The 57,301-nt window shown below is 68.1% G+C and carries 53 protein-coding genes and 1 pseudogene (2 of these 54 running past the window's edge); 24 read left to right on the top strand and 30 right to left on the bottom strand.

The genetic code is table 11. The annotated features are described in order from the left end of the window. A protein-coding gene (locus tag ABI214_RS17300) for a TetR/AcrR family transcriptional regulator (protein ID WP_348603747.1) crosses the window boundary here: on the top strand, positions 1-417 show its 3' portion. The gene continues 162 nt to the left of window position 1, outside the view; the window shows 417 of its 579 coding nt (coding positions 163-579); its start codon lies beyond the left edge, outside the window; its stop codon occupies positions 415-417. Between the two features lie 52 nt (positions 418-469). Here ABI214_RS17300 and ABI214_RS17295 read toward each other — a convergent pair whose 3' ends face one another. From ABI214_RS17295 to ABI214_RS17265, 7 genes are all read right to left on the bottom strand, one after another. Continuing rightward, entirely contained in the window at positions 470-1,525 is a 1,056-nt protein-coding gene (locus ABI214_RS17295) for an NAD(P)H-dependent flavin oxidoreductase (protein ID WP_348603746.1), read from the bottom strand. A gap of 215 nt (positions 1,526-1,740) precedes the next feature. After that, a complete protein-coding gene (gene epsC, locus ABI214_RS17290) occupies positions 1,741-2,319 on the bottom strand; it encodes a serine O-acetyltransferase EpsC (RefSeq protein WP_348603745.1) in 579 nt (192 codons plus the stop codon). Between the two features lie 5 nt (positions 2,320-2,324). After that, positions 2,325-3,257, bottom strand: coding sequence for a cysteine synthase A (gene cysK / locus ABI214_RS17285; protein WP_348603744.1), 933 nt, complete (start codon positions 3,255-3,257; stop codon positions 2,325-2,327). Positions 3,258-3,486: 229 nt separating this feature from the next. Next, positions 3,487-5,316 carry a phosphoenolpyruvate carboxykinase (GTP) gene (locus tag ABI214_RS17280; RefSeq protein WP_348603743.1) on the bottom strand — a complete coding sequence of 610 codons (1,830 nt, stop codon included), beginning with the start codon at positions 5,314-5,316 and terminating at the stop codon, positions 3,487-3,489. Positions 5,317-5,607: 291 nt separating this feature from the next. Further along, positions 5,608-5,913 carry a DUF6802 family protein gene (locus ABI214_RS17275; protein ID WP_348603742.1) on the bottom strand — a complete coding sequence of 102 codons (306 nt, stop codon included), beginning with the start codon at positions 5,911-5,913 and terminating at the stop codon, positions 5,608-5,610. A gap of 32 nt (positions 5,914-5,945) precedes the next feature. Next, positions 5,946-7,373, bottom strand: coding sequence for a hypothetical protein (locus ABI214_RS17270; RefSeq protein WP_348603741.1), 1,428 nt, complete (start codon positions 7,371-7,373; stop codon positions 5,946-5,948). After that, positions 7,370-8,080: a hypothetical protein gene (locus ABI214_RS17265; RefSeq protein WP_348603740.1), complete on the bottom strand. Its 711-nt coding sequence runs from the start codon at positions 8,078-8,080 to the stop codon at positions 7,370-7,372. Before ABI214_RS17265 ends, ABI214_RS17270 begins: the two co-directional genes overlap by 4 nt. A 196-nt stretch (positions 8,081-8,276) precedes the next feature. On the opposite strand from ABI214_RS17265, the gene trmB reads away from it, so the two are divergent. The 3 genes from trmB to ABI214_RS17250 are packed head-to-tail and all read left to right on the top strand — an operon-like array spanning position 8,277 to position 12,492. Beyond that, complete coding sequence (gene trmB, locus ABI214_RS17260; protein ID WP_348611709.1) at positions 8,277-9,071, top strand: tRNA (guanosine(46)-N7)-methyltransferase TrmB; 795 nt, start codon at positions 8,277-8,279, stop codon at positions 9,069-9,071. Next, positions 9,068-9,760, top strand: a complete 693-nt coding sequence (locus tag ABI214_RS17255; RefSeq protein ID WP_348603739.1) for an NYN domain-containing protein — start codon at positions 9,068-9,070, stop codon at positions 9,758-9,760. The genes trmB and ABI214_RS17255 overlap by 4 nt, the downstream gene beginning before the upstream one ends. An 11-nt stretch (positions 9,761-9,771) precedes the next feature. Next, positions 9,772-12,492 carry an MMPL family transporter gene (locus ABI214_RS17250; RefSeq protein WP_348603738.1) on the top strand — a complete coding sequence of 907 codons (2,721 nt, stop codon included), beginning with the start codon at positions 9,772-9,774 and terminating at the stop codon, positions 12,490-12,492. 3 nt (positions 12,493-12,495) lie between these two features. Here ABI214_RS17250 and ABI214_RS17245 read toward each other — a convergent pair whose 3' ends face one another. After that, on the bottom strand, positions 12,496-13,176 hold the full coding sequence (locus ABI214_RS17245; RefSeq protein WP_348603737.1) for a DUF1707 SHOCT-like domain-containing protein: 681 nt from the start codon (positions 13,174-13,176) through the stop codon (positions 12,496-12,498). A gap of 14 nt (positions 13,177-13,190) precedes the next feature. Further along, positions 13,191-14,333 (bottom strand): AI-2E family transporter, encoded by a 1,143-nt coding sequence (locus ABI214_RS17240; protein WP_348611706.1) that lies wholly within the window; start codon positions 14,331-14,333, stop codon positions 13,191-13,193. Positions 14,334-14,589: 256 nt separating this feature from the next. On the opposite strand from ABI214_RS17240, the gene ABI214_RS17235 reads away from it, so the two are divergent. Continuing rightward, positions 14,590-16,047 carry an adenylate/guanylate cyclase domain-containing protein gene (locus ABI214_RS17235; RefSeq protein WP_348603736.1) on the top strand — a complete coding sequence of 486 codons (1,458 nt, stop codon included), beginning with the start codon at positions 14,590-14,592 and terminating at the stop codon, positions 16,045-16,047. A 28-nt stretch (positions 16,048-16,075) separates the two neighbouring features. After that, positions 16,076-17,251 carry a lysylphosphatidylglycerol synthase transmembrane domain-containing protein gene (locus ABI214_RS17230; RefSeq protein WP_348603735.1) on the top strand — a complete coding sequence of 392 codons (1,176 nt, stop codon included), beginning with the start codon at positions 16,076-16,078 and terminating at the stop codon, positions 17,249-17,251. Positions 17,252-17,263: 12 nt separating this feature from the next. Here the strand turns inward: ABI214_RS17230 and ABI214_RS17225 are convergent, their stop codons facing one another. After that, positions 17,264-17,947, bottom strand: a complete 684-nt coding sequence (locus ABI214_RS17225) for a FadR/GntR family transcriptional regulator (protein WP_348603734.1) — start codon at positions 17,945-17,947, stop codon at positions 17,264-17,266. A gap of 196 nt (positions 17,948-18,143) precedes the next feature. Between ABI214_RS17225 and ABI214_RS17220 the strand changes: the two genes are divergently transcribed. Further along, positions 18,144-19,817, top strand: a complete 1,674-nt coding sequence (locus ABI214_RS17220; RefSeq protein WP_348611702.1) for a 2-isopropylmalate synthase — start codon at positions 18,144-18,146, stop codon at positions 19,815-19,817. Between the two features lie 61 nt (positions 19,818-19,878). Here the strand turns inward: ABI214_RS17220 and ABI214_RS17215 are convergent, their stop codons facing one another. Then, a complete protein-coding gene (locus tag ABI214_RS17215) occupies positions 19,879-20,484 on the bottom strand; it encodes a hypothetical protein (protein ID WP_348603733.1) in 606 nt (201 codons plus the stop codon). Positions 20,485-20,790: 306 nt separating this feature from the next. Here ABI214_RS17215 and ABI214_RS17210 point away from each other — a divergent pair, with 306 nt between their 5' ends. Next, positions 20,791-21,345, top strand: coding sequence for a YceI family protein (locus ABI214_RS17210; protein ID WP_348603732.1), 555 nt, complete (start codon positions 20,791-20,793; stop codon positions 21,343-21,345). 87 nt (positions 21,346-21,432) lie between these two features. Here ABI214_RS17210 and paaI read toward each other — a convergent pair whose 3' ends face one another. From paaI to paaZ, 3 genes are read right to left on the bottom strand one after another with little or no spacing between them, the layout of a single operon-like run. Then, positions 21,433-21,837 carry a hydroxyphenylacetyl-CoA thioesterase PaaI gene (gene paaI, locus ABI214_RS17205; protein ID WP_348603731.1) on the bottom strand — a complete coding sequence of 135 codons (405 nt, stop codon included), beginning with the start codon at positions 21,835-21,837 and terminating at the stop codon, positions 21,433-21,435. Continuing rightward, positions 21,834-22,019, bottom strand: a complete 186-nt coding sequence (locus ABI214_RS17200) for a hypothetical protein (protein WP_348603730.1) — start codon at positions 22,017-22,019, stop codon at positions 21,834-21,836. Before ABI214_RS17200 ends, paaI begins: the two co-directional genes overlap by 4 nt. A gap of 1 nt (position 22,020) precedes the next feature. Continuing rightward, positions 22,021-24,069 carry a phenylacetic acid degradation bifunctional protein PaaZ gene (paaZ, locus tag ABI214_RS17195; RefSeq protein WP_348603729.1) on the bottom strand — a complete coding sequence of 683 codons (2,049 nt, stop codon included), beginning with the start codon at positions 24,067-24,069 and terminating at the stop codon, positions 22,021-22,023. A gap of 274 nt (positions 24,070-24,343) precedes the next feature. Here paaZ and ABI214_RS17190 point away from each other — a divergent pair, with 274 nt between their 5' ends. From ABI214_RS17190 to paaK, 9 genes are all read left to right on the top strand, one after another. Next, positions 24,344-25,072 carry an enoyl-CoA hydratase/isomerase family protein gene (locus ABI214_RS17190; protein ID WP_348603728.1) on the top strand — a complete coding sequence of 243 codons (729 nt, stop codon included), beginning with the start codon at positions 24,344-24,346 and terminating at the stop codon, positions 25,070-25,072. Continuing rightward, complete coding sequence (locus ABI214_RS17185) at positions 25,069-25,923, top strand: 3-hydroxyacyl-CoA dehydrogenase family protein (protein ID WP_348603727.1); 855 nt, start codon at positions 25,069-25,071, stop codon at positions 25,921-25,923. Before ABI214_RS17190 ends, ABI214_RS17185 begins: the two co-directional genes overlap by 4 nt. A gap of 43 nt (positions 25,924-25,966) precedes the next feature. Continuing rightward, entirely contained in the window at positions 25,967-26,758 is a 792-nt protein-coding gene (locus tag ABI214_RS17180) for an enoyl-CoA hydratase/isomerase family protein (RefSeq protein WP_348603726.1), read from the top strand. Between the two features lie 80 nt (positions 26,759-26,838). Further along, positions 26,839-27,792: a 1,2-phenylacetyl-CoA epoxidase subunit PaaA gene (gene paaA / locus ABI214_RS17175; RefSeq protein ID WP_348603725.1), complete on the top strand. Its 954-nt coding sequence runs from the start codon at positions 26,839-26,841 to the stop codon at positions 27,790-27,792. After that, positions 27,789-28,094 carry a 1,2-phenylacetyl-CoA epoxidase subunit PaaB gene (paaB, locus tag ABI214_RS17170; protein ID WP_114723293.1) on the top strand — a complete coding sequence of 102 codons (306 nt, stop codon included), beginning with the start codon at positions 27,789-27,791 and terminating at the stop codon, positions 28,092-28,094. The genes paaA and paaB overlap by 4 nt, the downstream gene beginning before the upstream one ends. 48 nt (positions 28,095-28,142) lie before the next feature. Then, positions 28,143-29,060, top strand: coding sequence for a 1,2-phenylacetyl-CoA epoxidase subunit PaaC (gene paaC, locus ABI214_RS17165; RefSeq protein ID WP_348603724.1), 918 nt, complete (start codon positions 28,143-28,145; stop codon positions 29,058-29,060). Position 29,061: 1 nt separating this feature from the next. Next, complete coding sequence (paaD, locus tag ABI214_RS17160) at positions 29,062-29,586, top strand: 1,2-phenylacetyl-CoA epoxidase subunit PaaD (protein ID WP_348603723.1); 525 nt, start codon at positions 29,062-29,064, stop codon at positions 29,584-29,586. Between the two features lie 2 nt (positions 29,587-29,588). Further along, positions 29,589-30,686 carry a 1,2-phenylacetyl-CoA epoxidase subunit PaaE gene (gene paaE, locus ABI214_RS17155; protein WP_348603722.1) on the top strand — a complete coding sequence of 366 codons (1,098 nt, stop codon included), beginning with the start codon at positions 29,589-29,591 and terminating at the stop codon, positions 30,684-30,686. A 65-nt stretch (positions 30,687-30,751) separates the two neighbouring features. Continuing rightward, a complete protein-coding gene (gene paaK, locus ABI214_RS17150) occupies positions 30,752-32,047 on the top strand; it encodes a phenylacetate--CoA ligase PaaK (protein ID WP_348603721.1) in 1,296 nt (431 codons plus the stop codon). A gap of 77 nt (positions 32,048-32,124) precedes the next feature. On the opposite strand, the pseudogene ABI214_RS17145 reads toward paaK, so the two are convergent. From ABI214_RS17145 to ABI214_RS17135, 3 genes and pseudogenes are all read right to left on the bottom strand, one after another. Next, positions 32,125-32,732 (bottom strand): annotated as a pseudogene (locus tag ABI214_RS17145) (TetR/AcrR family transcriptional regulator). A 179-nt stretch (positions 32,733-32,911) separates the two neighbouring features. Next, positions 32,912-33,694, bottom strand: coding sequence for an SDR family NAD(P)-dependent oxidoreductase (locus tag ABI214_RS17140; RefSeq protein WP_348603720.1), 783 nt, complete (start codon positions 33,692-33,694; stop codon positions 32,912-32,914). After that, complete coding sequence (locus ABI214_RS17135; protein WP_348603719.1) at positions 33,695-34,279, bottom strand: cupin domain-containing protein; 585 nt, start codon at positions 34,277-34,279, stop codon at positions 33,695-33,697. A 108-nt stretch (positions 34,280-34,387) separates the two neighbouring features. Here ABI214_RS17135 and ABI214_RS17130 point away from each other — a divergent pair, with 108 nt between their 5' ends. Further along, positions 34,388-35,290 (top strand): LysR family transcriptional regulator, encoded by a 903-nt coding sequence (locus ABI214_RS17130; protein WP_348603718.1) that lies wholly within the window; start codon positions 34,388-34,390, stop codon positions 35,288-35,290. Positions 35,291-35,377: 87 nt separating this feature from the next. Here ABI214_RS17130 and ABI214_RS17125 read toward each other — a convergent pair whose 3' ends face one another. Continuing rightward, positions 35,378-36,817 (bottom strand): MFS transporter, encoded by a 1,440-nt coding sequence (locus ABI214_RS17125; RefSeq protein WP_348603717.1) that lies wholly within the window; start codon positions 36,815-36,817, stop codon positions 35,378-35,380. Positions 36,818-36,875: 58 nt separating this feature from the next. Here ABI214_RS17125 and ABI214_RS17120 point away from each other — a divergent pair, with 58 nt between their 5' ends. Beyond that, positions 36,876-37,502, top strand: coding sequence for a helix-turn-helix domain-containing protein (locus tag ABI214_RS17120; RefSeq protein WP_348603716.1), 627 nt, complete (start codon positions 36,876-36,878; stop codon positions 37,500-37,502). 36 nt (positions 37,503-37,538) lie between these two features. Here ABI214_RS17120 and ABI214_RS17115 read toward each other — a convergent pair whose 3' ends face one another. The 4 genes from ABI214_RS17115 to ABI214_RS17100 form a co-directional block, all read right to left on the bottom strand. Further along, positions 37,539-38,447, bottom strand: coding sequence for a LysR family transcriptional regulator (locus tag ABI214_RS17115; protein WP_348603715.1), 909 nt, complete (start codon positions 38,445-38,447; stop codon positions 37,539-37,541). A 58-nt stretch (positions 38,448-38,505) separates the two neighbouring features. Next, entirely contained in the window at positions 38,506-39,039 is a 534-nt protein-coding gene (locus tag ABI214_RS17110) for a 2,4'-dihydroxyacetophenone dioxygenase family protein (RefSeq protein ID WP_348603714.1), read from the bottom strand. A gap of 39 nt (positions 39,040-39,078) precedes the next feature. Further along, positions 39,079-40,137 (bottom strand): 2,3-butanediol dehydrogenase, encoded by a 1,059-nt coding sequence (locus ABI214_RS17105; RefSeq protein ID WP_348603713.1) that lies wholly within the window; start codon positions 40,135-40,137, stop codon positions 39,079-39,081. A gap of 185 nt (positions 40,138-40,322) precedes the next feature. Next, positions 40,323-42,500: a phosphocholine-specific phospholipase C gene (locus ABI214_RS17100; RefSeq protein WP_348603712.1), complete on the bottom strand. Its 2,178-nt coding sequence runs from the start codon at positions 42,498-42,500 to the stop codon at positions 40,323-40,325. Between the two features lie 183 nt (positions 42,501-42,683). Between ABI214_RS17100 and ABI214_RS17095 the strand changes: the two genes are divergently transcribed. From ABI214_RS17095 to ABI214_RS17085, 3 genes are all read left to right on the top strand, one after another. Further along, positions 42,684-43,115 carry a DoxX family protein gene (locus tag ABI214_RS17095; RefSeq protein WP_348603711.1) on the top strand — a complete coding sequence of 144 codons (432 nt, stop codon included), beginning with the start codon at positions 42,684-42,686 and terminating at the stop codon, positions 43,113-43,115. A gap of 110 nt (positions 43,116-43,225) precedes the next feature. Beyond that, positions 43,226-43,603: a DUF3054 domain-containing protein gene (locus ABI214_RS17090; RefSeq protein WP_348603710.1), complete on the top strand. Its 378-nt coding sequence runs from the start codon at positions 43,226-43,228 to the stop codon at positions 43,601-43,603. A 78-nt stretch (positions 43,604-43,681) separates the two neighbouring features. After that, complete coding sequence (locus ABI214_RS17085) at positions 43,682-45,154, top strand: peptide MFS transporter (protein ID WP_348603709.1); 1,473 nt, start codon at positions 43,682-43,684, stop codon at positions 45,152-45,154. 4 nt (positions 45,155-45,158) lie between these two features. Here the strand turns inward: ABI214_RS17085 and ABI214_RS17080 are convergent, their stop codons facing one another. Beyond that, positions 45,159-45,728: a TetR/AcrR family transcriptional regulator gene (locus tag ABI214_RS17080; RefSeq protein WP_348603708.1), complete on the bottom strand. Its 570-nt coding sequence runs from the start codon at positions 45,726-45,728 to the stop codon at positions 45,159-45,161. A gap of 382 nt (positions 45,729-46,110) precedes the next feature. On the opposite strand from ABI214_RS17080, the gene ABI214_RS17075 reads away from it, so the two are divergent. Next, positions 46,111-46,692: an MFS transporter gene (locus ABI214_RS17075; protein WP_348603707.1), complete on the top strand. Its 582-nt coding sequence runs from the start codon at positions 46,111-46,113 to the stop codon at positions 46,690-46,692. Between the two features lie 137 nt (positions 46,693-46,829). On the opposite strand, the gene ABI214_RS17070 is transcribed toward ABI214_RS17075, so the two are convergent. The 7 genes from ABI214_RS17070 to ABI214_RS17040 form a co-directional block, all read right to left on the bottom strand. Continuing rightward, positions 46,830-48,155 carry an MFS transporter gene (locus ABI214_RS17070; protein WP_348603706.1) on the bottom strand — a complete coding sequence of 442 codons (1,326 nt, stop codon included), beginning with the start codon at positions 48,153-48,155 and terminating at the stop codon, positions 46,830-46,832. 59 nt (positions 48,156-48,214) lie between these two features. Further along, positions 48,215-49,765, bottom strand: coding sequence for an HAL/PAL/TAL family ammonia-lyase (locus ABI214_RS17065; RefSeq protein WP_348603705.1), 1,551 nt, complete (start codon positions 49,763-49,765; stop codon positions 48,215-48,217). A gap of 868 nt (positions 49,766-50,633) precedes the next feature. Then, complete coding sequence (locus ABI214_RS17060) at positions 50,634-52,184, bottom strand: HAL/PAL/TAL family ammonia-lyase (protein WP_348603704.1); 1,551 nt, start codon at positions 52,182-52,184, stop codon at positions 50,634-50,636. 526 nt (positions 52,185-52,710) lie between these two features. Beyond that, positions 52,711-53,310 (bottom strand): histidine phosphatase family protein, encoded by a 600-nt coding sequence (locus ABI214_RS17055; RefSeq protein WP_348603703.1) that lies wholly within the window; start codon positions 53,308-53,310, stop codon positions 52,711-52,713. Positions 53,311-53,369: 59 nt separating this feature from the next. Next, a complete protein-coding gene (locus ABI214_RS17050; RefSeq protein ID WP_348603702.1) occupies positions 53,370-54,107 on the bottom strand; it encodes an SDR family NAD(P)-dependent oxidoreductase in 738 nt (245 codons plus the stop codon). Next, on the bottom strand, positions 54,104-55,135 hold the full coding sequence (locus tag ABI214_RS17045; RefSeq protein WP_348603699.1) for a phosphotransferase family protein: 1,032 nt from the start codon (positions 55,133-55,135) through the stop codon (positions 54,104-54,106). The genes ABI214_RS17050 and ABI214_RS17045 overlap by 4 nt, the downstream gene beginning before the upstream one ends. Then, on the bottom strand, positions 55,132-56,346 hold the full coding sequence (locus tag ABI214_RS17040; protein WP_348603698.1) for an acyl-CoA dehydrogenase family protein: 1,215 nt from the start codon (positions 56,344-56,346) through the stop codon (positions 55,132-55,134). The genes ABI214_RS17045 and ABI214_RS17040 overlap by 4 nt, the downstream gene beginning before the upstream one ends. 208 nt (positions 56,347-56,554) lie before the next feature. On the opposite strand from ABI214_RS17040, the gene ABI214_RS17035 reads away from it, so the two are divergent. Next, positions 56,555-57,301, top strand: the 5' portion of a protein-coding gene (locus ABI214_RS17035; RefSeq protein ID WP_348603697.1) for a M48 family metallopeptidase. It continues 312 nt past the right edge of the window; the window shows 747 of its 1,059 coding nt (coding positions 1-747); its start codon is at positions 56,555-56,557; its stop codon lies beyond the right edge, outside the window.

The following is a 57,301-nucleotide window of genomic DNA, read 5'->3' as shown; positions in this document are numbered from 1 at the left end:
GGTGCGGCGACGCAGCGCCTGCGCGCGGGACTCGACGCGGCGGCCGACGACACCCCGATCGCCGAGGCGATCCGCACCGCCGTCGTGTCCTCTGTCTCGCACGAGCCACGCATCCGCCACGCCAGTCGGGAATGGCTGCAACTGATCTCGCACGAGCCGGAGATCGCGGCCGGGGCGTCGGTCGCGTACCGACCGTGGATCGACGAACTCGCCGGATACATCCACGGCCGGCTCCCGGAGGCCCCGCCCGCGATCTGCCGGGCGCTGGCCACCGCCTACCAGGCCGCCGCGGGCGCCGCCCTGGCCGAGTGGGCGCTGTCCGGCGCCGACACCGAACCGGCCGACGCCGTCGACGCCATGCTGCGCTGGATGGACGTGCACGCGCCGATCCCGTCGCGGGAGCGCCCCGAAAGCTGAAGGGTCCCTTCACGCGCCGTCCGCGCCCGAAGGGACCCTTCAGCTCTTCGGCTCAGCGCGCCAGCTGAAGCTCGTCGAGCCTTTGTTCGGCCTCGGCGACGATCCGCTCGACGAGTTCGGCGACGCTGGGGAGGTCGTCGATCATTCCGACGACCTGACCGGCCGCGAGCACGCCCGCGCCGGTGTCGCCGTCCACCAGCCCGGCGCGCAGGAGCATGGGGCTGTTCGCCGACATCATCAGTTGCGCCAGGGTGCGGTCGCCGCCGCGGACCAGGCTGAGCCCTTCGGACATCAGTGCCCGCCAGCTGATTCCGGTCAGCTTTCGGAATCGCACGGTGTTGACGGCCGCGTGAGCGAGGGTGCGGACTCCCCGGCTCCGCTCGAGCGAGTCGACCAGTCCGGTGCGCAGCACGCGGTGCGGGATGCCGTCGACCTTGGTGGTGACCACGGTGCCGTCGAGTCCACGCGCGAGGTACTCGCGCTTCACCGACTCGGGCACCGTGCTGTCGCTGGTGAGCAGGAAGCGCGTCCCCATCGCGATGCCCGACGCCCCGTAGGCCATGGCCGCCGCGAGTCCGCTGCCGTCGAAGAATCCGCCGGAGGCGACCACCGGGATGTCGACCGCGCGCACGACCGACGGCAGCAGCAGGGTGGTGGCGACGCCGCCGGTGTGCCCGCCGCCCTCGCCGCCCTGCACGATCACGACGTCGGCGCCCCAACTTGCAACCTTCTCGGCGTGCCGCGCCGCCCCGACCGTCGGGATCACGACGATGCCGGCGTCCTTGAACCGCGCGATCATCTCCTTCCGCGGCGCCAGCGCGAACGACGCGACCCGCACCCCCTCGCGGATGAGCAGTTCGACGCGGTCCTGCGCGTCCTCGGCGTCCGCGCGCAGATTCACCCCGAACGGGGCGTCGGTGCGCTCCTTGGTTTCCCGGATCGCCGATCGCAGCTCGTCGTAGGTCATCGTCGCCGACGCGATGATGCCGAGCCCGCCGGCGCGTGCCGTCGCGGTGACCAGTCGCGAGCCCGATACCCAGCCCATCCCGGTCTGGACGACCGGGTGTTCGACGCCGACCAGTTCGGTGAGTGCGGTGCGCAGGGTCATGGCCGCACCTCCGCGATCGCATGAGCAAACCCCTCCGGCAAGGCCGTGCCGATATCCGCGAGCATTCCGTCCCCCAATCAATACCAAGCAAGCAGTTGCTTGGTATTGATAGCACGGCAAGGCGGCCCGGGCGATCACGCCACCCCGCAAACAGCTGAAGGGTCCCTTCACACGCTGTCAGCGTATGAAGGGACCCTTCAGCTTCGAGACCTGACTCAGATGTACATGGCCGGATCGATGTACGACGTCGGGTCGACGAGCTGCTCGTGACGCTTGCGGGGCCGCACGGCGGCGGGGATCCCGGTCGCGATGGCGTCGGCCGGGACGTCGCGGGTGACGACGGCGTTGGCGCCGATCGCGCTGTCGTCGCCGATCACCAGCGGCCCGAGGACCTTCGCACCGGCGCCGATCGTGACGCGGTTGCCGATCGTGGGGTGCCGCTTGGCCTTCGCGAGCGATCGCCCGCCGAGCGTGACGCCGTGGTAGATCATGACGTCGTCGCCGATCTCGGTGGTCTCACCGATCACGACACCCATGCCGTGGTCGATGAAGAAGCGCCGGCCGATGGTGGCGCCGGGATGGATCTCGACGCCGGTGAGGAACCTCGTGAACTGGGCCAGCATCCGGGCCGGGCCGCGCAGCGCGGGCTTGGCCCACATGCGGTGCGCGATCCGGTGCGACCAGATCGCGTGCAGGCCCGAGTACACGACGGCATTCTCGACGTCGCTGCGCGCGGCCGGATCCTGGCCCCTTGCCGCCTGGAGATCCTCCCGGATCGTGCGCAGGACACTCACAATGCTCAGCCCCGGATGTGCTCGAAGAGCGGGGTCGAGATGTAGCGCTCGCCGAAGTCGGGCACCACGACGACGATCGTCTTGCCGGCGTTCTCCGGACGCTTGGCCAGCTCGAGCGCCGCCCACACGTTCGCGCCCGCCGAGATGCCACCGAGGATGCCCTCGTCGGTGCCGAGGCTGCGGGCGACGCGGATCGCGTCGTCGAACTCGACGTCGATGATCTCGTCGTAGATCTCGCGGTCGAGGACCTCGGGCACGAAGTTCGCGCCGATGCCCTGGATCTTGTGCGGGCCGGGCTGGCCGCCGTTGAGGATCGGCGAGTCAGCCGGCTCGACGCCGACGATCGTGACCTCGGGCTTGTACTTGCGCAGCGTGCGGCCGGTGCCGGTGAGGGTGCCGCCGGTGCCGATGCCGGCGACGAAGACGTCGACGTCACCGTCGGTGTCGGCCCAGATCTCCTCGCCCGTGGTGCGCGCGTGGATCTCCGGGTTGGCCGCGTTCGCGAACTGGCGCGCCAGGACCGCGTTCTCGGTCTGCGTGACGATCTCCTCGGCCTTCTTCACCGCGCCCGCCATGCCCTCCGCGCCCGGCGTGAGGACGATCTCGGCGCCGAAGGCGCGCAGCATGACGCGACGCTCGGTGGACATCGTCTCGGGCATCGTGAGGATGACCTTGTAGCCGCGGGCCGCACCGACCATGGCGAGCGCGATGCCGGTGTTGCCGGAGGTGCCCTCGACGATCGTGCCGCCGGGCTTCAGCTCACCGGACTGCTCGGCGGCGTCGATGATCGCGACACCGATGCGGTCCTTGACGCTGTTGGCCGGGTTGTAGAACTCGAGCTTCGCCACCACCTGGGCGCCGAGGCCCTCGGTCAGACGGTTCAGGCGCACCAGCGGGGTGCGTCCGACCAGTTCGGTGACGTTGTTGTAGATCCCCATGCCGGATCCTCCTCGTGGCCACGTCGGGCAGCCAGGTCGATGTCAGGTTGCTGCTATTGCACCATCCCGTCGTGAACGGCACAGAGCCGGGTCCACACACGTACGAACGTATACGCACGTCGACACAATTGTGGGCAGCCGTCCTTCCACATTCACCCCCGAAACGCCGAATGTCACATCGGTTCAGTCGAACTGAACCGATGTGACATTCGGTCGAAGCAAGAGGGGATCAGGCCAGGCGCTGCTTCAGGGCCTCGAACTCGTCGCGGACGCCCGACGGCACCTTCTCGCCCAGGAACTCGAGCCACTCCTCGATGAGCGGGATCTCGGCCTTCCACTCCTCGACGTCGACGGCCAGGGCCTCGTCGACGTCAGCGGCCTCGACGTCCAGGCCGTCCAGGGTGAGGTCGGCAGCGGTCGGCACGAAACCGATCGGGGTGCTGACGGCGTCGGCCTTGTGCTCGATGCGGTCGATGATCCACTTGAGCACGCGGGAGTTCTCGCCGAAACCGGGCCACAGGAAGCGGCCGTCCTCGCCACGACGGAACCAGTTCACGTAGAAGATCTTAGGGAGCTTCTCCGAGTCGGCGTTCTTGCCGAGGTTGATCCAGTGGTTCAGGTAGTCGCCGGCGTTGTAGCCGAGGAACGGCAGCATCGCCATCGGGTCGCGGCGCACGGCGCCGACCTTGCCCTCGGCGGCCGCGGTCTGCTCGGACGACAGCGTCGCACCGAGGAAGGTGCCGTGCTGCCAGCCGAAGGACTCGCTGACCAGCGGAACCGTGGTCTTACGACGTCCACCGAACAGGATCGCCGAGATCGGCACACCCTGCGGGTCGTCCCACTCGGGGGCCAGGATCGGGCACTGCGACATCGGGGTGCAGTAGCGCGAGTTCGGATGGGCGGCGTTGGTACCGGACTCGGGGGTCCAGTCGTTGCCCTTCCAGTCGATCAGGTGCGCGGGGGTGTCCTCGAGACCCTCCCACCACACGTCACCGTCGTCGGTCAGGCCGACGTTGGTGTACAGGGTGTTGCCGGCCTCGACCGTCTTCATGGCGTTCGGGTTGGAGCCGTGGTTGGTGCCCGGCGCGACGCCGAAGAAACCGAACTCCGGGTTGACGGCGTACAGGCGGCCGTCCTCACCGAAGCGCATCCACGCGATGTCGTCACCGAGGGTCTCGGCGCGCCAGCCCGGGATGGTCGGCTGGATCATCGCGAGGTTGGTCTTGCCACAGGCCGACGGGAACGCGGCCGCGACGTAGTAGTTCTTGTTCTCCGGCGAGATCAGCTTGAGGATCAGCATGTGCTCGGCCAGCCAGCCCTCGTCGTGCGCCATCGCCGAGGCGATACGCAGCGAGTAGCACTTCTTGCCGAGCAGGGCGTTTCCGCCGTAGCCGGAACCGTAGGACCAGATCTCGCGGTCCTCGGGGAAGTGGGTGATGTACTTGGTGTCGTTGCACGGCCACGCGACGTCCTGCTGACCCGGCTCGAGGGGCGCGCCCACCGAGTGCAGGGCCTTCACGAACGGACGGTCGGTGCCCATCTTCTCGAGCGCGGCTTTGCCCATGCGGGTCATGATGCGCATCGACACGACGACGTACTCGGAGTCGGTGATCTCGACACCCAGCTTCGGGTCGTCGGCGCCGAGCGGGCCCATGCAGAACGGCACCACGTACATGGTGCGACCGCGCATGCTGCCGCGGTACAGCTCCGTCATGAGCGACCGCATCTCGGCCGGGTCCATCCAGTTGTTGGTCGGGCCTGCGTCGATCTGCTCCTTCGAGCAGATGTAGGTGCGGGACTCGACGCGCGCCACGTCCGACGGATCGGAGTTGCCGAGGAACGAGTTCGGCTTCTTCTCCTCGTTCAGGCGGGTGAACGTCCCGGCCTCGACGAGCTGATCGGTCAGGCGCTCCCACTCCTCGTCGGAGCCGTCGGCGAAGACGACCCGGTCGGGCTGGGTCAGCTCGGCAACCTCGCGAACCCAGGCGAGCAGCTCGGAGTGCTCAGTGGGGGGCGTGCCGTCAGTTCCGTTCAGACCGGGAATGGTCGCTGAGGTCATCAAACTCTCCTGGGGTGGGGCCGGGAACCGGAACGACCAGATCAGCCCCGCGCAGTGCGGGGCTGAGAGGTTGAACCGATTTCCCCCTCTCGGCGGGGTGCAGCCCGCCCACTCCGCCGGCCGCCCGCGTACGTCACCGCGGACAACGAACGAAGGACACGGGTGCCGGGTGTCCTAGGTATAGAGGTTAACGCCGCGGGTCGATCTGGGGGGAACCGGGTGTCGTCGGTTAGGTCACAGGAACGATTCAGACGACACCGGGCTTCACCGACTCCGGCAAACCTCGCATTTCTAGAGGTCCAAGCCGCCCTCGTCGACGCGCTCCCAGTGTTCGCGGCCGTCGGCGTCGCGGTGAAACTCCCAGGCCGCGTAGTCGCCGTCACCGTCGACGATCGTCACGTGGTCGGCGTCCCCGTCACCGTCGGTGTCGGTCGCGACGATCAGGGCGTCGTCCACCTCGAAGGACTGCGTGTCGAGGATGCCGTCGCCGTCGATGTCGAACGCGGCGCCCGTCAGCGACACCGCCCCCGATTCGGCCCCGAAGTTCTCGGGATCGATGTCGGGCCGGTCGGCCGTCAACTCCTCGGTGGTGATCATGCTGCCTCCCAGCGGTCGCCGTACAACTGTCGTCACGGCATTGGACGCGCCGCGGCGCCGCCCGGTTCCCCCGAGTTCGCCCGGGCCTCGAGTGCCCCGAGAACCGCGACGAGTGCACCGCGGTCCCTTTCGCACGCTGCCACGCGGCCGCTGCGTTCGGCCGCGAGCCGACGCGCCTCGGCCTCGACGCCCGCCAGTTCCTCGTCCGCCGCGAGCCCCGCCGCGCGGCTGTCCGCGATCACGCGGGTGCTCACCGCCGCCTCGGTCTCGAGGATCCGGCCGAGCACCCGCTGTTCGAGCTGCGCCCGCAGGTGAGCGGCGCTGTCCGACGCCCACTGCCGCAGGTACGCGCGGTCGGCGACCAGCCGCCGGGCCCCCGCCAGCCACCACGCCGCGGCCCCGCCGAGTGCCAGCGTGATCGGGATCGTGGCGATGTCGAGCGCCGGCACCATCGCGATCGGGGCGACCGCGAGCCGCCCCAGACCGACACCGGCCGACGCCCCGACGACCACCATCATCCGGTCCTCGACGCCGCGGTGGCGCGGCTCCGGCGCCGGCGGCGGGTCGTGCGGGGCGGGAGCCGCCGGCGGCAGATCCGACACCCCGGCCCGGGCAGCGAGGTCCGCGAGCCGACGCCCGACGACCTCGTCCAGGTCGGCCGACGCGTGGTCCGCCAGCTCACCCATCCGTTCGGGGAGCGTGCGCAGGTCGCGGCGTCCGGCCCGGTCGATGTCGGCCCGCATGGCCGCCGAGACGGCGCGGACCTCGCCGCCCGCCGCGTGCATCAGGTCGATCCGGGCCCGTTGGACGTCACCGCGCAACTGCGCCAGGCGTTCGGCCCGCCCGCCGTCGCGCATCGCGACCAGCCGGGCCCTGCGCGCCCGCAGCTCGGCGGTCGCGGCGTCGCTGCCCTCCCTCGTCGCCCGGGCGGTCTCGTTGATCCGTCGGCAGGTCCGCTCGACCAGGGAATGCGCCGCCCGGCGGGTGTTGCGGTCGGCGGTGACTCCGGGGTCGGTGGCGAGCGCGTCCCGCACCACCGCCGACAGCGCGTCGGCGTCGAGGAGGACGCGGACGTCGGCGTAGCGCGCCGAGTGCGCCCGCAACAGCGCCTCGTTCCGCTCGCGGACCGCGTCCCGGTCCGGGTGTGCACCGGCGAGCACGAAGACCACCCGCTCCACGTCCGCGGCGGCCGCGTCGAGCGCGGCCAGTTCGTCGCGTCCGAGCACGGAGGCGCCGTCGAGCACCATCACCACGACCGCGGCCCGGTCCGGGGCGCCGGTCACGGCGTCGAACGGCGCCAGGGCGTCGAGCACCGACGTCGGGTCGATCCCCCGCACCGCCACGACGCGGACCCCGCGCCCGGTCCGATCCCGGTCGCGCCACCGGCGCAGACCGTCCGGGTCCCACCGTTCGACGATCCGTTGCGCGTCGGCCGGGAACTCCGGCACGTCGGGCGTCACCGCACGTCCAGGGGTGTGTCCGAGTGTGTGCGGGCGTGCAGGCGCCGACGAGCGAGCGCACGTCGACGCCGATCCGCGGCACCGTCGCCGGACGCCTCGGCCGCGTGCGCCGCGAGCTGCACCGCCTCGTCGCTGCGCAGATAACTCTCGAGCACGTCCCGCTCGGGCCCGCGCGCCGCGGCCTCGGCCACCGTCTTCAGCGCCACCCGGCCACGACAGGCCGAGGCGGCGTGTACGCAGGCCGCGACGGCGGCCACCACGTCTTGCACGCCGTCCGGAGTCCCCGGCGCCGGCGCGCGAGCCACCGACGGCAGGGTCCGAACGCCCGTCTCGGCCTCGCATTCGGCGGCGATCCGCAACGCGGCGCCCCACGACCCCAGCAGGTCGGCCTTGTTCACCAGCGCGACCGTCGCGTCACGCGGCGCGCGCGTCAATGCGTCGATGTCGGGGGTGCGCGGCGCCCCGGACAGCACGTAGACGACGACGTCGCCGTCCAGGACCGGGTCGGCCGCACCGGGCGCGTCCACCGCCGACGACTCGGCCACAGGCCCGAGCCCGGCGCGCCCCAGGACACCGGCGACGGCGGTGCGTCCGACACCCGCGCGGCCCACGACCTGGATCCGGATCGGCGCGGTCGCCTCGTCCAGCGCCTGCCGGGCCGCGCCGATGTCCGCGGCGATGCGGCCGAGCAGCTCGAATCCGCTCAACTGTGTCCCCCCGTGTTCCCCCTGCCGACCGGCGACGCCGATTCTGTCAGTGCGGAGAAGGGGAGAGCAAGAGCACGCGGAGAGCGCCTCCACCGTCGCTACCAGGCAGAACAGCGGCGATTCGGGAGCCGAACCCCCGAAATCCGACCAAATTGTCCATATTATCGGTCGACCGTGTCGGCTGGCACTCGCGGACATACGTGACAATGGTGCGGTGAACCACGCCGATCAGGACGCACCCGAGACCCCGCGCGACGACGTCGACCCCGCGCCCGCCGACGCTGACGCAGACCAGCCCGTCAGCGCCGAGAAGGGTTCACGCCTCTACCCGCGGGTGACCAGTTTCCGGTCCCGCCGCGGTTCACTGACCGATCCGCAGCAGGGCGCGTGGGACCGGATGTGGCCGAATATCGGCCGGGACGTCGGCGACGATCTGATCGACACCACGGCGTGGTTCGGCCGCGAGGCTCCGTTGATCGTCGAGATCGGCTCCGGGACGGGCACCGCGACGGCCGCGATGGCGAAGGCCGAGCCGCACGTGAACCTGATCGCCGTCGAGGTCTACCGTCCGGGCCTGGCTCAGCTGCTCCAGCTCGTCGAGCGCGAGGACATCCAGAACGTCCGGGTGCTGCGCGGCGACGCCGTCGAGGTGCTCGAGCACATGGTGGCCCCGGAGTCGCTGACCGGTGTCCGGGTCTTCTTCCCGGACCCGTGGCCCAAGGCCCGGCACCACAAGCGTCGGCTGTTGCAGGGGCCGACGTTCGCGCTCATCGCGAGCCGGCTGAAGCCGGGCGGTGTGCTGCACGTCGCGACCGACCACGCCGAGTACGCGGAGGCGATCCGCGAGGCCGGTGACGCGGAGCCGCTGCTCACCGAGCTCGACTGGCAGTCCCCGATGACGCACGAGCGCCCGGTGACGAAGTTCGAGGACAAGGCGCACAAGGTCGGAAGCTCCATCACAGAACTCATCTGGGGGAAGATCAAGTCATGAGTCTCAGCGAAAGCACGCCCAACACCGGGCTTGCGGGCGATTCCCTCGACGACAACGGGCGCGACGTCCGACAGCACAAGCGGGTGCTGCTGGTCTGGGACGCACCGAACCTCGACATGGGGCTCGGCGCGATCCTGGGCGGACGGCCGACGGCCGCGTACCGCCCGCGTTTCGACGCGCTGGGCCGTTGGCTGCTGTCGCGGACGGCGGAGCTGTCCGCGACCGAGACGGCGACTCTCGAGCCCGAGGCGACGGTGTTCACCAACATCGCCCCTGGTAGCGCCGATGTCGTCCGCCCGTGGGTGGAGGCTCTGCGTAATGTGGGTTTCGCGGTGTTCGCCAAGCCCAAGGTGGAGGAGGACAGCGACGTCGATTCCGACATGCTCCACCACATTGCGCTTCGCCGTGGTGAGGGTCTGGCCGGTGTCATGGTCGCCTCCGCCGATGGGCAGGCGTTCCGTGAGCCTCTGGAGGACATCGCGGCAGCCGGCGTGCCGGTGCAGGTTCTCGGGTTCCGCGAGCACGCCAGTTGGGCGGTCTCGTCCGACATCCTGGACTTCGTCGACCTCGAGGACATCCCCGGCGTCTTCCGTGAGCCGCTGCCGCGGGTGAGCCTCGAGTCCCTGCCCGACGAGGGCGCCTGGTTGCAGCCGTTCCGCCCACTGTCCGCCCTGCTCGTCGGGCGCTGAGGAGTCGATACGTGTTCGCTCGCTGGGGAGATCTCGTCTATCGGGCCCGCTTCACCGTCATCGCGGTGATGGTGGCCGGGCTGTTGGCGCTGGGCGCCTACGGCTCCGGCCTCGGGCCTCACCTCAGTCAGAGCGGTTGGGACGATCCGGGTTCGGAGTCGGTGGCCGCGGCGAAGCTCGCGGACGGCACGTTCGGCCGTGACACCGCCGGCGACGTCGTGGCGATGTACACGGCACCCGACGGCAAGACCGTCGACGACCCGGCGTTCGGCGCGAAGGTCTCCGACAGCCTGCAACGCGTGCTGGAGGAGCATCCCGACGAGGTCGCGAAGGTCAACGGCAGCTATTTCGCGCTGCCGAACACCCCGCGCGTGGCATCGCTGGCGAGCAAGGACAAGACGCACGCGATCGCGAGCATCGCGTTGAAGGGCGACAACGACACCGCGATCACCAACAACTTCCGGGAGGTCCGGGACGCGTTCGCGATCGACGGCGTCGAGGTCCAGCTCGCCGGCATGCAGCCGGTCGCGAGCGCCATCAACGACACGATGGCCAACGACCTCAAACGCATGGAGCTCATCGCGATCCCGGCGGTCGGGGTCCTGCTGTTCTTCGTGTTCGGCGGCGTCATCGCGGCCGCGCTACCCCTGATCGTCGGCGGCCTGACGATTCTCGGCGCCAACGGCATCGTGCGGGTGTTCACGCACTTCGCCGAGATCAATGTCTTCGTGGCGTCGGTCGTCTCGCTGATCGGTCTGGGCCTGGCGATCGACTACGGCCTGTTCATCGTCAGCCGGTTCCGCGAGGAGTTGGGCGACGGATACGACACGCGTGCGGCGGTGCGCCGCAGTGTCATGACCGCGGGTCGCACGGTGTTGTTCTCCTCGACGATGATCGCGGTCAGCCTCGGCGGCCTGATCCTGTTCCCGCAGGGCTTCCTCAAGTCCGTCGCCTACGGCGCGATCGCGACGGTGCTGTTGGCGGCGTTCACCTCGGTCACGCTCCTACCGGCGATCCTCAGCATCCTGGGGCGGCGCATCGACAAGTTCGGTCTCAAGCGGTTCGGCCAGATCAAGTCGACCGAGGAGATCGAGTCCAGCATGTGGGGCCGGCTGACGCGCTGGGTGATGCGCAATCCGCTCAAGGTGACGATCCCCATCGTGATCGGCCTGCTGCTGCTCATCATCCCCATGACGGGCATCAAGTTCGGTGGCATCAACGAGGACTACCTGCCGCCGGACAACCCGACCCGCGTCGCGCAGGAACAGTTCGACGAACTGTTCCCGGGCAACCGCACCGAGCCGGTCAAGCTGGTGGTCACCGGCGCGCAGGGCGCCCAGGTGGGCCAGATCATCAAGAGCGCGAACGAGGCGCCGGGGCTGGTCGAGAAGTTCTCGATCACCGGCCCCGCGAAGGACGGCGTCCAGGTCCTCAAGGCCGGTCTGGTGGACCGCAACGACTCGGCACCGACCATCGACTACCTGCGCTCGATGGACACCCCGGACGGCGTCCAGGTCCTCGTCGGCGGCACGCCGGCGATCGAGCAGGACAGCATCAGCGCCCTGCTCGACAACCTGCCACTCATGATCGTCTCGGTCCTGGCGGTGACGACGCTGCTGATGTTCCTGGCGTTCGGCTCAATCGTGTTGCCGATCAAGGCGGTGCTGATGAGCGCGCTCGGTCTCGGGGCGACGCTCGGCATCCTGACGTGGATCTTCATCGACGGAAACGGCTCGAGCCTGCTGAACTTCACGCCGGGACCGATCACGTCGCCGGTGCTGGTGTTGATCGTCGCGATCATCTACGGCCTGTCGATCGACTACGAGGTGTTCCTGCTCTCCCGCATGGTCGAGGCCCGCTCGCAAGGCGCGAGCACGACGGAGTCCATCCGGATCGGCACCGCGCACACCGGCCGCATCATCACCGCCGCGGCTCTGATCCTGATCGTGGTCACCGGCGCGTTCGGGTTCTCGGAACTGGTGATGATGAAGTACATCGCGTACGGCATGATCGCGGCGCTGATCATCGACGCGACGCTGATCCGCATGTTCCTCGTGCCCGCGGTCATGAAGCTCCTGGGCGACGACTGCTGGTGGGCACCGGCATGGATGAAGCGGATCCAGCAGAAGATCGGGCTCGGCGAGCCGATCCTCGACGACGAGCTGAGGGCCGCGGAAGTGCCCGTGCTGGCGACCGCGGACACCGCGATGGCCCCGGTCGCGGCCCCGGCTCTGCCGGCCCGCCCGACGGAGCCGCTGACGCAGCCCCTCCCCCGGGTCTCGGCGGCGCCTCGCGCCCGCTCGGCGACACCGCGCCCGGTCGCGCCCGAACCGGGTCGCGCGCCGGCGAACGACGCCCCGAAGATCAACGTCCCGACGAACGCGGCGCCGCGGAACGAGGCGCCGACGCCCGCCCCCGCGGTGGCACCCGAGCCGCGACCCCGTCCGCAGCCGTCCAACCCGGACGGCGACGAGGTGGCGTGGCTCGCGGCGCTCCGCGCGCCGCACACGGGCGTCATCCCGGCCGTCGTGCCGGCACCGGAACCGACCCCGGCACCGGAACCCGCACCGGAGCCGGCCCCGGCGCCCGAGCCGGAACGCGCGGCCCGGCGCGAGGTCGCCGAGGAGCCGTCCGACACGGACACCGGTCGTCATCACCGCGTCGACGGTTCGGCCGTGAGCGTGAGCGAACTGCTCGCCCGGCACCGGGACGACGACCGGGTCAACGACTGATCGTCAGCTGCCGAGCATCCTGCGCAGGGTCGTGCCGTACGGGTATCGCGCGGTGATCGATCCGAAGCGCACGCGGCCACGGACGACGAGGTGCATCGGGCCGTAGGGCGGGCCGGTGCGGACCTTGTTCGACACGGAGCCGGCGACGGTGTCGACGTCGTTGAGGTCCGCCGTCGCTTCCGGCGGGAGAACGAGCGAGACGGATCCACAGGAGTCGTCGATGGTCAGGTGGACCACCTGGGTCTGCATCACAGCTTCGGTGAAGTCCAGGGTCGAGCTGCCCATCCGCGTGTCGAGGTGCAGCGCCGGCGGCACGTTCCAGCGGCCCTTGCGGGTGATCGTCGACATGCGCCCGCGGATGACGAGAGGATGCTGCCCGGGATGACCGCCGGTCACCGGCGCCGCGGCACCGGGCGCGCCCACGGCCGGCGACCCGACGGCCGGAGCGGGCGATGCGGGGACGGCCGGCGGGTGGACCCCGTTCGTGTAGGTCGGGTCGATCTGCATTCCCGGCAGATCCACGAGGACGGCGTTGAGCTCGCCGCGGGTCTTCGCCGCGAGCGCGGTGTCCATTCGTTCGGTGAACTCGCCGAGCGAGAGCATGCCCTGCCCCACCGCTCGCTGAAGCAGTTTGCCGACGTGCTCGCGCTCGGCATCGGACACCCGCAGATCTCTCGCCTCCATGCGGGCAAGAGTAGTCAGTCGCGCGGTCGGTCCGATTTGCCGTCGGGCCGGTCGGCGGGTTCGTCGGGTGTCGCGGGGAACATCGGGACGGATGGGTCGACGTCGGCGAGCGACTCGTAGGCCTCCTCCTGATCCTCCGCGCAGAGGGAGCGGATGGCGGTGTTGAGGAACGCGACGATCGGCACGGCCAGCAGTCCGCCGACGATGCCGGCGAGGACGATGCCGGTGGTGATCGCGAGGACCACCGCGAGCGGGTGCAGCCGGACCGCACGTCCGAGCAGCAGCGGCTGCAGCACGTGTCCTTCGAGCTGCATGATGCCGACGATGATGCCGAGCACGATCAGCGCGGTCAGCAGGCCCTTGGTCACGAGGGCGACGAGGACCGCGAGGAACCCGGTGACGAAGGCGCCGACGATGGGGATGAACGCGCCGATGAAGACGAGCGAGGCGAGCGGCAGGGCCAGCGGCACGCCGAGGATCGCGAGGCCGGCGCCGATGCCGATCGCGTCGGCCGCGGCCACCGCGACCGTCGCGCGGGTGTAGCCGACGAGGGTGCTGAAGCCCTGTCGGCCGGCGACCCGAACCCGGGTGCGGGTGGTCTTCGGGACGATCCGCGTCACGAACTCCCAGACCTGGTCACCGCCGTAGAGGAAGAACACGAGGGTGAAGAGGGTAAGGAAGGCCCCGGCGAAGATCTCGCCGACGACGGTGGCGGTGGTCAGCGCCCCGCTGGTGAGCGCCTCCTGGTTGGACTGGAGGGCCTTGACGACGTTGTCGCCGGCGTGCCGGATCTGGTCCTGGCTGAAGTGCAGCGGCCCCTCGGTGAGCCATCCCTGGGCCTTGTTGACGCTGGTGGTGAACTGGTCGGTCAGCCCGGGTATGCCCTCGACGAACTGTTCCACGACGAACGACAGGATCGCGCCGACGATGCCCATCGTGCCGACGACGGTGATGATCACGGCGGCGGACCGCGGCACCCCGCGCCGGTTTATCCAGTTGACGGACGGGGTGAGCAGCGCGGCCAGCAGCAGCGCCAGCGCCACGGGGATGACGACCGCATAGAGCTTGGTGACGACGTATCCGAGCGCGAGCAGTCCGGCGAAGAGCACCAGCAGGCGCCACGTCCAGGCGGCGCCGACGCGCACGAGTGGATGCACGGACGCCGACGCGGGCCGCTCGGGTTCCGTGTCGGACGATTTCTGCGTTTTCGCCTGTGCGGGAGCGTCGCCCGGTTCGTTGTCGCCCACTGCGCGAGCCTAACGGCGCAGGACCGTCCGCGGCGGAGAAACGTCCGCCGGGCGCGGCAAGCATGTGCGCTGCCGAGCTGCGAAGGATGTCCCGCTAAATTATGAGGTCGTGTGGGCATCGTACCGAGCAGTGGCGCTGACGATTCGCAGTCGTTGGCCTCTCTACATGCTCTCGATGCTCGGGGCGAACCTGCTCGGCGCCGTGCTGGTCTTCGCGTTCGTCCGCTACGGGATCCCGATTCCGGAGTCGGCGGACATCATCAACGACCACGTCCGCAACTTCGCCGTCTTCAGCGTGTACCTCGTCTTCGCCGGCGTCGTCAGCCTCACGGCCGCGGCGATGATGCTGCGTTCGGTGATCCGCTGGCAGCTGCGGGGCGGCCCACCGACCCGGGCCGAGCAGATGGCGGCGCTGCACGCACCGCTGCGACAGGCGATCGTCCACCTGATCCTGTGGTTCCTGGGTGGCGTGATCTTCGTGCTCCTCACGGCCGAGGAGATGCCCGAGCTGGCGATCGCGGTGGTGGTGACGGTCGGCATGGCCGCCACGACGACGTTCGGGTTCACGTACATGCTCGGCGAGCGGATCCTGCGCCCGGTCGCGGCGCAGGCCCTGAGCGAGGGCCAGTTCGACCGGACGATGGCGCCCGGCGTCGGCACCCGCATGGCGATGACGTGGGGCCTGGGCACGTTGATGCCGGTCATCGGCATCATCCTGCTGTGCGTCACGCAGCTCACCACCGACCTCGAGTTCGCGCCCAGCGCGCTCGCCTGGGCGATTCTGCTCCTGTCGATCATGGCGATCGGGCAGGCGTTCGCGCTGTCGATGCTGACCGCGAGCCAGATCTCCGACCCCATCCGGCAGCTGCGGCGCGCGATCGAGCGGGCGCAGCGCGGCGAGACGGACGTGCGCGTCGAGGTGTTCGACGGCTCCGAGATAGGCCGCCTGCAGGTCGGCTTCAACCGGATGATGCGCGAGTCCGACGAGCGGAAGCTGCTGCGCGAGCTGTTCGGCCAGCACGTCGGCCAGGACGTCGCCCGTCGGGCGCTGCAGTTCGGCACGGAGCTGGGCGGCGAGACGCGGTTCGTCGCGGTGCTGTTCGTCGACATGGTCGGCTCCACCGGCGCGGCGGCGGAGCGCCCACCGAGTGAGGTCGTCGAGTTGCTCAACGAGTTCTTCCGGGTGGTCGTCGACGTCGTCGACCGGCACCACGGATTCGTCAACAAATTCATGGGCGACGCGGCGCTCGCGATCTTCGGTGCTCCGTTGGATCGTCCGGACGCGCCGACGGCCGCGTTGGCGGCGGCGCGGGAGCTGCGTTTCGCGCTCAACGAGATCACCGGCCTGGACATCGGCATCGGGGTGTCGGCGGGTCTGGCGGTCGCGGGCAATATCGGCGCGGCCGAGCGGTTCGAGTACACCGTGATCGGCGACCCAGTGAACGAGGCGTCGCGGCTGACGGAGCTTGCGAAGCTGCGGCCGAGCCGGGTCCTGGCGTCGACGAGTGCGCTGTACTTCGCCGACGACGAGGAGCAGGCGCACTGGGAGCTGGGCGAGCAGGTCCAGCTGCGGGGTCGGCGCCGCAACACCCACCTCGCCTGGCCGGTGTTGTATCCGGAGTGACGTGAACAATCTTGGTTACCCTGGGCTCGTGGCACAGCCGGAGCCCGACCCACGAGTCGGCGACCCAGATCGGCCGCGCGGTCGTTTCTGGTGGCTCAAGTGGGCCGCCGGTGCGCTGCTGGTGGCCCTGTTGGTCGGCGAGGGCATCTACCTGTGGCCGCGGCTGCACGAGTCGTGGCTGGCGCTGACGGAGATCCACTGGGGCTGGGTGGCGGTGTGCATCGCGGCGCAGGCGGTCTCGTTGAGCGGCTACGGCCGCGTCCAGAAGCAGTTGCTGCACGCCGGTGGCGTGTCGGTCGGTCAGGGCAAGTCGCTCTCGGTGATCTACGGATCGACGGCGATGGCGTTGACGCTGCCCGCCGGTCAGGTGTTCTCGACGGCCTTCACGTACCGGGAGACCCGCCGTTGGGGCGCCACCCCGGTGGTGGCGTCGTGGCAGCTCGCGATCTCCGGAGTGATCGCGGCCGCGGGGCTGGCGGCGATCGGTGTGGCCGGTGCGCTGCTGGTCGGTGGATCGGTGAGCCCGTTCACGCTGCTGTTCTCGGTGGCCGGGTTGATCGCGCTGGTGTACGCCGGCCGCTACGTGTCGGCGCATCCCGAGTCGATCGAGCGCGCGGCGCGCTGGGTGCTGACTCGCGTGAACCGGGTGCTGCGCAAGCCGCCGGAGACCGGCATGGACGCCGTCCGGACCACGATCGACCAGCTCGACTCGGTGCAGCTCGGCAAGCGCGACGCGGCGGTCTCGCTCGCCTGGTCGACGGTGCACCGGGTGGCCGACGTGGTCTGCCTGGGCGCGGCGTGTTTCGCGATCGGGGCCGATCCGCTGCTCGCTGGCCTGCTCATCGCGTTCGCGGCGGGTAAGGCGGTCGCGACGATCCCGGGCGCGCCGGGTGGCCTGGTGTACGTCGACGCGACGCTGATCGCGGCGCTGACGACGGCCGCGAGCATCAGCGCGTCGCAGGCGGTGGCGGCCGCGTTCGTCTACCGCGGGGTGAGTTTCATCCTCGTCGCGATCGTCGGCTGGATCGTCTTCCTCTTCCTGTTCCGGGGCCGCCAGCACGGCGACCTCGAGTTCGATGTCGAACTCGAGCACCGGGAGACGGCTGCACTGCAGGAGCGGCACGCCGTCGCCGACCCGATCGAGGTCCGGCTCGAGAGCCCGACAGCAGAGCCGGAGCACCGCCCGCCGTCACGTCCGGAGTGACCGCAATCGGCGTCACCCCAGGTCGGCGGCCATTCCCTCGAGGTGCGCGCGGCTGACGCGGGCCGCCTCGTCGACGTCGCCGGCCGCGATCGCGTCCACGAGGGCGGCGTGCTCGTCGGCGTCGGGTTCGGTGTCCCGGTGCCGCAGGCCGAGGAGGGCGATCATCTCGGTCATCGCGTCCGCCAGTCGCGGCACGAACGTCTCGAACAGTTCGGACAGCACGGGGTTGTGCGCGGCTGCGACGACCGACCGGTGCACGGCGATGTCGGCCTCGACGAACTCGCGGTCCGGGGCGTCGGCCGCGTCCGCACGCAGTTCGAGGGCGCGTCGCATCGCGGCGACGTCGGCGTCGGTGGCGCGCAGGGCCGCCAGCCGCGCGGCCTCGATCTCGATCGCGGCGCGGACCTCGACGACGGCCGCAATGGCTTCGCGCTGGAGCACGCCCTCCCAGCCGTCGACCTCGGGTTCGGTGCGGTCGACGAACACGCCGGCACCCTGACGCGCCCGCAACATGCCTTGGCCCGCGAGCATCCGCAGCGCCTCCCGGATCGTCGACCGTCCGACCCCCAGTTCCGTCGCGAGGGTGGTCTCGCCCGGCAGCTTCGACCCGATCTCCCACTCGCCTGCCTGCAGGCGGCGGCGCAGCTGGTCGGCAACCTGATCGGCCAGCAGGTTCCGGGTGAGCGCGGCAGTCAATCGAACTCCTCAGGTTGTCAGACAAGTTGTTTTGCTCTAGCTTAGCGAACATGACGCATCGCGGACTGCTTCTCGGCCGCCGCGGCGGGGTCTGACCGGACCGGCACCCCGCCGCGGGGTTCCGCCGTGCCGGTCGACCACTTCGATCCGCACAGGAGCATCCGCCGTGAACTGGAATCGCCAACGCCCGTCGTCCATGCCGAGCCACCGCTACCGTCCGCATTCGGAGCGCGTCGACGTCCCGCTCATCGAACGCGCGTGGCCCACCGCCCGCACCACCACCGCACCACTGTGGGTGCCGGTGGACCTGCGCGACGGCAATCAGGCCCTCGCCGAACCGATGGACCCCGCCCGCAAGCGCAGGTTCTTCGAGCTGATGATCGCCATGGGATACAAGGAGATCGAGGTCGGGTACCCGTCGGCCAGCCAGACGGACTTCGACTTCGTCCGCGACCTCGCCGAGCAGGACCTGGTGCCCGACGACGTCACCATCGTCGTGTTCACCGCAGCGCGAACCGATCTCATCGAGCGCACGTTCGAGTCGGTGCGCGGCCTGCCGAACGTCGTGTTGCACATGTACACCGCGACGGCCCCGACGTGGCGCTCGGTGGTCCTCGGACACGATCGGGACGCGCTGCACCGCCTGATCTTCGACGCCGCACAGGACCTCGCCCGCGGCGGCGATGCCCAGTCGGGCGTGCGCTTCGAGTTCTCCCCCGAGGTGTTCAACCTGACCGAACCCGACTACGTGCTGCGGGTGTGCGACAGCCTCACCGAACTGTGGGACGCGTCGCCCGACCGGACGGTGATCCACAATCTGCCTGCGACGGTGGAGATTTCGACACCCAACGTGTACGCCGATCAGATCGAGTACATGCACCGCCATCTGGCCCGCCGCGAGTCCGTGATCCTGTCGGTGCATCCGCACAACGACCGCGGCACCGGCGTCGCGTGCGCCGAACTGGCGGTACTGGCCGGCGCGCAGCGCGTCGAGGGATGCCTTTTCGGCAACGGGGAACGCACCGGCAACGTCGACCTGGTGACGCTCGCGCTCAATCTGCACGCGCAGGGCGTGGATCCGATGATCGACTTCTCCGACATCGACGAGGTCCGGCGAACGGTGGAGTACTGCAACAGGATCGACGTGCACGCCCGGCATCCGTACGGCGGCGATCTGGTGTACACGGCGTTCTCCGGCACTCACCAGGACGCGATCAAGAAGGGCTTCGCGCACCACCACGCGGCCGCCGCGGCGGCCGGGATCGACCCGGGGCAGGCGCCGTGGGACGTGCCGTATCTGCCGATCGATCCACGCGACGTGGGACGCGACTACGAGGCCGTGATCCGGGTGAACAGCCAGTCCGGCAAGGGCGGGATCGCGTACCTGCTGCAGACCGGGCACGGCATCGATCTGCCGCGGCCGGTGCAGATCGACTTCGCCCGACGCGTGCAGCGGGCCACCGACGACGGCGGCGGCGAGGTGACGGCGGAACAGCTGTGGGAGTTGATGTTCGCGGAGTACGGCTTCGACGGCAAGCTGGGTCAGTGGTCGATCGAGCACCGGGAGGGCGGCGACCATCTCCGGATTCGCGCCGAGTTCGACGGCGCCGCGATCGACGGGGCGGCCTTCGCGGGTGGGCCGGTCGAGGCGCTCACCAAGATCCTGGCCGACCACGGCCGGCCGGTGGAGGTGCTCTCGCTCGTGCAGCAGTCCGTGGGGGCGGGCAGCGCGGGGCGGGCCGCGACGTTCGCGCTCTGCCGTAGTGGCGGCGCCCAGCACTGGGGGATCGGATTCGACCAGTCGGTGACCGCATCGGCGTTGCGCGCAGTGCTTGCCGCTACGGCGAGGGCGACAGCCGTGCAGGAGTGAGCAGACCGGCGCCGACCGAAACGTGGCTCACCCGAGCACGTTCCGGTCGGCGTCAGGCGAATCAGCTGATGGCTGCGGACAGCGTGCTGCTACCGGCGCCACTCAGCAGCATGTTGGCGATGACACTGCTGCCGCCCTCCATGCTCATCGTGGTGCTGCCCAGATCCAGCGCTTGGCCGAGGCTGCCGAAACCGCCCGGGGAGAAGACGACCTGGTAGCTGTAGGACAGGATCGCATCCTGCGCGGCACCGTCGATGCACGCTCCGACGACGGCGTACGCGCCCGGCGTGATCGGCTTGAGCAGACCGGTGTTGGCTTCGCCCCCGGTGGTGCTCTTCACCGTCGGCGTGGCGGCGGTGGTCGGGTTTCCGATGTAGTAGACCTTGCCGAGGAGGTCGACGAAGCCCGGCCACTGGTCGGTCGGCTTCGCGGCGAGGGGCAGCGCGTCGGTCGCGTTCAGGACGATGGGCATACACACGATGCCCTGGTCGGTGCTGGTCTGAGTGACGGTCATGTCGATGACGTCGCCGTCGACACTGGCGGAAATCTTCGGGGCGGGCACCTCGGTGTCCGGGGCGGCGGACGCGATACCCGGCAGAGCCAGGGCCAGTGCGCCGGTCAGTGCGACGGCAGCGCCGGCACCACGAGCAGCAATCTTCTTCGACAACGGCTTCTCCTCGCGTTCAGAGCACGGATCGCCACCGCCCCACCAGCGCCGAGATCCGGCGCAGCAGAAACGAATACGTGGCAGTCCGCAGATAGTGACGACGGACATAGCAGCCAAACAGGGCGAACGTACCACGGATAGTTACTCGAGGGTAAGAACAATTTCTCGACACCCTCCCGGCCTGCATCGAAGCCCCCGAGGGGGCAACTGTGACCGGCATCACATCCACTTGCGGAATGCCTGAACCGCTGCCACCGTTGTAACCACAGTCTTTGAAGTTTCAACTACTTGCCTCCGGGAGCACACATGACCACCGCCACCACCGCCCTTCCGAACCTGACCGCCGGCACCTGGGCCATCGACCCCACCCACTCGACCGTCGGATTCGTGGTCCGGCACCTCGTGGTGAGCAAGGTCCGTGGCACGTTCAACGACTTCACCGGTGCGATCACCGTCGCCGAGGACGGCACCCCGTCCGTGCACGCCGAGATCCAGGTCGCGTCCATCGACACCAACAACGAGCAGCGTGACGGCCACATCAAGTCGGCCGACTTCTTCGACGTCGAGCAGTTCCCGACGGCCAAGTTCGTCTCCACCGCAGTGCGTCCCGCCGGCTCCAACTTCGTCGTCGAGGGCGAGTTCACGCTCCACGGTGTGACCAAGCCGGTCGAGCTGGCGCTCGAGTTCCTGGGCGTCAACCCGGGCATGGGCAACGGCCCGGTCGCCGGCTTCGAGGCCACCACCACCATCAACCGCAAGGACTTCGGCATCAGCATCGAGATGCCGCTCGAGGGTGGCGGCGCCGTGGTCGGCGACAAGATCACCATCAACCTCGAGATCGAGGCCGGCCTGCAGGCCTGATCGGCCCCGGGCAGACTGCGCGCCCGCCACGGCCTCCTGCCGCGGCGGGCGCGCGCCTGTCCTCCGATCGCCGGCCGGGGAGGCGGCTCACCGAGAGCGTGCGAGGGACCTGCTGTCGCCGCGGAACTCGGCGACGGTCCGGCCCCGAACCCGCACGGTGACGTCGTAGATGCCGTTGCGGCCGTAGCGTTCCCGCTCGACTGCCTCTGCAACGAGCTCGTCACCCAGGCGAGTGGGAGCCAGGAAACGAATGTCCGCCCGCGCGGCGACCGCAGGCTCGCCGTATCCGTTGCACGCGAGCGCAAACGCCGTGTCCGCCAGGGTGAAAACGAATCCGCCGTGCGTGATTCCGTGCCCGTTCACCATCGTCTCGCCGACCGTCATCGATGCGACCGCACGGCCCGGGACCAGTTCCCGCACCTCGATCCCGAGCGCCCGAGATGCCACGTCGGCATCGAACATCTCTCGCGCCGAACCGTATTCGAGAGTCATACTTCTCCCACCGGTCCGTGGACCGATTCCTCTTCCTGGGTGAACATCGTGACCCCTCGCGTGGCGAAGTTGCGGACGTCCCTGCCGGCTTCCCGCATCTCCGCCGACGCCAGTCCTGCGTGCATCGTCTCAGCATCGGGATCCTCGGGATGGCCGTAACAGACCACCACCTTTCGCCCCATGTCAGAGCCCCTCGTCGGACGCGCCCTTGGCGACGAGGGTGAGGACGTCGTAGGTCGCTACCGCATCGCCGTTCTGATTCTCGACCACGGCGTCCCACCGCACCTCGCCGTAGTCGGCGCTGCTGCGCGGTGTGATCTGCTTCGCCGTCAGCGTCACCGTCAGACTGTCGTCCGCCTTGACCGGGGTGAGGAAACGCAGACTGTCGACGCCGAAGTTCGCGAGGACAGGTCCCGGGTTCGGCTCGACGAACAGCCCAGCCGCGAGCGAGACCACGAGGTAGCCGTGCGCGACGATGCCGCCGAAGAGAGGGTTCGCCGCCGCAGCATCGGGATCGGTGTGCGCATAGAAGGTGTCGCCGGTGAACTCCGCGAAATGGTCGATGTCCGCCAGTGTGACCTGCCGCGGTCCTCCGACGACGGTGTCCCCGATCCGCAACTCCGCCAGATTCTTCCGGAACGGATGGATACCCTCGTCGGCTCGCCGAGATCCGGGGACCCAACGGTTGCCGACGGCAGTCAGGATGTCGGGGGTGGCCTGGACCGCGGTGCGTTGCATGTGGTGCAGGACTCCACGGATGCCACCGAGCTCCTCACCGCCACCGGCGCGGCCCGGGCCACCGTGCACGAGCACCGGGAGCGGCGAGCCGTGCCCGGTCGATTCCCGCGCGTCGTCCCGGTTGAGAACCAGGACCCGTCCGTGAAACGGCGCCAGCCCCAGCACGATGTCGCGGGCGAGCCCGGCGTCGCGGGTGACGAGGGATGCCACGAGGCTGCCCTTGCCGCGGGCCGCGAGTTCGAGCAGCTCGTCGGTGCCGGCGTATCCGATCACCGTGCTCACCGGCCCGAACGCCTCGATGTCGTGCGGCTCGTCGGCAGTCGTGTCGTCACAGCGCAGCAGGATCGGGGGCAGGAACGCGCCGGCCGACCGGTCCGCCCCCACGACGTCGAAGTCCTCCGGGTCGCCCACCACGATCTGCGCCGACTTCGTCAGTCCGCGAAGCGCTTTCAGCACCTCGTCGCGCTGCTCGACGCTCGCCAGCGCGCCCATGGTGACCCCCTCGGCACCGGGGGCGCCGACCACGACCCGCGCGAGGCGGCCCCGCACGGCCTCGACCACGTCGTCGACCAGGCCGGACGGAACGAAGGCACGGCGGATCGCGGTGCACTTCTGGCCGGCCTTCACGGTCATCTCCGTGACGAGTTGTTTGACGTAGAGATCGAACTCCTCGCTGCCGGGTTCGACGTCTGCACCGAGAATGGAGGCGTTGAGCGAATCCGCCTCGGCGTTGAAGTGCACACCCTCGGCGACAACTCGCGGATGGGCCCGCAGCATCGCCGCGGTGTCCGCGGATCCGGTGAACGCGACCGAATCCTGCCCACCGAGGTGGTCGAGCAGATCACGCGCGCTGCCGGAGAGCAGCTGGACCGACCCTTCCGGCAGCAGCCCGGACTCGATGATGCGGCGGAACACCAGTTCGGTGAGGTAGGCCGTCTGACTTGCCGGCTTGACGATCGACGGCACTCCGGCGATGAAGGCCGGCGCCAGCTTCTCGAGGAAGCCCCACACCGGGAAGTTGAATGCGTTGATCTGGACGGCGACACCGCGACGCGAGGTGTAGACGTGCTGACCGAGGAACGTCCCCGCCTTGCCCAGCTGCTCGTGGGGCCCGTCGAGGTAGACGGTGTCGTTCGGCAGTTCGCGCCGCGCCTTGCTCGCGTAGCTCAGCAGGGTCCCGAAGCCGCCGTCGATGTCGACACCGGAGTCGCGTCGCGTCGCGCCGGTGGCCGTGGAGAGCTCGTAGAACTCGTCCTTGCCTGCCATCAGCGTCAGGGCCAACGCCTTCAGCGCTGCGGCGCGCTCGTGGAAGGTGAGTTCGGCCAGGGCGGGCCCGCCGACCGCACGGGCGTACGTCACCATCCCGGCGACGTCGAGCCCGGTCGACGAGATGCGCGCCACCTCGGAACCGTCGACTGCACTCAGCAGCGGCGTTCCGGCATCGGGTGCCGTGTACCAGCTCCCGGCTACGTAACTTTGCACTAACCTGCTCACGACTACCTCTTCCCACCGTACGTTCGGTCGGTAATTAGAATCGCCAGACCCTCGACTGATTGTCAAGGCCCGAGACATATTTCGATGTCGTGCGGGTTCTCCTCCCGAGATAGGCGAACCCTTGCGCCCCGACCGAAGGTTCGGTTATTAATGGAAGCCAGCACGCTGCGAAGGAGATGAGAGTGGTGCAACCAATCCCGATGTGCGCAGTCCGCATCCCACGCGAGGGCCCAGGCCGGACCCCCGACCGGTTCCCCGTACCGAGCGAGGCGCCGTGAACACCCTGACGATCGACGATCGGGCGGACCGGATGGTGGTCACTCTCCGTCGTCCACAGCAGCGAAATGCGATCAACGCCGAAATGATCGCGGAGCTGCACCGGGTATGCGCGCTCCTCGAGGACGCGCCGAAGCCGTTGCTGATCACCGGATCCGGCGATCACTTCGCCGGTGGGGCCGACATCGGGGAGCTACGGGCGCGGGGACGCGACGAGGCGCTCGCGGGTATCAATCGCAATCTCTTCGATCGCGTCGCGGGGTTGCCGATGCCCACCGTTGCGGCAGTGAGCGGGTTCGCGCTCGGGGGCGGCGCCGAACTGTCGTACGCCTGCGACATCCGGGTCGCAACGGACACCGCGGTGTTCGGCAACCCCGAGCCGGGCCTCGGCATCATGGCCGCTGCCGGCGCCAGCTATCGCCTGCAGGAACTGGTCGGCACGTCGATCGCCAAGCAGGTGCTCCTCGCCGGCCGAAACCTCGACGCGGCGGCGGCGCTGCGCTGCGGGCTCGTGATCAGCGTCGTGTCCCCCGGCGAACACGTTGCCGCCGCGCACGACATCGTCGATCGCATCAACCGCTCGGCACCACTCGCGCTCAGGCTCAGCAAGCTGATCGCGGATGCACCCGGATCCCACCCCTTCGCCGACGACCTCGCGCAGGCGGTGTTGTTCGAGAGCCGGGACAAACACGACCGTATGACGGCCTTTCTGGAGAAGAAGAAATGACGAGCACAATCCCCGGCCGTGTCGGTGTCGTGGGCGGCGGACGTATGGGCGCCGGCATCGCGCAGGTGTTCGCGACGCTCGGTTCCACCGTCACCATCGCCGAGAGCGGCGACCGACAGGCGGCATTGACCCGAGTTTCGGACGGACTGGACCGCGCCCACGAACGCGGAAGGCTCGGCGAATCGGATCCGGCGACCGTGCTCGGACGCGTGTCGCTCGTCGGCGCACCGGAGGAGCTGCCTGCCGGACTCGATCTCGTGGTCGAGGCCGTCCCGGAATCCGTGCAGCTCAAGCTCGGCGTGCTCGCCCTCGTGGAGAAGACCGTCGACCCGACGACGGTGATCGCGACCAACACCAGTTCCATCTCGATCGCCGATCTCGGTGCGGTGCTGGATGATCCCCGCCGATTGATCGGCATGCACTTCTTCAATCCGGTACCGGCGTCGACGCTCGTCGAGATCATCCGGACTCCCTTGACCGACGCCGACGTCGTGGCACGGGTGTGCGAGTGGGTCTCCCTGCTCGGCAAGTCCCGAGTACTCGTCAACGATTCGCCCGGCTTCGCAACGAGCAGGCTCGGTGTCTGCCTCGGGCTCGAGGCGATCCGAATGCTCGAGGAAGGCGTCGCCGATGCCGAGTCCATCGATCGTGCAATGGAACTGGGATATCGACACCCCATGGGTCCGCTACGTTCGACCGACCTCGTGGGCCTCGACGTTCGACTCGCCATCGCCGAGCACCTGACGGAGACGCTCGGCGAACGCTTCCGGCCTCCCGCCCTGCTCCGCGAGAAGGTCGCGCGAGGCGAGCTCGGCCGCAAGTCGGGCCGAGGCTTCTTCACCTGGCCCTGAGACGACACTCGGGCCTGAATCCCACTGACAGGAGGCGTATTCCATGAGCGGCATCGAGAAGGTCGGGCTGGCCACTACCGAGGGCCTGGCGACGATCACCCTGCGCCGCGGCGGCGCATCCAACGCGCTCGATCGCGCAGTGAAGGAACAGTTGTCGGCTGCCGTCGGGGCGGTGGCCGCAGACCGAACGGTGCGCGCGGTCCTCCTCGAGGCCGAGGGCAAGAACTTCTGCGTAGGTCAGGACCTCACCGAGCATGCAGCGGGCCTGGCGGCGGATCCCGCACGGGCGATGGACACCGTCGGCGCACACTACAACCCGCTGCTCACCGCGCTCGCCGCGGTGCGGGTACCGGTGGTCGTCGCGATCAACGGCGCGTGCGTGGGGGCCGGGCTGGGCATCGCGCTGGCAGGAGACATCCGCATCGCCGGGGAGAGCACCAGGTTCGCCACCGCCTTCACCGGGATCGGTCTGGCGGGCGATTCCGGATTGAGCCACACACTGGTCGAGATGCTCGGTCCGAGCCGTGCCACCGGCCTGCTGATGCTCGGCGACCGATTCTCGGCGACCCAGGCCCTCGAGTGGGGTCTGGTCCACCGGGTCGTGCCCGACGTCGAACTCGCCGAGGCGGCCCGGACGCTGGCTCGTGAGCTCGCGGCCGGACCGACCGCGGCCCACGTGCACGTGAAGCGTCTCGTGTCCGCGTCGTCCGCGGGCCTCAGCGAGGCGCTCGAGCGTGAACGCGAGGCGCAAGAGGACCTGGGCCGCTCGGCGGATCATCGCGCCGCGGTCGACGCCTTCCTCGCCAAACGCGCACCGGCCTTCGAGGGCCGCTGACCGCGCCGCACATGTTGTGCCGCGCGTCACTTCCATGCATACTCACACCAACCGATCATTCGGTATTAGAAGCAGGACATATGACCTCGTCTATCGCAGAAAATGAGCTCCGGAGCCACTTCGAGGAGACCATCGCGGCCGACCTGCGAGTCGAGCCGCGGGACTGGATGCCCGAGGGTTACCGCAAGACCCTGATCCGGCAGATCGCGCAGCATGCGCACTCCGAGATCATCGGCATGCAACCCGAGGGGGCATGGCTTACTCGGGCACCGTCACTGCGCCGCAAGGCGATCCTGACGGCGAAGGTGCAGGACGAGGCGGGGCACGGCCTGTATCTGTACTCCGCGGCAGAGACACTCGGCGCCGACCGCGGCGACCTCACCGACAAGCTGCTCGACGGCCGGCAGAAGTACTCGTCGATCTTCAACTATCCGACCCTGACCTTCGCCGATGTCGGCGTGATCGGCTGGCTCGTCGACGGTGCCGCGATCTGCAATCAGGTTCCGTTGTGTCGCAGCTCCTTCGGGCCGTACGCGCGGGCGATGATCCGCGTGTGCAAGGAGGAGTCGTTCCATCAGCGGCAGGGTTACGAGCTGCTCATGACGATGATGCGCGGCACCGACGCCCAACGCGAGATGGTGCAGGAGTCCGTCGACCGCTGGTGGTGGCCGGCACTGATGATGTTCGGCCCGCCCGACGACCGATCGCCGAACTCGGAGCAGTCGATGAAGTGGCGCATCAAACGACACACGAACGACGAACTCCGCCAGCGGTTCGTCGACATGTCGATACCGCAGGCCGAAGCACTCGGCGTGACGTTCCCGGACCCCGATCTGAGATGGAACGCCGAGCGCGGTGCGTACGACTTCGGCGAACCCGACTGGAGCGAATTCATGCAGGTGATCGCCGGGAACGGTGCGTCCAGCGTCGAGCGCATCGCCAATCGCCGGGCCGCGCACGAGAACGGTGCCTGGGTACGCGAGGCCGCTACCGCCTTCGCCCGCCGGGCGAGTACGAAGGAGAACGCACGATGAATGCAGCCGACCGAGTCACCAGCGCCGACTGGCCGTTGTACGAGGTATTCCTCCGCGGCAAGCGCGGACTCAATCACGTCCACGTCGGTTCGCTGCACGCCGCCGATGACGAGATGGCGCTCAGGCACGCCCGCGACGTGTACACCAGGCGCAACGAAGGCGTGAGTATCTGGGTGGTGCAGGCGAACTCGATCGCGGCATCCAGTCCGTCCGAGAAGGATCCGTACTTCGCGCCCAGCGGCGACAAGGTCTACCGCCACCCCACCTTCTACGAAATCCCCGACAACGTTCCCCACATGTGATCCGGCCGGCTCGCTCGCGCAGCCGTCCACAAATTTCGAGGATGCACGATGACCGACCACGACCATGCCTACGACGGCCTTGTCGACGAGGACAGCCACGGCCAGTGGGCCTTCGGCACCAGCTTCGACGACCCACTGGCGGGCGTCGACACCACGGTCCCCGACGACGTCGATATCTCGGCGCTCGCCACCTACTGCCTGATGCTCGGCGACGATGCGCTGATCAGTTCGCAGCGACTGGCCGAATGGGTGACGCGCGCACCGGAACTCGAGGAGGAGGTCGCTCTCGCCAACATCGCTCTCGACCTGCTCGGCCAGGCGCGCCTCCTCCTGGCGCGGGCGGCCGCGGCCGACGCGGCCGTCGTGCCACACGTCTCCGACACCGCACAGGTTCCGGGCGAGGATGCGCTCGCCTTCTTCCGCGACGAGAACCAGTTTCGCAACGTCCGACTCGCCGAGATCGACAACGGAGACTTCGCGCAGACCGTGATTCGCCTGCTGGTGTTCTCGACGTGGCGACTCGCGCTCCTCGACCGGCTACGGGAGTCACGTGATCCGGTCCTCGCCGCCGTGGCCGTCAAAGGCGTCAAGGAACTCACCTACCACCGCGACTACGCCGCCCGTTGGGCCGTCACACTCGGTTGCGGCACAGCCGAATCGAAGGCGCGGATGGAATCGGGCCTCGACCGCGTCTGGCCGTACGTCGACGAGCTCTTCGTTCCCACCAGCGAGGAACGCACGCTCGCTGCGGTGGGTGTGGCGGTCGATCCCGGCGAACTACGGGAGGAGTTCGACGCGGTTCTCGGTCAGGTGTTGCACGCTGCCGAACTGTCCGCGCCGACCGGCCGCGTCGCCGGCACGGTAGGAGGACGCGCGGGCCGTCAGGGCCTGCACAGCGAAGCGCTCGGGTTGGTCTTGGCCGAGATGCAGGTGGTCGCCCGGGCACATCCGGAAGGCGTGTGGTGACATGTCCGCTTCCACGCACGCCGAACTGGACGTCCGCGATGCGCGGCGCATCGCGGAGTCGGTTCTCGACCCCGAGATGCCGATGCTGACCCTCGCGGATCTCGGTGTCCTGCGGGACGTCGAGGTGGGAGCAGCCGGTGCCGTGGTCGTGACCATCACCCCCACCTATTCGGGTTGCCCCGCCATGGCGACGATGCGCGACGACATCGCGCACCGTCTTCAGCTCGCGGGCTTCCCGACGGTCGAGGTGAGGACCGTGCTCTCACCGCCCTGGAGCACGGACTGGATCAGTGACGAGGGACGTCGGAAACTGCACGAGAACGGTTACTCCACGCCCGGTGCGGCTCCACGCCGCGGTTCGGGACCGGTGCCGCTGACACTCACCGCCTCACCCCGCACGATCGAATGCCCTCGGTGCGGCGGCGCCGACACCCGCCTCGACTCCGAATTCGGGGCGACACTGTGCAAGGCCCTCTACCGGTGCCTCGATTGCCTGGAGCCCTTCGATCATGTGAAGGAGATCTGAACATGGACACCACAGACACCACGAAACCCCCTGTCTCGACGCGCAACAGGACCTTCCACACCCTCACGGTCGCGGATGTCGAGGCGCTGTGCGACGACGCCGCCGCCGTCACTTTCGAGATTCCTGCCGACCTTTCCGCGGAGTTCGCATTCGGCGCCGGCCAATCTCTCACGCTTCGTCGCACCGTGGACGGCGTCGAGCACCGCCGGTCGTACTCCATCTGCGCCCCGGTCGGTTCCAGCCCTCGTGTCGGGGTCCGCGAAGTCGCCGACGGACTCTTCTCGAACTGGTTGGTCCACCAGGTACGCCGGGGCGACAGGATCGATGTCCAGCCGCCTTCCGGATCGTTCGTCGCCGACCCCACCGTCGGTGGCCGGCACGTCCTGATCGCGGCGGGTTCCGGGATCACCCCGATGCTCTCGATCGCCGCGACGATGCTCGCCAATCCCGAGGCCGAAGTGGCGCTCCTCTACGGGAATCGGCGCACCAGTTCGGTGATGTTCGCCGAGGAGATCGCCGACCTGAAGGATCGGTACGGTGCGCGCTTCCACGTCGTCCACGTGCTGTCTCGAGAACCCCGTGAGGTGGAACTCTTCACCGGTCGTCTCGACGCCGACCGGCTCCGCGCGATCTTCGACGCCGTGGTGCCGATCGCCGGTATCGATCATTTCTGGTTGTGCGGGCCGTACGGCATGGTCACCGACGCCGAGGCAGTCCTCGGCGAGCTGGGCGTCGACCCGAAGCGTGTCCACCACGAACTGTTCTATGTCGACGACGTGCCCCCTCCCCCGGCACGCCACCGTGACGAAGGGGTCGCCGGCCCCAGCAGCGAGGTCACCCTCGTCCTAGACGGACGCTCGACGACCGCGACGTTGCCCCGGGACGAGACGATCCTCGACGCATCAGAGAAATACCGATCGGATCTGCCGTTCGCCTGCAAGGGCGGAGTATGTGGAACCTGCCGTGCGAAGGTCACCCACGGTGACGTCGACATGCGGCGCAACTACGCGCTCGAGGACTACGAGGTCGATGCCGGCTTCGTCCTCACGTGCCAGAGCTATCCGGACAGCGACGACGTGACCGTCGACTTCGACGCCTGACCGCCCGGCCCCGCCCTCCACCACATCGACCCCAGTCGCGCCCGACCGCGGCACCGGAGACCACTATGACCAGCACCGTCACCCCGTCACAGGACATCGAATTCGCTACGCGCGACCGGATCTCGTCCCTGCAGCTCGAGCGCCTCCAGTGGTCGCTGCGCCACGCCTACGAGAACGTCCCGCACTACCGGAAAGCGTTCGACGACGCCGGGGTCCATCCCAGCGATCTGAAGGACCTCGGCGATCTCGCGAAGTTCCCGTTCACCGCGAAGGCAGATCTGCGGGACAACTACCCGTTCGGAATGTTCGCAGTGCCACAGGATCACGTGTCACGAATTCACGCATCGTCGGGAACGACGGGACGTCCCACCGTGGTCGGGTACACCGCTACCGACCTCGACAACTGGGCCGACCTGATCGCGCGGAGCCTTCGCGCCGGCGGCGTGAAACCGTCCGACAAGGTCCACGTCGCGTACGGGTACGGACTGTTCACCGGTGGACTCGGCGCCCACTACGGCGCGGAAAGGCTGGGCTGCACGGTCATTCCGATGTCGGGGGGAATGACCGAGCGTCAGATCCAGCTGATCGAGGATTTCCGTCCGGATGCGATCATGGTCACCCCGTCGTACATGCTCACGATCGTCGACGCGATGCTCGCCAAGGGAATCGATCCGGCCCGAACATCACTGCGCACGGGCATCTTCGGGGCGGAGCCGTGGACCGAGGAGATGCGCGGCGAGCTCGAGCAGCAGTTGGGCATGGACGCCGTCGACATCTACGGACTGTCCGAGGTCATGGGTCCGGGAGTCGCGATGGAGTGTGTGGAAACCAAGGATGGCCTTCACATCTGGGAGGACCACTTCTACCCGGAGGTGATCGACCCCGTCACCGGCGAGGTGCTGCCCGACGGTGAGGAGGGCGAACTCGTCTTCACCTCGCTCACCAAGGAGGCAATGCCGATCGTTCGCTACCGCACCCGCGACCTCACCCGACTGCTCCCGGGCACCGCGCGCGCGATGCGCCGCATGCAGAAGGTGACCGGCCGAACCGACGACATGATCATCCTGCGCGGGGTCAATCTCTTCCCGACCCAGATCGAGGAGCTCATTCTCGCGGTGACCGGTCTGGCTCCCCAGTTCCAGTGCGTTCTCGACCGCCCCGGCCGAATGGACGAGCTGACCGTCCGCGTCGAGTCCCGGCCGAACACCTCGACTCGCGAGGCCGACCAGCAGGCCGGCAGGCTGCAGCAGTTGGTGAAGGACCGCATCGGTGTCACCGTCGCCGTGGAGGTCCTGCCCCCGGGGAGCCTGGACCGATCCATCGGCAAAGCTCGTCGCCTGATAGACAATCGACCTTCCTGAAAATGCTTGGGGCGCCTCGGATCCGATCCGAGGCGCCCCACGTCTTGTCGGTGCGTCCGTTACCGGGAACCCCCGGGTCAGGCCCTCATCCCGTCGAAGGTGAGCGCGACTACCGCGTCCGCCAACTCGGCGACCGATTCGCCCCGCGCGGCCTGTACCACTCGATCAGCGAGTTGACCATCCCGAATACCAGCCGGCTCGTGAGCGCCGGGTCGATCCCCGGCCTGAGGTCGCCTTCCTCGGCGGCGGCCACCACCAGATCACTGACGAAGGCATCGAATTCCCGTCGGCGCGCGAGGGCACGCCGTTCGACGGCCGTGTTCCCACGAACCCTGAGAAGCAATGTCACATAGGGAAGCTCGGTCACGAGCACCTCGACGCTTCGCCGCACGAGGTACTCGAGTCGATCGATGGACCGACCGCTGGTCACCTGATCTTCGGTCGTGACCGCGAAGAGCGCGTTGAGGGCCCGGGCCAGCGCGAGTTCCAGGAGCTCCGCCTTGCCGGATACGTGGTGATAGATCGACGACTTCGTGATGCCGAGCCGCTGGGCAAGCGCCTCCATGCTGGTGCCGTCGTACCCCTTGTCGTTGAACACCTTCACCGCAACGGCAAGCAACGAGTCGAGATCGTATCCCGGTCGCCCGGGCGACCCCGTTCTTCGGACTGGACCTGCCGCCGCCATCTCGCGCGTTCCTTCCAGGACGTGGACACCCCGCCTCAGAACGTGCGGCTCGACATCAGCCTACCGAAGGTTCGGTAATCCCCGTGGGCCGACCGCGAGATCAGGACGTCCCGGGCACGACGACGACCACTCCCCCCGCGCGATGTGCGCGGAGGGAGTGGTCGTGGCGGTCGCCGGGGCTACGGGAGCACCGCGCCGCCGTCCACGTGCAGGGACTGCCCGGTGATGTTGGCCGCGTCGGCCGAGAGCAGGTACGCGACGGCTCCGGCGACATCCTCGACGGTCTGCGGGCGCTTCATCGGGATGAGCTGGTCGACCATCGCGCCGAAGATCTGCTCGGGCGCCACCCCGGCGAGAGCCGGGTCGTGCTCGGCGAGCCAGCCGGCGGACTGCCGCCACATGTCCGTCCAGATCAGGCCGGGCAGAACAGCATTGACGCGAACAGTCGGGGCGAGGGCACGGGCCAGCGAATTCGTCATCGCCAGTACCGCCGCCTTCGAGGAACCGTATGCGGTGAGCAACTCGTGCCCGTTCCGCGCCGCAATCGAGGAGAAGTTGACCACCGCTCCTTCCCTACCCCGCGTGGCCAGTTCCGCCGCGAAGGCCTGGATCGCGAAGAAGACCCCCCGAACGTTGACCGCATACGTCTTGTCCCAGGTGTCGACGTCGAGCGCGTCGTACTGCCAGAACCCGCCGAGTCCTGCCACGTTGACGAGACCGTCGAGATCATCGTGCGCGACGAAGGCCTCCGCCACGACCGCCCGCAGCGCGTCCACGTCGCAGATGTCCACGACGTGGGTGGTCACCGTGACTCCGCGCGAGGCAACCGCGGCGGCGGTGTCCGACAACCGCCCTTCGTCGATGTCGAGCAACGCCAGACCCCGGCCGTCCGCGGACATCCGTTCGGCCACACCACGACCGAGCCCGCCGCCGGCACCCGTGACAAGGACCGCGCCCGCCATCTAGCGGCCCGTCCGAGCAGGCAGGTGAGCAACCGCATTGTTCGCCGCGGCGAGGTCGTACAGCAGGTCGTGGGTGATGACCCCCGCGACGGTGCCGTCCTCGTTGTACCCGGCGATCGGACCGTGGAAGATGCCGAACATCAGTGACTCGACCTCCTGCTTGGGCAGGTGCACGATGCCGGCCGGTTCGTAGATGTAGTGGTTGGGGCCGATGGATTCGGCCTCACCCTCGTAGGCCCAGCGGCCGAAGATGTTGAACGCCTCCGCGGCACCGCAATGCATGTGCAGCGGCGCCTGCGCATTCTCCGCCACGTACAGCAGAATCGAGGCGGCACCGGTGGTCTCGTTGATGTTCAGGAGCTTGAAGGACGTACCCGGCATCGGGAACGGGGTCCACGGGATATCGTCGCAGTTGTTGACCCGGGAGGCGAGACTGAGCGTCGGCCCGGTCACCGGGGAGCTGGCGCGAGCGAAGACCTCTGCGACTGGGGCGTTGGACTGCGGGTCGATCTCGGGACCGGTCAGCTGCGGGCGGATCGGATCGACCACACGAGCATCGTCATGGTGAGTAGCGTTGACAGACATCGGATTTCCTCCTCTGTTCGGGGACTCACCCATGCTCCGATGTGGCGCCCGTCACGTCCATGACGTATTCTCACCCGATCGTTAGACGTATACCTAAGGTCGTGCACGATGGATCTGAACCTACGGCTCGTGCGCTACTTCGTGGCTGTCGCCGACGCCGGAACCTTCACGAAAGCAGCTGAGCAACTGCACATTGCGACGCCGTCGCTGAGCCAACAGGTGCGCAAGCTCGAAGAGAGGCTGGGTGTCCTACTACTCGAGCGCGACCACCGCGGAGCTCGTCTCACGGACGCCGGGCAGGACTTCCTCGAGGAGAGCCGGGTTCTGCTGGCGGCGGCCGAATCTGCGGTCGGTGCGGCTCGGCGCCACAAGCGCAGTTCGTCCGGGAAGGTGCGCCTCGGATTCCTTGCCGGCGGTGCCGGGGAGCTGACCCGTCCGATCATCGACGAGTTCCATCGACGAGAACCCGAAGTGGAACTGGAACTGACGCAACTGGCGTGGGGGGACGAGCTGTCGGCGTTGACCTCCGGTCGGGTCGACATGGTCGTCGCCCGCCCACCTCTCGAGTCGCACCCACGGCTACGCCGGGTCGTTCTGTTCGAGGAGCCTCGTGTCCTGTTGATGGCACACGACCACCCGCTGGCACGCCGACGGAAGCTGCGAATCGTCGACCTCGCCGACGTCGTTCAGGTGGACACCCGAGAAGGGACCCGAGACTGGCGCAACTGGTGGTCGATCGATCCACGGCCGGACGGCACACGTCCCACCTACGGCCCCATGGTGAACAGCATCGAAGAGATGGTCCAGGTCGTCGCGACCACCGATGCGGTTGCGATCACCGGCGCAGGCGTGGCCAGCCTGTTCCGGCGAGCGGACACCACCTCGCGACCCATCGTGGACGCCGCACCGTCGACCGTCGAACTCGTCTTCCTGGCCTCGGACATGCCCCGCGCCGTCGAACGTTTCGTGGCAGTTGCGCTCGGGCTGAGTGCAGTCCTCAGCACCCGCTGACCCACAGGCCGGCGCCCCGTCTCCGGACGCCGATCGTGCCGATCGGGATCGAGCTCGCCGAGCCTACTCCGGCCATCCCTGAGGGCGTCACCGCCCCGAACCGGGGACGGAGTCCACGACGGGCCGCGATGCCTGCGCGACGACGAACAGGAAGAGCCCACAGGCGGTGACGAGAAGCCAGGCGGGGCCTGACGCGTGCGCGAATTGCGCTGGACCGGCGCCGGAGACAATGCTGCCTGCGACGGCGATACCGACCGCCGCACCGAACTGGCGAGCAGTGGATGTGATCGCGCCGGCGACACCGGCGCGATCCGGCGGAAGCCCGCCGACCGCGGTGTTGGTGATCGGGGCATTGGCGAAACCGAACCCGATGCCGATGAGCAGATAGGCGGTCAGGAGCCATGTGACTCCGGTGCCGCTGTCGAGAGCGAGAAGCAACAGTCCCCCGGCCGTGATGAAGCCGCCGGCCAGCGCGAGGGGTGGTCGCGGTCCGAGGCGCCCGACCAGGTGGCCCGACAGTGGTGCACACACGGTTGCCCCGAGGGCGAGAGGCAAGGTGGCCGTGCCGGCGGCCAGTGGCGTCCATCCGCGGGCATGTTGCAGGTAGAGCGTGTTGATCAGCAACGTCACGTTCAGCGCGATGAACACCGCCACCGCCCCCACCACCGCGCTGGTGAAGGCCGGCCTACGAAACAGATGCAGATCCATCAACGGATCGGGTCGGCGAGATTCGAGCCTGCCGAACGCGACTGCCGAGCCGGCGACGCCGGCATACGCGGCCAGCGCCGCCGGCGAAACCCAACCGATTCGCGGCCCCTCGATCAGCACGCCGACGGCCCCACCGATGATGACCGCGAGCAGGGCCTGGCCGGGCACGTCCAGCCTCCGGGGCTGCTGCGCTCGCGACTCCGGCACGAACACCGCGCTAAGCACCAGTGCGATCACGATGATCGGCGCGTTGATCCAGAACACCGCTCGCCAGCCCCAACCCGAGATGAGCGCACCACCCACGACGGGCCCCACCGCCATGCTGAGCCCGAAGACCGACGCCCAGACACCGATGGCCCGCGCGCGCTGCTTCGGATCGGAGAACGCATTCACGACGATTGCGAGGGCCACGGGGCTGAGCATCGATCCGCCCACACCCTGAACAACGCGGGCCACGACGAGCGCGCCGAGCGACGGGGCGAGTGCGCAGGCCAGCGACGCAACCGCGAACACCGCCAATCCGAGTTGGAACACCCGCCGTCGCCCGAATCGGTCGGCCAGCGCCCCGGAAGAGATCAGGAGGCCGGCAAGAGCAAGGGTGTACGCATCCACGATCCACTCGAGGCTGCGCAGGTCCGCGCCCAGGTCCTGACCGATCGCGGGCAGGGCAACGTTGACGACTGTCGTGTCCATCCCCACGACGAACATGCTCGAACAGCAGACCGCCAGCACTGTCCACTGTCGACGCGGGCTCAGCCCGAGTGGGGCGCGGAGTGTCGTCTCGTTCGTCATCTGCCGTACCCGGCGGTGTCTGTCCATCCCCGAATGGTCGCGGTGTGGCCCGCCGACGGCCCAGCATTTTTGCGAAGACCGCAAAATGGTGGTCGTGGACGGAGACGTGGAACGGATCATCGACGACATCGGCCCCAGGCTGCGCAGGCTGCGCAACGACCGAGGCCTCACCTTGGAGTCCCTGTCGGCCGAGACCGGGATCTCCGTCAGCGCACTGTCCCGGCTCGAGTCCGGCAGGCGCCGGCCCACCCTCGACCTGCTGATTCCGCTCGCGCGCGCACATCGCGTCGCGATCGAGCAGCTGATCGCCGCGCCTGCCACGGGAGATCCCCGCGTCCACCTCACCCCGATCCGCAAACGCCGCGGCACCACCCTGGTACCGCTGACGCAATTCCCGGGCCGCGTGCAGGTGTTCAAGGAGGTGCTCGCCCCCCGCGAGCCGAAGCTGGTGACCCACGCCGGCTACGAGTGGCTGTACGTCCTGGCGGGCGAACTGCGCCTCATCCTCGGTGAGCGCGAATTCATCCTTCGCCCAGGCGAAGTCGCCGAGTTCGACACCAACGAGCCGCACTGGTTCGGCCCCGGGGACTCGAACGCGGTCGAGATCCTGCACCTGTTCGGGCCGCGGGGCGAACAGGCTGTCGTCCGCACACGATCATCAGCCGCCCCCACCCCCGCGGCCGAGTTCCACCGCGCCGATCGCACGCCGTGAGCGCGTGCCGTTCCGAAGCGACAGACAGGCCGAGCTTCACTCCACCGGCTGCTCGAGCGCTACCTGGCGACAGGCCTCACCGATCGCATCCTGAAGCGTTGCCAGCTCCGGCCTGCGGTTGCCTTCCAAGGTGCACAGGGTGACGACGCTTGGGCTGATGTCCTCGATGGGTACGAAGCTGACCAACGGATGGCGATAGTACGAAGGCAGCGACTCCGGGGTGGTGGTGACTCCTGCACCCGCGGCCACGGCTTCGAGCAGTTCTTCCACGGTCGACACCGCAAGACTCGGTTCGGCTCGGGTGCCGTCCGGCCGCGGGTTCACCATCCAGAAGTCGGTCCATTCCGGCGGCCCGCCACTGCTGCTGATGAACGGCTCCGCGGCGATCTCGGCGAACCGGATCGACTCCCGGGCGGCCAACGGGTGGTCGTGCGCAAGCACGGCCACCCGTCGCTCGGACAGAATTCGCCGGCGCCGAACTCCCTCGGCAGGAAACGGTTCCCGGACGAATACTGCATCGATGTTGCCGGCCAGCAGTGGCGCCAGTTGTTCGCTCCACTCGAGATGGTGCAACCTCACCTGCAGATCCGGATCGGCGGAGCGGAGCCGATCCAATACGGCCGTGGTGAGCTGACCGGCACCGGTTGCCATGAACCCGATGTCGATGCTGCGACGGCCCTCCCGCACCGATTCACGCCACCGCAGGAGACTCTCGTTGGCCGCCACGACTGCGCGTGCCTGCGGGATCAGCGCACGTCCGGCCTCGGTCAGCTCGACGTGTCGGGAGTTGCGTTCGAAGAGCAGGAAACGCAGGTCCTTCTCCAGCCGGGACACCTGCTGACTGAGCGCCGGGCCGGTCATGTGTAGCTGTGCGGCGGCGCGGCCGAAGTGCAGCTCGTCCGCCACGGCGAGGAAACACCGAAGCGCCTGCGGCGAGACATACATGCTTCACCTCGCACACCATCGGTTGGAGAATCGGCTGTCAGGTTAGCCGATTCGGCGGCTACCCGATCGCCTTGGCGTGCATGTCCTGAGACGGATCGGTGGCGTAGTCGACCAGTTGGAGTTTCTCGACGGCGCCGTTGTCACGCGCCATGTAGTAGTGCAATCGGGCGTCGGCGACGACCCCGAGTCCGCCATCGGGCAGGTAGCCGGCGATCGGGCCCTCGACCATGGCGAGCATGACACAGCCGTCCGGGGCAATCGGCGTGTGCACGGCGCCGGCTACCTCGCACGTGTACATGCCGGCCATACCGGGATCGTCCTCCTCGTAATAGAACCCGCCTTCCAGTAGGTACGCCTGCACATTTCCCATATGCCAATGCGGAGTGGCGATGGTGCCGGGATCCACTTTCAGGATGAGGGTGAACGCGCCGGTCACGAGATTGCAGTACAGAAGCTTGAATTGCGTTCCTGGCATCAGCCAGTCGGTCCACGGAATATCGTCGGGGTCGACGAATTCCTTTCTTGCACCCTTCGGCGTGACGCCGGGGTCGGTCATCCAGAATGTCGGTCCGAGGTTCGAGGCAGCGGTCATGGGTTTCTCTTTCTATTCCGGTGGAGGGGGTTCGATCCGTCAGCCGACTGCGGTCATGTCGACGAGGATCTTGATGGCTGTTTGGTCTCGGAGTGGACCGAATCCATCGGTGATGAGGTCCTCGAAGGCGATCGTCTCCACCCAACTGTCCAGCGGGTACGCCCCACGAGCCATGAACTCGATGGTCTCCGGGTAGTCGCGGCAGTACGCGATGGAGCCGACGATCTCGCACTCGTTGAACAGGATCTCGGTGGGGTTGAACTCGACCGGCTTCTGATGCACCGCGACGACCACGACTCGGCCGTGTCGAGCCGTCGAGCGGACCGCATTCAGGAATGTGGCCGGCACGCCGGCCGTCTCGAACGATCTCGCGACACCGACTCCATCGGTGTTCGCGCGCAGTTCCGCGACGACATCCGTCTCATTGGGATCGATGACCTTCGTCGCTCCGACAGCTTCGATCGCCGCGCGCCGGGCCGCCGACGGCTCGATCACGGTGATGTCCTCGATGCCCATGGCCCGCAACGCCAGAAACACCCCGATCCCGATGGGACCGGCCCCGTGGACGGCGACACTGCTGCCCGGAGCGACATCGCCGCGGCGCACGGCGTGCAGGGCCACGGCGAGGGGTTCGATCAACGCTCCCTCACGGGTGCTCATCCCGTCGGGAAGCCGATAGACATGATCAGCGTCGACCACTGCATACTGTCCTAGCCCACCCCCGCCCGCCCAGCTGTAGCCGACTGCGGCGATGCTGCTGCAGAGGTTGTACGAGCCGTCCAGACAGGCCGGGCATCGTCGACAGTTGACGGTGGGTTCCACCGCCACGGCGTCGCCGACCGACAGCTCGTCGACACCTGCCCCTACCGCCACGATCTCGCCGGAGAACTCGTGACCGAGGACGACTGGGACACTCACTCCGGTGAGAGGATGCGGCGTTGTCGGCGCCATCATCGGCGCATGGAAATACTCGTGCAGGTCGCTGCCGCACAATCCATTGAAATGAACCCGAACTTTCACCTGACCGGGACCGGCAACGGGCTCAGGGATATCTTCGAAACGGATGTCCCCAACTCCGTGATAGCGGGCTGCTTTCATTCTTGGAACTCCTGCGCTCGAGAATTGAAACCTTTTCCGACGTGACGCAGACAACATTCACACCGCGCAGCAGGGAAGTCCAGGTACTTTCTTTCGTGCATCGATAAGCCGCGCTTACCGATCGGCAGGAGTGCTTCTTCAGCCTGCAGGGTGAACCGGGCCGACTCTTGCCGGCTACGGCACGGTCACGATCCGGACGACGACGCCGGGAGCGACGCCGAACCGGTCGACGGCGGCTGCGGCAGCGGCAGCGGCAGCAACGTCAGGTCACCGGTGGCGGCCACCGCGATCGACGGCTGGCTCACGCTCTCGGATCCGTTCTCGACGTGCCCCATCCATCGACGACGGAACGACGGGTCCTCACCGAGCGTGAGGGACGCGTCGTACCAGCCGTGCTGCGACGGCACCGTCCACGACCGTTCGGTGCCCGCCGCGAGCGACGCGGAGTCCCCGGCCAACTCGACCGTGACCGCACCGACGCCGTGGTTGGTCACGGTCACCCGCACCGTCCGACTCGCCGCGTCGATCGTCGTGCCCACCTGCACGGACGCTCCGGGACCGGTCGCCGATCCCGCGAACTCTCGCCGGAAACCGTTGGGGCCGAGCATCGTGAGGTCGTAGCGCTCCCTCGGCACCGGGATCGTGTCCGCAAGGTCACCGTGGACGTCGTAGTGCCGCGGCAGCTCGAACTCCCCCGCGTACGGGTACAGCGCCAGGTGGGCGCTCTCGGTCCCCGAATTACGCAGGCGCACCGACAGTTCCCGTGCCGCGGCATCGAATACGACGTCCGCGTCCGGCTGATAGGGCAGTGCCCGCGCGGGCCGGGTTCCGCTCTCCTGCACCGGCATCCGCTGCAGGTCCGGCGGCGCGGGCTTCCAGCGCGGGGTGAGCGGCGGCGCCGGCGGCGGCGGGGTGAGCGACGGGCGGGCCCGCGGGGTGGCGAAGTCGAACGCCGACGTCAGATCGCCCGCGACGGTGCGCCGCCACCCGCTGATCTCCGGCTGGGTGAACCCGAACCGCTGCTCGAGGAACCGGGTGACCGAGGTGTGGTCGAACACCTGCGAACACACGTATCCGCCGACGGTCCACGGCGAGACCACCGTCATCGGCACCCGCGGCCCCAGTCCCAGCGGCTTGTCGCCGACATACTCGTCGACCACGCCCCGCGGCGGCAGCGGCGGCGGCACGTGGTCGTAGTAGCCGTCGTTCTCGTCGAAGTTGAGGAAAATCGCTGTCTTCGACCAGGTTTCGGGATCGGATGCGACGGCGTCGAGGATCTTGTAGACCAGTGTCGCGCTCGCCGCCGGCGACGACTCCATCGGGTGCTCGGACTCCGACGAGGACGGGACGATGTACGAGACCTCCGGCAGCGTCCCTGCTCGGACGTCGGCGCGGAACGCGTCGGCGAGCGCTCCCGGCCGCTCGCGGCGCAGCGCACGGTCGTAGAGCCGCCGGTCGGGCCCGTCGAGCCGCTGGACGCCCTCGTCGAGTGCGCGCAGCAGCGCGTTCTGGATGTCCGGCGGCAGCAGCGGCAGCGCCGTGTAGAACGCCGCCAGCGTCGTGAACTGGTAGGGCACCAGCACCGGATGCCCGAGCAGCGCGTGCACCACCTGCTTGAACCAGACGAAGTACTCGAGGTTGTTGTCGGTGAAGTTGTCCCACTCCTGGTAGACCCGCCAGCTCACGCCGGCCGTCTCGAGCCGTTCGGCGACGGTGGTCCACGTGTAGCCGGGATGCCACGGCATGTACGAATCGTTGGTGACCACGCGCGATCCGTCCGGCTCGAACCCGGTGTAACCGGTGAACCAGTAGTTGCGATTCGGGGAGGTCGAGGTGGGCACCGAGCAGTGGTAGGCGTCGCACACCGTGAACGACTCGGCGAGTTCGAACTGGAAGGGGATGTCCTGCCGGTCGTAGTGCGCCATCGTCGCAGCCGTCTTGGCCGGGATCCAGCCGTCGTGCCAGCCGCCGGCGACGGCGGCCTGCCCGCCGACCCACTCGTGATCGAGTGAGTCGACGTTCTGCCGGTCCATCCGCTGCGCCTCCGCCGCGTCTCGGATCGGGTACGGCACGATGACCGATTCCCGGTCCGGCTGCTCGTACACGGTCCGGCCGGTGCGCAGCGTCAGCGCGTTGGGGTCGCCGAATCCCCGCACGCCGCGGAGCGTCCCGAAGTAGTGGTCGAAGGCGCGGTTCTCCTGCATGAGCAGCACGACGTGTTCGATCGAGTCCAGTCCACCCGGCGGCACCGGGGAGGCGAGCGCGGCCTGCAGCGACGGCGGCAGCAGCGATCCGACGGCGGCGACTCCCACGGCACCGGCACCGATTGTCATGAACCGGCGTCGGGACATCTCGAACGTCATGTCGGGGCCTCTCTGACAGGCAGATCGGGACACGGTTGCGCGGAGGGTATCGAAGGCGCGCGCGGCCCGGAGGCGGATTCGGCACTTCGACGATGCGGACGATGAGTTTCGAGCGGAGGACCGGTCTGTACGGCAAAGGCTCCGCGCATCGGGTGCGGAGCGGCCAGAGGAACGGAGCGCACCATGACCACCGCAGTCCCCCACACCCTCACCAACCCGACCGCCGCCACCGTGTCGCCGCGGGCCCGCCGCGTCGGGCTCGTCGTCACCGGCCTGGTGGTGGCCTTCCTGCTGTTCGACGCCGGCATCCACCTCGCGAACATCCAGCCGGTCCGCGACTCGATGACCGAGTACGGCTTCCCCGAGTACGCGCCCTACATCATGGGTGTGGTGATGCTCGCGTGCCTGGCGCTGTACCTGGTGCCGGTCACGTCGATCCTCGGTGCGGTGCTGCTCACCGGTTACCTCGGCGGGGCGGTCGCGTGCAACATCCTCACCGAGCAGCCGCTGCTGTCGACGATCCTGTCCCCGGTGTACGTCGGCATCTTCGTGTGGGGCGGGCTGTACCTGCGCGACGCCCGGGTACGCACGATCATGCCGCTCGTCCGGGACTGATCCGACGCGTCTACCGCCCCTGCCCCGGTTGCCCGGATCGGCGGGGGCATCGGCGTGCCTCGGCCCCGGGTCCGCCATCCCGCGCCGGGGAGCGGCATAGGGTGGTCGTCGTGAAGAAGTACCTCCCCGCCGCAGTGATCGACGTTCTGCTCGTGCTCGCCTTCGCCGCGGCCGGCAGGAGCAGCCACGAAGAGGCAAACAGCATCGTAGGTCTGCTGACCACGGCGTGGCCGTTCCTCTTCGGTCTCGCCGCGGGTTGGCTCGTCACACTCGCGCTCTACCGCGACAAGTTCGATCCGCGTCTGACGGTCCCGACGGGTGTCGTCGTGTGGGCCTCGACGTTGGTGTTCGGAATGCTGATCCGGGTGCTGGTGGGCCAGGGCACCGCGTTCTCCTTTATCCTGGTCGCGGCGTCGTTCCTCGCCCTGTTCCTCATCGGATGGCGGGCGTTGTATCAGACCCGGCGGTCGCGTCGGCCTCTCGCCTGACCTTCCCACTCCTTATCGCTACACCTGCAGCGGGCCGCTGCCTGCTGCCTGCACGACACGACAGTCCCCGGAGTACCCATGAGTTCGCGAGTCGAACAACTGCCCTCTACCACCCCTTCCGACCGCGGCTTCTTCGGGCAGCCGTTCGTGCTGGCGAACCTGTTCGGGGTGGAGATGTGGGAACGCTTCTCGTTCTACGGCATGCAGGGCATCCTGCTGTACTACCTGTACTACACCGCCGAGCAGGGCGGACTCGGCCTGGACATTGCGGCCGCCACGAGCATCCTCGGCGCGTACGGCGGCACCGTCTACCTGTCGACCATCGTCGGCGCGTGGGTCGCGGACCGGCTGCTCGGTTCCGAACGCACCCTCTTCTACAGCGCGTGCCTGGTCATGCTGGGCCACATCTGCCTCGCGCTACTTCCGGGTCTGGCCGGGGTGGGCGTCGGTCTGATCATGATCGCGCTCGGCAGCGGGGGGTTGAAGGCGAACGCCACCTCGCTGGTCGGTGACCTCTACGCACCGGACGACCAGCGACGCGACGCCGGGTTCTCGATCTTCTACATGGGCATCAACCTGGGCGGCCTGCTCGGTCCGCTGCTGACGGGGTGGGCGCAGAAGAACTGGGGCTTCCACGTGGGCTTCGCGCTGGCCGCGGTCGGTATGGCGCTAGGCCTGATCCAGTACACCCTGGGCCGACGCCGCCTCAACGGGATCGGCTCACGTGTTCCCAATCCACTGCCGGCCGCCGACCGGCCGCGCATGGTGGTGTTGGCCGTCGTCGCGGTCGTCGTGGTCGCCGCGCTGGCACTGACCGGGGTGATCACGACCGACCATCTGTCCACGATCGTCGTCACGCTCACGCTCATCGCCGCGATCGCCTACTTCGCGGTCATCCTCACCAGCCGCCGGATCACCGCGCAGGAGCGCAGCCGGGTAATCGCGTTCATCCCGATGTTCATCGCGAGCGCCGTCTTCTGGTCGCTGTTCCAGCAGCAGTTCACGACGGTCGCGATCTACGCCGACGAGCGCCTGGACCGCAACCTGTTCGGATGGGACTTCCCGCCCACGTGGGTGCAGTCGATCAACCCGGTGTTCATCATCATCTTCGCCGGCGTGTTCGCGGCCGCGTGGACGAAGCTCGGCAAGCGCCAGCCGTCGTCGCCGATCAAGTTCGCGCTCGGCACCGGCATCATGGGCCTCGCGTTCCTCTGCTTCATCCCGATGTCCGGCGGCGGTGCCAACAGCGCCCCGCTGCTCGGACTCGCCGGCATCCTGCTGATGTTCACGTTCGCCGAACTGCTGCTGTCGCCGGTGGGTCTGTCACTGTCGACCAAGCTCGCGCCCGCCGCCTTCCACACCCAGATGGTCGCGCTGTTCTTCCTGTCGATCGCGCTCGGCTCGAGCCTCGCGGGCACGCTGTCGGGCTACTACAGCTCCGACAACGAGGTGCCGTACTTCGCGACCATCGGCCTGGCCTCGATCGGCATCGGCGTCCTGATCGCGGTGATGTCACCGTGGATCCGCAAGCTCATGCGCGGGGTGCACTGACCGCTCACGCGGTGTCGGCCAGCGCCTGGGCGACGAGCGTGTCGATGTGCCGGACGACCCGGTCGAGGTGGTCCACGCGACCGTGCAGCCCGTCATGGACCACCGCACCTTCGAGGAGCAGGAAAGCGATCTCGGTCAGCTGATCGGGGTCGTGGACCCCGGACTCGGCGAGATCGGCCCGGAGCAGTTCCGTCACCTCGGCCTTACGGGCGAGGATGCTCGCATAGAGCTCCGGGCGACTGTGCAGTTCCGCGGCTGCGTTCAGGAGGCCACATCCCCGGAAGTCGGCACCGATCGCCTCCACGTGGTCGAGGTAGGAACGCGGGACGCTCGCGGGGATGTCCGCGGGCGTTTCCGCGGCGGCACGGCGCGCATCGTAGAGGGCCCGCCACGTGTCGAACCGGTGTTGGAGGTACTCGGCGATCAAGTCGTCCTTGGACGCGAAGTTCTTGTACAGCGACATCCGAGCCACGCCGGCCTCGTCGGTCAGCGTGTTGATGCCGGTCGCGCCTATGCCGTCGCGGTAGAAACGCTCCTCCGCGACGGCCAAGATCCGGCCGTGTGCGATCCCCACTGGCGAACTCCCGTCACCGCGGCGATGCTGTCGATCGCCGCGACCGTCCTGTTCGCCACCGCGGGCAGTGTGACGACGATCGGCTTCGCGCGGGTACTGAGTGGCGTGAGCGTCGGCCTGTGCACCGGAACGTTGACCGCGATGCTGAAGGACGCCCTCCCCGCCCGGCAGGCCGCGGTGGTCTCGTCGGCGAGTATCGCCACCGGCCTCGCGTCCGGACCACTGCTCACCCAGGCCGCGATCGCATGGCTGCCGGACCCGGCCCACACCGCGTACTGGCTCTATCTTCCGCTTCCGATCGCCGCGTTGCTGTTGTTCGCAACCCATCCGGGACCCGCACGGGTTCGCACCGCGTCACCCTCGCAGTCATCCACGGAACCTCTTGCACGCCAACGGGTTGCGCTGCCCACTGCGACGCTGTGCTGCCTACGCCCTCAACGGGTACTACCTCGCACTCGTACCGACCCTGATGCAGCAGAACCTCGCGTCCGGCACTCTGATCGCGTCGCTCGCGGTGTCGATTCTGCCGGCAACCTCTGCCGTCGGCCAGAGCTTCACACACAGTCGCGGGCACGCCACGATCGAGCGCACAGGACTGGCCTGTCTCGTGACAGGCGCGGTCGCCGCTACCGCGGCCGTCGTCGGCGCATCCATCGTTGGATTCCTCGGTGCGACAGTGGCTCTCGGTGTCGGACACGGGCTGACCACGTCGAGCAGTCTGACGGCACTGCATGCGGCGGTGCCACCGCACCGGTCGGCCGAGATCATCGCGGGATACTTCGCGTGCGGCTACCTCGCGAGTGCCGTGCCCATCCTCGGCGTCGGCTGGCTCGGCGACCACGTAGGGCTCACGTCCGCGGGCGTCGTGTTCTTCGGCATCGTCGCCCTCCTTGCCGTCGGATGCGGGATCGTGCTCCGATCACCCGACCATCAGGTCACGGACGGACGTGCCCGGTCTCGTTGACCGACGCGAAACGACGAACCCCGTTGCGGGAAACTGCGGTGCAGAAGAACGCTGAAGCCTCGAAGCCGCCCCACGGGGGGCGACTTCGAGGCTTCATTGCAGTGGTTAATGCTCGTGTGTGGAGCGCGGCCGTGAAGTCAGCCGAGTTCCTCGGTGGAGAGACGGGACGTCTCCGGCGCCAACAGTACGGCTGAAATCGCACCGATCACGAGGACGCCCACCAAACCGAGCATCGAGGCGGTGACACCGAAGGAGGAGAGGGTGACGGGGAGAATGAAGGTGCCGGCAGCAGATCCGATGCGGCTGGCCCCGTTGAGAAGTCCGACACCGGCAGCGCGCATCCTGGTGGGGTAGAGCTCGGCGGGGTAGACCTGCGCGAGGTTCGACGCCGCCGACATCACGAAGGTGAAGATGGCGAAAGCCAGGACAACCACAGGCAACGGCCAGCTGGTACCGAAGGCAACGATCGCCAGCGTGACCGCCATGATGACGAACGAGTAGATCGTCAGCGGGCGGCGACCGATCTTCGCGATCGCCCACAAACCCACGATTCCACCGGCGAGGAGGAAGAGGTTCAGCATTACCCCGCTGGCGAAACCGTCTTCGTCCATACCGAGCTTGGGGAGGATCACCGGTAGGAACGTGAAGATGGCGAAGTACGGAATGACCTGGCAGTTGTAGAAGAAGATTCCGAATACCGTGTTCTTCAGGATCTTCCGACTGAACAGGTCGCGGTATCGCGCCGGCTCGGCGGATACGGTGGATGCCGCGATCTTCTCGATGTCGAGTGCGCCGTCAAGGTACTTGTTCGAAATGTGCCGTGCCTCTTCGAGTCTCCCCTTCTCGATCAGCCATCGTGGCGACTCGGGTGTGCCGATTCGCAGCACCAGGACGATCAGCGCGGGGATCGCACCACTTGCGAGCATCCAACGCCAAGAATCCGGCGACAGATTGACAAGCCACGTGCCGACGAAGAAGGAAGCGACGTAACCGACGGTCCACATCACCGTCAGGGAACCGAGGAGCCCTCCGCGGTAGCGCGTGGGGACGAACTCGGTGACCAGTGTGGGTCCGAGTGCATAGTCGGCGCCGACACCGATCCCGATGAGCAGTCGGAGCACGAGCAGCCACACCGGGCCGTCAACGAAGAACTGGGCCGCGGAGGCCACAGCGATGACGATGAAGTCCAATTGGAAGACCCGGCGGCGGCCGAATCTGTCTGCAAGCCATCCGCACACCACACTGCCGACGAGCACGCCGACCAGCATGGAACTTCCGAGAATCCCCTCCCACAGCGTGCTGAGTCCCATCGTCGGGGCCAGGACCGTGAGGACGATTCCGATGCTGCCGAGAGCATAACCGTCGGAGAAATTAGCGCCGAATGTCAGCGCCGTGATTCGTAGATGAAACCGGTTCAGCGGGGTTTCGTGATCGGGGCGGACCTTCTCCGGCGTGGCAGACAAGGACGCACCCGGTGTGCTGAGATCTGTCATGTTTGCTTGTTTCCAGACGTGATTGGTGATCAGAATTCGAGGTCGCCGACGACGGACTCGAGGGATTCGATCAGACTGCCGTCGAGGATGCCGTTCTCGAGGAGTTCGATTTCGTCGCCGAAGAATCGGTCGACGGTGACCGGGGGTGCGATCTTCCGGATGGCCTGGCGGAGGGCGTTCGATCCTTCGGAGCCGGTTTCGGGTCCGTCGAGGAGGTCGGCCGCCTGGGCCGCGCACATCAATTCGATGGCCAGGATGTAGCGGAGCTTCTTGACCCCGCGGTAGGCCTTGGTCACCGCCAGGTAGGCGTTACTGACGGTGTCTTCCTGGTTCGCGGAGGTGGTGACCGAGTCGACCGAGGCCGGGAAGGAGGCGGCCCGCATTTCCATGAGCAGGGCGGCCGACGTGTACTGCGGAATCATGTACCCGTTGTTCAGCCCGGGATTGGGGGCGAGGAAGGCGGGTAGTTCACTGAAGGCGCTGTTGACCATTCGGTCGGTTCTGCGCTCGGAGATCTTGCCCAGCACGGTGAGGGCGGTCATGATCGTGTCGGCCTGGATGCCCACGAACGTGCTGTCGAAGTTGGCGCCCATGATGGCGTCGCCGTCGTCCCCGTCGGGGATGATGACGGGGTTGTCACCCACCGAGTGCAGCTCGTCCTCGATGATCGCGACGGCGTTCTTGATCGCCCGCTTGGCGCCGCCGTGCACCTGGGGGATCCCGCGCAGACTGTAGGTGTCCTGGACGCGGTAGTGCCGGTACCTGTCGATGATCTCGCTGCCGTCGAGGATGCGGCTGACGTTGCGGGCGACCGCTGCCTGCTCGGGGTGCTTCTTCAACGCATGAAGACGCGGATCGTAAGCGCAGATCGTTCCCTTGAGCGCCTCGAGGCTGAGCGCGGCGGCCGCGTCCGCAATGGTGGCGGCGCGGACCGCGTCGTAGGCGAGCAGCACGCCGATGCCGGTGACGGAATGAGTTCCGTTCGTCAGCGTCAGCCCTTCCTTGCACCCGAGGGTGACGGGCTGCAGTCCGAACATCTCGAGTGCCGCTCCGCCGGAAACCAATTCGCCGTTGGCCCACGCGCGCCCTTCGCCCAACAGCACCAGCGCCATATGCGCCTCGACGCTCAGGTAGCCGACCGAGCCCTCACCGGGAGCATAGGGGGTAATGCCGTTGTTGAGGAGCTCGCGAATGAGATCGAGAGTGGCGAAGCTGGTTCCCGAGACCCCCTGGCCGAGGCCGACCAGCATCATCAGCTGGATCGCGCGCACGACCTCCCTGGAAAGAGGGTCTCCGACGGAGACCGCATGGGAGAGGATGATGTTGCGCTGCAACGCGGTTGCATCCTCCGGTGCGATCACCTCGGTCACGTTGTCGCCGAAGCCGGTGGTCACTCCGTAGATCAACCGGTTCTCGTCGAGGAACTTCTCGATGAGACCCCTCGACTTCCGGACCCGATCCTCGTAACAGGGAGCGAATTCGACACGAGCGCCGAATCGGGCGACGGCCACGAACTCCTCGATGGAAATCGGCTGATCGTCCAGGGTTACGGACTTGATCTCTTGCGCGTGTGTCGCCATGTTTCCCTCAAACTCTCGGGGTCTCGATTTGTTGTCGTTCCCAGCCCCGGTCACACCCGCCCGTCAGCGCTACGAATGGACCCATCCTTGGTATGTCACGAGCAGGTTCCGTGCACATCCCGGCGGGGGTCATCCGTGACGCAAGCCATCGTGCCGGAGATCGGGTATGACGTGAACCACAGGTTGTATAGTCAGGTATAGATAACTGTCGTGTCAAGGGGCGAAGGTAGGCCCCCAGCTGCGGTGACCATAGGTTATGGCTCATCTGCGCTGCATACGGCCCCTGGGCGGCCAGCCGACGCCGTCGCCCAGACCTCCCCCCTGGACACGCGCCACGCCGACTGCATCCACGGCGGGGCTGTGATTCGGCCGAGATTCGAATCGGCGATGATCTTCACTTCCGTCACGATCGGAGCACGGGCGTCTGGTGTCATCACGGGAGGAGTCGACCGCAGGTCGACGCATGAAACAGGGCCGGCTATTCCGGACTGCCCGACGCCGGCGGACGTCGGCGCGATCTGGACACTACGATCTCGTCCGGGCAATCACCAGGGTGGACGTTCTTGACACTTTCCGACAGCGACTACCGATGAAGCCTTCTCGAAGGTCGAGTCGACGCGTCGTCACTACACATGGTCCGCCACGGGTATTACGTTCGAAATCGAGCATCGAAGTGACGATCAATTCTCGAACCGTTACAACGTCATGGCGGCACACACCGAGGCCCTCCCCTCAGCCTGATTGCTTCGCAGCAACATTCAGACTTCGGGAGGCCAACGGCTCTCAGCAGATCGACCCGTCGAACTCCTCGCAAAACCGGGCCTCCCGGTCAAGATCGAAGTGCCTCTGAAATCCGCGTGATCGGTGGTCAGAATTCGAGGTCGCCGACGACGGACTCGAGGGATTCGATTAGACTGCCGTCGAGGATGCCGTTCTCGAGGAGTTCGATTTCGTCGCCGAAGAATCGGTCGACGGTGACCGGGGGTGCGATCTTCCGGATGGCCTGGCGGAGGGCGTTCGATCCTTCGGAGCCGGTTTCGGGTCCGTCGAGGAGGTCGGCCGCCTGGGCCGCGCACATCAATTCGATGGCCAGGATGTAGCGGAGCTTCTTGACCCCGCGGTAGGCCTTGGTCACCGCCAGGTAGGCGTTACTGACGGTGTCTTCCTGGTTCGCGGAGGTGGTGACCGAGTCGACCGAGGCCGGGAAGGAGGCGGCCCGCATTTCCATGAGCAGGGCGGCCGACGTGTACTGCGGAATCATGTACCCGTTGTTCAGCCCGGGATTGGGGGCGAGGAAGGCGGGTAGTTCACTGAAGGCGCTGTTGACCATTCGGTCGGTTCTGCGCTCGGAGATCTTGCCCAGCACGGTGAGGGCGGTCATGATCGTGTCGGCCTGGATGCCCACGAACGTGCTGTCGAAGTTGGCGCCCATGATGGCGTCGCCGTCGTCCCCGTCGGGGATGATGACGGGGTTGTCACCCACCGAGTGCAGCTCGTCCTCGATGATCGCGACGGCGTTCTTGATCGCCCGCTTGGCGCCGCCGTGCACCTGGGGGATCCCGCGCAGACTGTAGGTGTCCTGGACGCGGTAGTGCCGGTACCTGTCGATGATCTCGCTGCCGTCGAGGATGCGGCTGACGTTGCGGGCGACCGCTGCCTGCTCGGGGTGCTTCTTCAACGCATGAAGACGCGGATCGTAAGCGCAGATCGTTCCCTTGAGCGCCTCGAGGCTGAGCGCGGCGGCCGCGTCCGCAATGGTGGCGGCGCGGACCGCGTCGTAGGCGAGCAGCACGCCGATGCCGGTGACGCAAAGAGTTCCGTTCGTCAGCGTCAGCCCTTCCTTGCACCCGAGGGTGACGGGCTGCAGTCCGAACATCTCGAGTGCCGCTCCGCCGGAAACCAATTCGCCGTTGGCCCACGCGCGCCCCTCACCCAGGAGCACCAGCGCCATATGCGCCTCGACGCTCAGGTAGCCGACCGAGCCCTCACCGGGAGCATAGGGGGTAATGCCGTTGTTGAGGAGCTCGCGAATGAGATCGAGAGTGGCGAAGCTGGTTCCCGAGACCCCCTGGCCGAGGCCGACCAGCATCATCAGCTGGATCGCGCGCACGACCTCCCTGGAAAGAGGGTCTCCGACGGAGACCGCATGGGAGAGGATGATGTTGCGCTGCAACGCGGTTGCATCCTCCGGTGCGATCACCTCGGTCACGTTGTCGCCGAAGCCGGTGGTCACTCCGTAGATCAACCGGTTCTCGTCGAGGAACTTCTCGATGAGACCCCTCGACTTCCGGACCCGATCCTCGTAACAGGGAGCGAATTCGACACGAGCGCCGAATCGGGCGACGGCCACGAACTCCTCGATGGAAATCGGCTGATCGTCCAGGGTTACGGACTTGATCTCTTGCGCGTGTGTCGCCATGCTTCCCTCAAACTCGCGGGGTCTCGATTTGTTGTCGTTCCCAGCCCCGGTCACACCCGCCCGTCAGCGCTACGAATGGACCCATCCTTGGTATGTCACGAGCAGGTTCCGTGCACATCCCGGCGGGGGTCATCCGTGACGCAAGCCATCGTGCCGGAGATCGGGTATGACGCGAACCACAGGTTGTATAGTCAGGTATAGATAACTGTCGTGTCAAGGGGCGAAGGTAGGCCCCTCGGGTTGCGGTGAGTGCATTGGATTGCCCGGCGTCCACTCGTTCATCTGCGCCGCATACGGCCCGTGGGCGGCTGCCAGCCGTATTGACCGGCGACGCAGTCGGTGTGCAGCGTGCCCCGGCGAGGGCTTGGCGGATGCGACCCGAGAGGGTCACCTTGGGACCTCGAGGAGCTGTGATTCGGCCGCGATCCGGGTGCTCGACGCGACGCTCGACCGCGCCTCCATCAGCGTCGAGGCAGGCGGGCTCGACGCAATCACGCTGTCCCGCTGATCGGTTCGTGCGAACCGATCAGCGCACCGTCAGGTCGCGGACGTGCCCGGTCTCGTTGACGGATGAGACACGACGAACCCCGTTGCGCGAGATGAGGATCCGGGTGACTGAGACGTACTCGATCGGGAACGTCAGCGGTCGCGGCAGTTCGAGGATCTGCTGCAGGATCATGTTCACGACGCCGCCGTGCGCGACGACCACGACGGTGTCCTCGTGGCTCGCCTGCGCCACCACCTCCTCCGTCGCATCCAGGACCCGGCTCCGGAAGCCGTTCTCGTCGACGAAGTCCGGAAGGAAGCCGGCGCGGATGCGCGCGAAGGTCTCCGGCATCCGCTCCTTGGCCTCGTGGATGGGGACGTAACTGCCCTCGTGCCGGTCGTACTCGGCGAATCCCTCGTTCACATCGAGGGTGATGCCCGTCGACTCGACGAGCGGCCCGGCCGTCTCGACGGCTCTGCGCATGGGACTCGCGACCACGCGGGCGACGCGGACGTCGGCGAGCGCTCCCGGCAGGCGGCGGGCCTGGCGATGCCCGAACTCGGTGAGTCCGGGATCAGCCCAGCCCTCCGCCACCGAGATGCTCTCCGGCAGCGCGTGTCGGACAAGGATCAGCTGCACGATCGATCACCCGGCGCACATGCGCGCCTGCACCTTTCACTACGCACGACGATGGCGGATCAGGCTACATAGCCCGACGCGCCCGCGCGGCTGAGTACGAGCTTGGACAGCACCGCCCGGTTCGACAGCCGCATCACGGCGTCGACGAGCTCGACGATGTCGTTCACCGTCAGCATCGACTCGGCGGGGATGGAGTCCTTGGTCCAGTCGGACATGTCGGTGTCGACGTAGGCCGGGGCGATCGCCGTCGCGGCGATCCCGTTGCCGGACTGCTCGGCGTTGAAGGTCTCCACGAGGGAGATCAGAGCGGCCTTCGTCGCCCCGTACACCGCGAGGTTCGCCTCCGCGTACACGCCGGTGATCGAGGACACCGCAACCACTTTCGCGCCGTGCTCCGGGTTGTCGGCGGCACCTTTGCGCAGCAGCGGCAGCGACGCCTGCAACAGCGCGAAGGGTGCGGTGAGGTTCACCGCCACGGTCTTGTCGAACCGTCGCATGGGGTACTCGCCCACGGCTCCCGCCGAGCCGACCCCCGCGTTGAGGACGAGGGCGCGCATGGACCCGAACCGGTCAGCATGCGCGGCGGCGATGGTCTCGGCGGTGTCGGGGGCGGCCATGTCCGCGGCCACCGCGACCACGTCCGGGGCGCCGGCGGCGCGCAGTTCCGCGGCCACGCCGTCGAGCCGGGACGCATCCCGCGCGGTGACGGTGAGGGCGTACCCCTGCGACGCGAGGCGGTGCGCGATGCCCAGGCCGATGCCGCGGGACGCGCCGGTGATCAGTGCACTGTTCGTCATTGCTTTCCCTCTCCCATCGCGGCGAGCCCGGCGGCCACGAGCGGTTCGACGGCCTGGTACGCCTGCGCGAATCCGTCACCGGTCGTGGCACCCTCGCGGTGGCGGTGCGTGATGCCCTCGGCGATGACCGCGAGCTTGAAGTTGGCCAGGCCCAGGTAGAAGCCCCAGCGATCGAGGTTCCGATCGGTCACGGTGGCGTACTTGTGCGCGATCTCGTCCGGGGACGGCAGCCTCGTGCTGGTCCACGCCGCCGGCTCGCCGAGGATGACGTCCAGGGCGGGATGCCGGTAGACGCACATCTGGGCGAGGTCGGTGAGGGGGTCACCCAGCGTCGACATCTCCCAGTCGACCACCGCAACGACGCGACCGGGATCGTCGGCGGCGACGAGGGTGTTGTCGATCCGGTAGTCGCCGTGCACGATCGCCGCCTGCGAGCTGGTCGGGATCGCCTCCGCGAGGAGGGCGTGCAGGCGCTCGAGGTCGCGCAGTTCGCGGGTCTTGACGCGCTCCCACTGGCGCGACCACAGCGCGACCTGCCGGGACAGGTAGCCGTCGGGGCGGCCGAACGCCTCGAGTCCCACCTCGCGGTGGTCGACGGCGTGCAGCGCGGCGAGCACGCGCACCAGTTCGTCCACGCACGAGTCGATCTCGGCGCCCGTGAGCTTGTCGAGGTCGTCGACGGTGCGGATCACCCGGCCGTTCACGAACCCGGTCACGGCGAACGGCGCGCCCATCACGGACTCGTCCTCGCACAGCGCCACGGTAGGCGCCACCGGGACCGGGGAGTCCTGCAGCGCCGCGCACACCCGGAACTCGCGGGCGACGTCGTGCGCCGACGGCGTCAGCCCGGCGGTCGGGGGCCGTCGCAGCACCCACTGCGAGGCGTCGTCGAACACCTTGAAGGTGAGGTTGGACTTGCCGCCGGAGATCAGCTCGGCCCGCAGTTCTCCCGCGGTGGGAACTCCGGAATCGTGGAAGAAGCGTTGCAGCGCATCCAGATCAAGTCCGTCGAGGCGTGCCGTCGTCACGACTTGCCCTCCTCGCGCGCCGCGCGCTTCGCCTTGCCGACCACGCGCTTGGCCAGCGCCCAGCGGTGCACCTCGGACGGTCCGTCGTACACCCGGAAGGGGCGCACCTCGCGGGACAGTCGAGCGAGCGGCAGGTCACCGGAGACGCCCATGCCGCCGCACATCTGGATGGACCGGTCGACGATCCGGAAGATCGCCTCGGAGCCGAACGCCTTGGCGATGGACGTCGAGTCGGCGCCGCTCTCACCCTGATCGAGTTCCCAGCAGGCGCGGGTCAGCAGCGCCCGGGTGGCGGCGATGTCGATCTCGTTGTCGGCGACCATCTTCTGGATCATGCCCAGGTCGCCGAGCCGCGATCCGAAGCCCTCGCGGCGGGCGACGTAATCGACGGCGACGTCGTGGCCGCGGCAGGCCGCGCCGAGCCACCGCATCACGTGCGTCATGCGGGCGGGACCGAGGCGCACCTGCGCGTACGCGAAACCCTCGTCGACCGCGCCGAGCACGGCGTCGTCGGGCACGAACAGATCCTCGAAGAACACCTCGCAGTGGCCGCCGATCATGGCCCGGTCGAGGGTCTCGATGTGCCGGCCCACGCGGATTCCGGGCGCCGACGCGGGTGCAAGGAACATCGTCGCGCCACCACGATCGCCCGGTGCACCGGACGTGCGGGCCATGATGATGAAAAATCCCGCGCCGTCGGCGCCGGTGATGAACCACTTGTGGCCGTTGATCTTCCAGCCACCGGGCGCCTTCTCGGCGCGGGTCGTCAGCGCGGCCGGATCGGAACCGGCACCCGGCGCGGGCTCGGTCATGGCGAACGCCGAGCGCATCTCGCCCCGCGCGAGCGGACCCAGGAACTGCTCCTTCTGGGCCGGGCTCGCGACGTGCGCGAGCAGGTGCACGTTGCCCTCGTCCGGGGCGCCGATGTTGAGTGCGGTCGGACCGAACAGCGAGTAGCCGGCGGCCTCGAATACCGGGGACCGATCGCTCATGTTCAGGCCCAGGCCACCGAACTCGACGGGCGCGTGCGGCGCGAGTAGGCCCCTGTTCGACGCCTCCGCCTGCAGTTCCTTGCGCAGTTCGTCGCCGCCGGCCGCGGCGATGTCGCCGGCGTGCTCGTCCTCGATCGGCAGGACCACGTCCCGCACGAATGCCCGGGTGCGCTCGACGAGGTTCTCCACCTCGGGCGAGTACGACAGATCCACGGCCACGTCACACCTCCACGTCTCCCGACCGAACGATCGCTCGGTCGCAAGTACCGTCGCACAGCCGGAGCGATAGGTCAAGGCCCGGGCCACCGCACGCGAGCCCCGACCGACGACATTCGGACAATAGAAACCAGTCGGTCGCTATTATCGGTCTCGGCGGGCCCGCCAGATACCCGTCGCCGACGACCACCGTCTTCGACAAGGAGCCGACGTGACCACGAGTCCGGACCGCACGCGGGTCGAGTTTCCCGGGATCAGCTCTCGCGCGTGGGAGCACCCCGCCGACCGGGCCGCACTGGTGACCCTGCGGTCGCTCAGGGGGTTCGACACCATCCTGCGGACCCTGTCGGGACTGTTGCGGGAGCGCCAGCACCGGCTGATGTACCTGGCCACGGCGATCCGTGTGGACGAACGTCAGTTCCCCGATCTCGACGAACTCCGTCGGGACTGCGTCCGCATCCTCGGCGCCGACGAGACACCCGAGCTGTTCGTCCTGCAGTCGCCCGCGGTCAACTCGTTCACCATCGGGATGGACAAGCCGTTCATCGTCGTGACGACCGGGTTGCTCGACGTCATGAACTACGAGGAGCAGCGCTTCGTCGTCGGCCACGAACTGGGCCACGCCCTGTCCGGGCACGCCGTGTACCGCACGATTCTGCTGCACCTGATGCGGCTGGCCGGCACCATCGGCTGGGTTCCGATCGGCGGGTGGGCACTTCGCGGGATCATCGCGGGGCTGATGGAGTGGCAGCGCAAGTCCGAGCTGTCCGCCGACCGCGCCGGACTGCTGTGCGGCCAGGACGTCCACACCGCGCTGCGGGTGCAGATGAAGCTGGCGGGGGGTGCACGGGTCAGCGAGATCGACCCGGACGCGTTCCTCGCGCAGGCCGCCGAGTACGAGGCGAGCGGCGACCTGCGCGACGGCGTGCTCAAGCTACTCAACATCGAGCTCATGTCG

Origin of the sequence: Prescottella soli (assembly GCF_040024445.1) — a bacterium.
Classification (GTDB): domain Bacteria; phylum Actinomycetota; class Actinomycetes; order Mycobacteriales; family Mycobacteriaceae; genus Prescottella; species Prescottella soli.
The sequence above is the reverse complement of the archived record's forward strand: the minus strand, read 5'-3'. Positions and strand labels throughout refer to the sequence as shown.

Excerpts from the sequence above, each read along its gene's own strand:
- ABI214_RS17295 (WP_348603746.1), bottom strand. The coding sequence starts at position 1,525 with ATGACCCTGCGCACCGCACTCACCGAACTGGTCGGCGTCGAACACCCG.
- cysK (WP_348603744.1), bottom strand. The coding sequence starts at position 3,257 with ATGGGGATCTACAACAACGTCACCGAACTGGTCGGACGCACCCCGCTG.
- ABI214_RS17280 (WP_348603743.1), bottom strand. The coding sequence starts at position 5,316 with ATGACCTCAGCGACCATTCCCGGTCTGAACGGAACTGACGGCACGCCC.
- ABI214_RS17275 (WP_348603742.1), bottom strand. The coding sequence starts at position 5,913 with ATGATCACCACCGAGGAGTTGACGGCCGACCGGCCCGACATCGATCCC.
- ABI214_RS17255 (WP_348603739.1), top strand. The coding sequence starts at position 9,068 with ATGAGTCTCAGCGAAAGCACGCCCAACACCGGGCTTGCGGGCGATTCC.
- ABI214_RS17245 (WP_348603737.1), bottom strand. The coding sequence starts at position 13,176 with ATGGAGGCGAGAGATCTGCGGGTGTCCGATGCCGAGCGCGAGCACGTC.
- ABI214_RS17235 (WP_348603736.1), top strand. The coding sequence starts at position 14,590 with ATGCTCTCGATGCTCGGGGCGAACCTGCTCGGCGCCGTGCTGGTCTTC.
- ABI214_RS17220 (WP_348611702.1), top strand. The coding sequence starts at position 18,144 with ATGCCGAGCCACCGCTACCGTCCGCATTCGGAGCGCGTCGACGTCCCG.
- ABI214_RS17210 (WP_348603732.1), top strand. The coding sequence starts at position 20,791 with ATGACCACCGCCACCACCGCCCTTCCGAACCTGACCGCCGGCACCTGG.
- paaI (WP_348603731.1), bottom strand. The coding sequence starts at position 21,837 with ATGACTCTCGAATACGGTTCGGCGCGAGAGATGTTCGATGCCGACGTG.
- ABI214_RS17200 (WP_348603730.1), bottom strand. The coding sequence starts at position 22,019 with ATGGGGCGAAAGGTGGTGGTCTGTTACGGCCATCCCGAGGATCCCGAT.
- ABI214_RS17185 (WP_348603727.1), top strand. The coding sequence starts at position 25,069 with ATGACGAGCACAATCCCCGGCCGTGTCGGTGTCGTGGGCGGCGGACGT.
- ABI214_RS17180 (WP_348603726.1), top strand. The coding sequence starts at position 25,967 with ATGAGCGGCATCGAGAAGGTCGGGCTGGCCACTACCGAGGGCCTGGCG.
- paaA (WP_348603725.1), top strand. The coding sequence starts at position 26,839 with ATGACCTCGTCTATCGCAGAAAATGAGCTCCGGAGCCACTTCGAGGAG.
- paaB (WP_114723293.1), top strand. The coding sequence starts at position 27,789 with ATGAATGCAGCCGACCGAGTCACCAGCGCCGACTGGCCGTTGTACGAG.
- paaC (WP_348603724.1), top strand. The coding sequence starts at position 28,143 with ATGACCGACCACGACCATGCCTACGACGGCCTTGTCGACGAGGACAGC.
- paaD (WP_348603723.1), top strand. The coding sequence starts at position 29,062 with ATGTCCGCTTCCACGCACGCCGAACTGGACGTCCGCGATGCGCGGCGC.
- paaE (WP_348603722.1), top strand. The coding sequence starts at position 29,589 with ATGGACACCACAGACACCACGAAACCCCCTGTCTCGACGCGCAACAGG.
- paaK (WP_348603721.1), top strand. The coding sequence starts at position 30,752 with ATGACCAGCACCGTCACCCCGTCACAGGACATCGAATTCGCTACGCGC.
- ABI214_RS17140 (WP_348603720.1), bottom strand. The coding sequence starts at position 33,694 with ATGGCGGGCGCGGTCCTTGTCACGGGTGCCGGCGGCGGGCTCGGTCGT.
- ABI214_RS17135 (WP_348603719.1), bottom strand. The coding sequence starts at position 34,279 with ATGTCTGTCAACGCTACTCACCATGACGATGCTCGTGTGGTCGATCCG.
- ABI214_RS17130 (WP_348603718.1), top strand. The coding sequence starts at position 34,388 with ATGGATCTGAACCTACGGCTCGTGCGCTACTTCGTGGCTGTCGCCGAC.
- ABI214_RS17125 (WP_348603717.1), bottom strand. The coding sequence starts at position 36,817 with ATGGACAGACACCGCCGGGTACGGCAGATGACGAACGAGACGACACTC.
- ABI214_RS17120 (WP_348603716.1), top strand. The coding sequence starts at position 36,876 with ATGGTGGTCGTGGACGGAGACGTGGAACGGATCATCGACGACATCGGC.
- ABI214_RS17115 (WP_348603715.1), bottom strand. The coding sequence starts at position 38,447 with ATGTATGTCTCGCCGCAGGCGCTTCGGTGTTTCCTCGCCGTGGCGGAC.
- ABI214_RS17110 (WP_348603714.1), bottom strand. The coding sequence starts at position 39,039 with ATGACCGCTGCCTCGAACCTCGGACCGACATTCTGGATGACCGACCCC.
- ABI214_RS17105 (WP_348603713.1), bottom strand. The coding sequence starts at position 40,137 with ATGAAAGCAGCCCGCTATCACGGAGTTGGGGACATCCGTTTCGAAGAT.
- ABI214_RS17100 (WP_348603712.1), bottom strand. The coding sequence starts at position 42,500 with ATGACGTTCGAGATGTCCCGACGCCGGTTCATGACAATCGGTGCCGGT.
- ABI214_RS17095 (WP_348603711.1), top strand. The coding sequence starts at position 42,684 with ATGACCACCGCAGTCCCCCACACCCTCACCAACCCGACCGCCGCCACC.
- ABI214_RS17085 (WP_348603709.1), top strand. The coding sequence starts at position 43,682 with ATGAGTTCGCGAGTCGAACAACTGCCCTCTACCACCCCTTCCGACCGC.
- ABI214_RS17065 (WP_348603705.1), bottom strand. The coding sequence starts at position 49,765 with ATGGCGACACACGCGCAAGAGATCAAGTCCGTAACCCTGGACGATCAG.
- ABI214_RS17060 (WP_348603704.1), bottom strand. The coding sequence starts at position 52,184 with ATGGCGACACACGCGCAAGAGATCAAGTCCGTAACCCTGGACGATCAG.
- ABI214_RS17050 (WP_348603702.1), bottom strand. The coding sequence starts at position 54,107 with ATGACGAACAGTGCACTGATCACCGGCGCGTCCCGCGGCATCGGCCTG.